This is a genomic window from Exiguobacterium sp. EF_C8, from assembly GCF_054956715.1.
The window spans coordinates 2,256,773-2,314,443 of sequence record NZ_CM143264.1; the positions used below are offsets into that span (position 1 = coordinate 2,256,773).

The window sequence follows — 57,671 nt, forward strand, 5'->3', positions numbered from 1 at the left end:
GACGGAACGCTACTTGTCCACGTCCTCCGTCACCTGCTTTTACATAAATATTTACCTGATCGACAAACATGTCGGATCCCTCCTCTTACTTCTCTTCCTCAAACGGAAGACTTTCAATCTCAATCACACACTCATTTTCCGTCTGCGACTCGATTTCCATCGGCGTCACTAGATCCTTAAGGCGCGACATATCTAGTAGATCCCGATAGATCTCGATGGTCACGCCCTCGTGGAAGGTCACGGATACTTCTCCTACTCCTACATCAATCATGGTGATGGCTGCTTCGACGAGTTGCTTCAACCGCTCATCTTCCATGTGGGGTGCTCCGATGACATCATACGTCACAGTTTTGCCTGACCATTCAGCTTGCAGCAACGCCAGTGCGGTTTTCGGCAATCCGATTTGCGCTAGACGTCCTTCCCGAGATGCTTGCTCCCGGTACGCCGAACAGATCGACTCGACTGCTTGTTCGTCTCCGATCGCGCCATACGAACGGACGAGTTGTATCCGGTTCAACCACTCGTGACGAAGAGTCTTTAAAAGATCAAGTACCTGTTGTTCCTCCATCGGTCGTTCCCTCCTAAAAAAAACAGACCCTAACCCTCGAAAGTGGCTAGAGTCTGCTTCGTCGATCCTTATGCTGGGTAAACGCTGACTTGTTTCTTGTCGCGTCCGAGACGTTCGAAACGAACGACACCAGTTGCAGTTGCGAAAAGTGTATCATCGCCACCACGTCCGACGTTCATACCTGGGTGAATCTTCGTACCGCGTTGACGGTAGAGGATTGAACCAGCAGAAACAGTTTGACCGTCTGCACGTTTCGCCCCAAGGCGTTTCGATTGCGAGTCACGACCGTTCTTTGTCGAACCTACCCCTTTTTTCGATGCGAAGAACTGAAGATTAAGTTTCAACATGTGGAATCCACCTCCTATACTTGTTCAAGTTGGATAAACTCACCGTAACTTTCAGCGATGGTACCAAGCTGGACCAAAGTCGCCTCCAGTAACAATTGGGTGCGTTCACTGACATCCGGTGCTAAGTCAGCATACGGTTCTACATAAAAGTAGCCACCTTCTTGTTGTTCTGCCATTTCAAGGAGCAGGACCTGCCCGAGTAATGCTTCTATGGCATTGTATGCCCCGAAGATCACCGACGAGACGCCGGCACAGACAAGGTCGAGACCTGGTTCTGCGAACTCGGCATGTCCTGTCACTTCGATGGAGCGGACGAGTTCCGCTTCATCTCGTCGAATCTTGACACGTATCATGGCTTACGCTTCGATTTTCTCGATGCGGACCTTCGTGTAAGGTTGACGGTGACCTTGCTTACGACGGTAGTTCTTTTTCGCTTTCATTTTGAAGACAGTGATCTTTTTCGCGCGAGCGTGTTTGATGACCGTTGCTACGACCTTCGCACCTTCTACGAGTGGAGCGCCGACTTTAACATCGTCACCACCAAGGATCAATACTTCACCAAATTCAACTGTGCTGTCGACGTCTGCGTTTAATTTCTCAACGTAGATTTCTTGGCCAGCTTCGACTTTGACTTGTTTACCACCAGTTTTGATAATTGCGTACATTACGTGCACCTCCTCTTAGGAACTCAGACTCGCCATCACGGGCAGCAGATGCTTTAAAACCCGGTCTGTGCGGTTGTAGTCATTTGGGTGCTTCCAAACGAACTAACGTTATTCAGAATACCAAACGTTCTTCCACCTTGTCAATGCTGTTCTGAAGGATTATTCCGATCGCTTGATGAAATCGAGACAGTCTTGTGACGACCCAGTGAATAGGACGGCTGGATCGCCTTCTAACACGTGCACCTCGAGTGGTTGGCGAGAGATGAATTCGTCTTGTAACAAGTGACGCGGCGCGCGAATCACGACCGCTTCCGCATAGGTCGCAATCTCAAGCAATTTCGGTTCAATCAACCGATAGACGCTTAATCGTGTCCATTGACCGGATTCCTGCGATCGTTCCTGCAATGATTTTCCGTGTCGTTGTCGCGTCAGTTCGCATAAGCCCATCTTCGTAAATCCATACACTTCGATTTGTTTCGTCTCGAGTGCGGCTCGTTCTTTGAGAAGTTGGGTCACCCGTGTCTGACCTTTACTTGAGCCACGTAAAAAATCGATTGCAATCATTCCGCTGATATTACGTAACCGTAATTGTCGCATAACTTCGACGGCAGCCGCTTCATTGATTTGATCAAACGTCCGCTTTTGTTCTTTGACCGAGATCGTCTTCCCACTGTTGACGTCGATGACAGTCATCGTCTCGACTTCTTCAATCAAGAGATACGCTCCTCCGTCGAGCCAGACGACCCGTTGCATCGCTTTTTCGATTGCCCCATCAATGGCTTCCATCTCAGGTAAGCGCCCTTTTCGTAGCGATCGTTCAACAGACAGACCGAGTAATTCGAGTCGTTCTTTTTCCTGACGCGTCATGACGAGCGCATCGGTGACATGCGGAAGTCGCTTCGCTTCCTGGACGATCAATGCCTCGTCTTGCTCAAGACGCGGCGCCTGCATGAGTTCTTTATGCCGTATCCGTAATGACTGTAACTCTTGTTTCAATTCGTCGATTGATGCTTTCGCTGCCTCCGTCCGGTAAAGAATCCCTTCTTCTTCCGTCGTCGTCAATTGCTCCGCCAGTTGACGCTGGACGACGAGATCCAACTTCCGACTGAAACGGACGCGGCGACCGTACGGGAAATAGACAAGATAACGTCCACCATAAGTGATGTTCTGCGTCACCTTGTGTTGCTTCGGTGCGACCCCTTCCTTGACGACCTGAACGAGCAATGTCTGCCCGACCTGGACGGCTTGTCCGATTGTTGGCACGTCCGGATAGCGACGAAGTGCTTCCACCGTTTCATTAAGCGGTAAGTAAAGCGGCGTACCGTCAGTCGCGATCAAAAAGGCTGCTCCGAGCGTCGGATGCAACCGGTCGACCTTGGCATAAACGAACGTTCCGACCCGGATCTCGTCACGCATCCGTTCATGATATTCAATCAATCGACCGCCTTCGACCAACGCCAATCGTTCGAGTGAAGCGGTCTGTTCACTAATCCATCGCATACTGATCCCTCCAAAAAAATTAGACTAGGCGCGACGATGTCGTCCTAGTCTAATTTCCCATTCTTATTTCATCCCAAGCATCTTCTTCAATTTGACGAAGAAACCTTTTTGCGGTTGTTCATTTAAATCAAGCAGTGGCACGGATTCTCCGAGAATCCGGCGGGCGATGTTCCGGTAGCCGAGTCCAGCCCGATTATCCGGATTCATCGTCACAGGCACACCGCGGTGCGAAGCGGCGATGACTTCTTCATCATCTATGATCAGACCAAGCAGATCGATTGAAAGAATACGCATAATCTCATCGATATCGAGCATATCACCTGATGCCATCATGTGCGAACGCACCCGATTGATGACGAGTTTTGGAACGATGTTTCGTTCTGAGCGTTCGAGCATCCCAATGATCCGGTCCGCATCTTGGACGGCTGCTTTTTCCGGTGTCGTTACGACGACAGCTTCATCCGCTCCAGCAATCGCATTCATGAATCCTTGTTCGATTCCTGCCGGGCAGTCAATCAATACAAAATCGTATTCAAGTTTCAGCGTGTCGATGATTGCCTTCACCTGTTCGGGTGTGACGGAGGACTTATCCTTTGATTGAGCAGCAGGCAACAGATACATCTCTTCAAAACGCTTATCGCGGACGAGCGCTTGGTGCAATTTACATTGTCCCGTTACGACATCAACGATGTTATAGATACTCCGGTTATCGAGACCAAGCACGATATCCAGATTGCGTAACCCGATATCTGTATCGACGAGACAAACCGAATGCCCCATCAATGCAAGTGCTGTTCCGATGTTCGCCGTCGTCGTTGTCTTACCGACGCCGCCTTTACCGGATGTGACGACGATGGCGCGTCCCATATTCGTCTTCGCCTCCATATGTACCTGTTCTTTCACTTGTTCCATATCCGTCACCCTCTTTCACTATCAATCGCAAACTGATCCATCCGCGCAAGCGGAACGGTTTGAAGGCGGGAGAATTCCACCCCGTCTTCGCCTAAAAATGCACAGCCCATATCGAGAGCAGGAATCGGTGCGTCATCCGGCTCCTCATGGACGGTTCCAGCGACCGCGACCCATTTCGGTTGCAACACACTTGCAGCGATGACTGCTTCCGTATTACCACCTTTACCTGCATGAACGGTACCACGCAAAGCTCCGAGACAATAGATACTTCCTGTCGCATGTACGACCGCCCCCGGATTGATATCTCCGATGATGACGATCGAACCTTCAACATCTAATACGTGCCCACTGCGTGCCGTGCCACCAAAATAATGGAACGTCCGCTCTCCGTACAAGGCTTTTGCCTCGTCTTTCGTGATGCATTCACTGTCATAGCCTTTGAAAGAGAAGGAATCATGTCGCGCGACGATAGATTCGACGGCCGTCAACACCCCTTCATCGACATAACGTCGACCGAAGAAGAAGGTGATGGGTACGGCGCGTCCGTTCTCGACGGATTTGTCCGCAAGCGTCAACTCTAAATCGTCAAGAAATTCATCCACACTGCACCTTTCATTCACATAGACGGCGAGGCCACCACGATGGCCTTTCATCGTTACATAACGTTTACGCTCAATCATGACTCATCCTCTTTTCTCGTCAAGGGTCGACTGCACGAGTCGGGTCATCGGATAATACAGGATGATGATCCCGATCAACTGGGCAACCAAACTCCTTGGAATGATCTGTGTCGCGAGTTCTTGGAAGGAAACCCCGACACCAACGACCGAAGCCGTGAAGAAATATATATCGAGTTCATACAAAATGGCACTGAACGTGAACGTGACGAGAATCGTCAATACGTTCTCCTTTACATATTTTAGCACGAAGCTACTAAAAAGCGGAATGGCGGATAACGCAAATAAGTAAATTCCGATAATATCCGAGTACACGAAATCATAGAGCAATCCGAAAACGAGTCCGAATCCGAGTGCTTGTTCAAGCTTCCCGTACCGACCGAGGAACATCAGACCGATCAAGGTCGTATGAATGACATACGGCGAACCATCTCCAAGCGGTCCCGCGAACAACGTTCCTTCTAAGATAAAAAGAAGGAACACGGCGAAAAACAACTTAACGTTATTCACGAGTGTCCCCTCCCTTATCGGTCTCAGCGAAAGGTTCCTTCGCTTCGCGTTCAATCACGAAGACATGACCGAACTGTTCGAAGTCTGCTGCCGGTTTGACGTATGCGATTTTCGAAGCCCCATACTGATCGGATTTCACTTCTTCGATTTTTCCGATGACGATCCCGCTCGGATACTTTCCACCAAGACCGGACGTCGTGACGGTCTGCCCTTTTTTCAGCTTCGCGTCGTTCGGAATTTTCGTGAACTTGAGTAGTTTCGTCTCTTCATCGAAGCCTTCAATCGTTCCGAAGACTCCTTTTCCTTTCGTGTCGTCTGCCGTTGCCGAAACGTTATTCGTCCGACTCGTATCCGACATCAACTGCACAAGGGACGTATAAGCGCTCGCCTGGATGACGCGACCGATCAATCCATCTGCTGTTACGACGGCCATGTTCGGTTTGACCCCTTTTTGTTCGCCGATGTTAATCGTCACGAACCGTTGCCATTCGGACGATGTCCGCCCGATCATCTCTGCCGGTAACAGTTTATAGTCGCGAATCGAACCTTTGAGGTCGAGCATGTCTTTTAATTCTTTATTCTCACGCTCAAGATCACGGACTTTAACGGCATTGCCGGCATAGTCGTTCAATCGTGATTTCAAGTGTTCATTTTCTTTGTACACGTCACGCACTTCTTTAATCGAAGTGACCGTATCATCAATCCAGCCAATCGGTGTCGCGAAAAGGCGTTGACCGACGCCCACGGTATCACGCACGAAGCTTTGATACCAGTGGGATTGGTTACGCCCTTGCAGCGAAATCCCGATTAAGATCACCAAAAGGAGAAAACTAAGGAGTGTGATGAGCAGTTTTCGATTATTTAAAAATCGCTTCATCGCTCATCCCGTCCTTATCTTTTTTGCGAGATGCCTGATTTCGAACGAAGGACATTCATCATCTCGAGTGATTTTCCTGTACCGATTGCGACACAATCAAGTGCGTTTTCTGCAACGAGTGTCAAAATACGTGTTTCGTCTTCGATGACAGCATCAAGGTTCTTCAAGAGCGCCCCACCACCTGTCAGGACGATACCGCGGTCCATGACGTCTGCTGATAATTCAGGAGGTGTCTGCTCAAGCGTGTGCTTAACACCTGCAAGAATCGCTTCGACCGTATCTGAAAGTGCGTCACAAATTTCAGCACTTGTGACTTCGATCTGTTTCGGAAGACCTGTGACGAGGTCGCGTCCACGGATTTCCATCGTTTCGTTCTCTGATTCTTCATCGATGCGAGCATAACCGATCGTCATTTTCAACGTCTCAGCTGTCCGTTCCCCAATCATCAAGTTGTATTTCGATTTGATGTAACGAATGATAGACTCATCCATCTCATCACCACCGACACGGATCGATTGGCTTGTGACGATACCACCGAGTGAGATGACAGCAACTTCTGTCGTACCACCACCGATGTCGACGACCATCGAGCCTGTTGGTTCTGAAACCGGAAGACCTGCACCGATTGCTGCTGCGAATGGTTCTTCGATCGTGTATGCTTCACGCGCACCCGCAAGTTTCGCTGCATCTTCAACCGCACGTTTTTCGACCGATGTAATACCACTTGGTACACAGATCATGACGTTCGTCTTAGAAGAGAACAAGCCTTTTTTCTTTGAAGCTTGATCCATGAAATATTTGATCATCGTAGCGGTTGTTTCATAATCCGCGATAACCCCGTCTTTCATCGGGCGTCGTGCAGTCACGTTACCCGGCGTACGACCGATCATGTTTTTTGCTGCATTACCAACTGCCTCAATTTTCCCTGTATCCGTACGGAAAGCAACGACGGACGGTTCACGGACGACGATTCCTTGCCCCTTTACATACACGAGCGTGTTAGCCGTACCTAAGTCAATGCCGATTTCACGGCTGAATGATCCAAACATTATTCAAAAAACCCCTCTCTGAGAATACACTTCACTAATTATAACGGAAAAGCCTTCATTGGAAAGCGTTAAAACGTTACAGCTTGTTTACAGTTCGCCTTAGAAAACACACAAAAAAACGTCTGACGGAAAGAAACGAAACTTTCCCTTCAGACGTTATTCTTACATAAATCCGCGCTGTTTCATACTAATAAATTGTCCATGCCCGATGATGATGTGGTCAAGACAACTGATTCCAATGAGTCGTCCTGCCTCAACAAGTCGCTCGGATACCTCGATATCTTCACGACTTGGCGTTGGATCACCGGACGGATGATTATGGACGGCAATGAAGTTCGCAGCCGAGCAGCGAATCGCTTCCCGGAAGACGTCTCGCGGGTGGACGATTGACGTGTTCAATCCTCCAATGAATAACGTCTTTTTCGAGACAACCTCATTTTTCGTATTCAAATACAGGCAGATGAAATGTTCCTGTTGATAGAGGCGCATTTCTTCTAACAACAGCTCCGCGGCGTCTTCCGGTGAACGGATCGTCGGTCGAACCCACTTCGGTTCCGTGACGAGACGACGACCGAGTTCCAGTCCAGCCATGATTTGCAACGCCTTTGCCTTTCCGACACCTGGTGCTTTCTCGAGTCCACCGACTCCAGCTGCCTCGAGTTCAATCAATGAAGGATAGATGTGCAGTAATTCTTCCGCGATTTCGAGCGGTGTCCGGTCGCGCGTTCCGCTTCGGACAAGACATGCCAACAACTCGACTGTCGTCGCTTGTGCTAAGCCTTTCAACTGAACCATATCCTTCGGCCATTCAATCACAGCATCCGACCTCTCTGTTTCAGGATTACGCAAACATCGGCTTGATCGCAAAGGACGCGAGACGTTTCGTGATTTCGTGGATTGGCAATCCGACAACATTATAGTAATCGCCCTCGATCGCTTCGACGAACAGACCACCCATCGCTTGAATACCATACCCACCCGCTTTATCATAGGGCTCGGTCGTCGCGATATACCCTTCAATCCATTCGTTTGGCAATGCACCAAAACGAACATGTGTCGTCACGTCGAATGTCTCTTCCTTCTCACCAAAGCGAATCGTTACTCCTGTCACGACTTCATGTGCGCGTCCCGATAGACGCGCGAGCATCGCCCGTGCCTCTCCCCTATCTGCTGGCTTCTCGAGAATCATATCGTCAATTGCAACGACTGTATCAGCTGCCAGAATGACACCGTCTGTCGTAATCGCTCGCGCTTTCTTTTGCGATAGATGACGGACGTATTCATGCGGGGACATCGGGTAAGGCGCTTCTTCAACGACATTCGCCGGTACGACTGCGTGAGCGATTCCGATTTGTTGCAGGAGCTCTGTCCGGCGCGGTGAAGCTGAGGCGAGAATCAAGTGTGGTTGCGTTATCATCAGTATCACGTTCTTTCCCATTAATTTCGAATCGCATAATTCGAGTCATCGAATAGTCTAACAAAAAACAAGCGGTCCCTAACAGCATAGGAACCGCTTGTTTTCTTTTAATTTCCTGTCACATCGACAAATGGATCCGACTTCGGCGTCTTCTCCTCGAGTGGCGTTTGTTTATCCGGCGTCAACTTCGTCAGGTCCGGACGATAATACGATTCGATCTCGACTGTGAATGAAAGCATCTCATCCTCAAGCAAGACCGTCCCACTACTCGGACCCGGTTCTTCCGGTCCCGATAACTGGATTTGGCGTAAGACCGTGATTCGATCCGTCCGCTCGATTTGTTTTAAGAATGCCATCAATTCAAGATACGACGGGGCTTCAACCGTCAATGACGCCGGAAGTGGCGTCGCATTCGCTGTGGTCGTTCCTGTCGCCGCAGCTGTTGTCGCTTGATCTTGATCAGACTCCGTCGCCATTGCTCCGTCAACGGCAGGCGTTGATGTCACCGGTGACTGTGGCGTTGGCGTTGTGGTCGCCTGACCAAACGTGATCGACTGGACTTTGACACCCGCAATCTGACTCGACGCGTTAATCGCATCGATGACGTCATCGTTCGCTGCCGTCACCGGGACTTTTTGTTGCAGGAAGCTCGACTCAGCGACGTCGACTTTCTGTTCGTTCGCTTTCGCTTGCTCGAGCACCATCTGTTCCCGTTTCAACGTCGCTTCTTTTTCTTGCAACGTTTGGTGTGTCGTATAGGTCGTATAACCGAAGTAACCGACCGCACCGAGAACGATCAAGATCGTTAGACCGAGGAGGATGAAGCTACTATAACGTTTCAATTGTCCGGCACCTCCTCGATTTCAGTCGTTACATTCGGATCAGTCGTCTCCGTCGTCGGATCGGTTGAAGGATTCGCTTCCGTCGAGCTATCCGTTTCCGATTCAGACGGCTGATCTTCTTTTGGTACTGCCGGATCAGCTTCGTTCGTTTCGCCTTTGACGACTTCCGTCGGGTTAACGTTCAATGAAAATTGTCCGATATAACGTGGTTCTTCAGATTTCGCATCATCCGACGGTGTGATTTCCGTCGTCGGAATTTCTTGCCCGGTCGTCGGATCAACCGTCGTCGTCGTGACGACGTCTGCCTTTTCATTCATCGTCCGTGTCGTCACACTCGCAAGGTTCGTTCCTGAGAAGACTTTATCCGTCAACAATTCACGATAAAAATCGTTCAGTTCATCAAGCGTCTCGAATTGGGTCGTCATCGTCACGGCATGGTCTGCCCCATACGCGAATTGAAGAATATAACCGCGTTCCGGGAGATAACGGGTAATCCGTTCAAGCGTCGGTACGGCAGGACGTGGCGTCGTCTCGAGTCCTTCGACTGTCTGTTTGAGTTGCGCGACTTCCTGCTTTGCCGATTGATCCGATTCCGACTGCAACTGACGGACGATCTGGATTTGATCGTTCGTCGATTCGACGCGATCCGCGAATTGATCGGTTTGCCAGTAGAGATAACCACCAGCGAGTCCGCCGAACAACAACAGAATGAGTGAAGCGACAAGCGGATATTTCGGTGCTTCGTCGTTTTCCGGTAATAAGTTGATGCGGTCTTTTCGCGGTGAAGCAAGACCAGCGAGCGGTAAGTACGCTCGTGGAATTGACTGTCCGTCAATCGTCATCATATCTGGAATTTCATCGAGACTTAAATCAAAGTTCGACCGGAAACGTGTTGCCAGTTCATCACGGAATGGGAAGTCCCCGGCAAGGACGACATTCGTGATCTCTCGTCCTTCGCGCGCGAGCGAAAAACGATAGAAATCGAGTACACGCGAGAACTCGAGCAACATCTCATCTAAGACGAGTTCGACCGTCGGATCATCCGAGCGGTAACGATAATGCAATTGATCATCGATGACATCAACATCCCACGCGTCAGCCGCAAACGTGTCGACCGAGCGAATCAGACGTGGCACGTGATCTTCGATAATGATCAGCTGGTGATTCGTCGCATTCGCATTCCAGATCAATAAAGTATCGGCTTCTGTTGTAACTGGGTGATGAGATTCAATCCCGAAGTAGGTTGCAAGCGGTTGAGGTTCAGCAGCAACCAGTCGCAAATGCTTTTGTTTGAACAGTTGCGTGTATTGCTTTAGCGCTTCGTTTGGGGCGGCATAGAGCATGATTTCCCGCTTGCCGTCTTCTTCAAGAACCGTGTAATCAAAATATGGTTCTTCAAACGGTAAGACGATACTATGTCCGATCTCCATAAACAAATAGCCACGGATTTGATTCGTCTCGATCGTCTCCGGAATATCAAGTTTCCGGGCGAGAACGAGTGAACCATCGAGCGCGAGCACCGCTTGCGAACCACGCGGTACTTTCAGTTTCGTCAGTAACCCGTCAAAGATGAAATCAAGCGAGGCTTCCGGCTGTAACCAGCCTCCTTGAAGTGTTCCTGGCGGCAGCGCGACGACTGCCCGGCGCTTGATGACGCCTTTTTTGACGACCGCACCGAAGATTGCGACATCGGTAAAATTAAAGTAGATATAAGTCCCTTTACGCCGTTGCGCCATATGTACGTTCTTCCTTTCTTAAAGCAGTAAATCGAGGTACCACGATACCCAATCATCCGCAAAATAATATGTCAGTAATGTTCCGACAGCAATCGACGGAACGAAGGGAATGGGTTGTTTCCGCTTCACGCGTCCGAGTCCAAGTAATGTTAAGCCAAGAACGGAACCAACGAATGCCGAGACGAACAAGGCAATGACGACGTGAAGCGGTCCAAGGAAGATTCCAAGCAGTCCGAACAGTTTGACATCCCCTGCCCCCATACCACGACGGGAAGCAAGAAAGATGACGAATAATAGAACGAACCCGACGATTCCACCAATAATTGGATTATACCAGTTTTCGAGTGGAGAAAGGTAGCGCACAATCAAGGCAATTGGCAAAAAGATAAGTAAAATTTTATTCGGAATCAGCATGTAGGCTAAGTCCGACATCGTTAGGATAAACAGCAAGCTCGTCAGGACGAGCGTCAACGCCAGTTCCATCGACCAGCCGAACTGCCAAAAGGCATAGGCGTAGAGAATCCCTCCGAGTAATTCAAGCGCTGGATACTTGATTGAAATTGATTGTCCGCAAGAGCGGCACTTCCCACCAAGTACTGCGTAACCGAGTACCGGTGTCAGTTCAAGCGGTCCTAGGACATGCCCACATGTCGGACAATGGGAGCGCGGATGAACGATCGACTCCCCGACCGGGACGCGCAGACCGACGACGTTCGTAAACGACGTGATGAGTAAGCCTAACAAGAAAAAATAAACCGTGAAGACGATCGTCATGACACGACCTCCCTTTCAAAAAAGTTCAGAAAAAAACCCCCGAGGAGGGGGTAAGGATTATTCTACTGTAACTCCAGCTCGTTTTAAATCTCCTGGCTTAGCACCAGTAAAGTACGTATTTCCTTTTTTAGCACTTAAAAGAGTAACTGCATAAGTAAACTTACCTTGTTTTTCAGTTACAACTACATATGAAGAAGCATATGCTGCATCTGAGTTCAAAGAATCTTTCATTTCATCAATGTACTTATCTAGTGTATCTTCATTAGCCTTTGCATCTTCAGAATCTTTAGATGGAATTGGGTCGCCACCATCTTTGATACCAAGTTTAATCTGTTGACCCGGTTGCATCGGATTTGCAGATGTATAAAGTTTTGCTGCTGCAACTAATTGCTTCGCATCCGAAACAACGGCATCTTTACGTGAGTTCTCAATCAAACCACCGATTGCGACGACAGCGATTGCTGCAATGATTCCTAAGATAACGACGACGACGAGTAACTCGATCAACGTCAATCCACGCTCATCGCGCATTTGTTTTGCATCTAACCAGATTTCTTTTAAACGTTCTACCATTTTCTTTATGCCTCCCTAGTACTTTTTCACTGTTCTTGGTTAGTAGGTAATACTATCCAGATGAATACTATTATAGTAGCACCATATTTTTTGTAGAATATGTCTTTTTTTCACATCAGGTAAATGTTTTTACAATTGTCAACTCGCTTGTATATCCGAGTAAATTTTAAACATCGGTACGACGACGGCAATGACGATGACACCAACGATTGCTGCTAAGACAACGATCAAGAGTGGCTCAATAATTGACTTTAAACGGTCTGTCGTCGTCTCGACTTCTGTCTCATAGAAGTTCGCGACTTCTGTCAGCATCGTATCAAGACGTCCTGACTCTTCCCCGATCGCAATCATCTGCGTGACGAGAGGTGGAAAATATTTGTTTTTCTCAAGTGGTTCGTGCATTGGAATGCCACGTGCCATCGCTTCGTTGGCGCCCGCAATCCCTTTCCGGATGATCCGATTCGTGACGATTCGCTCCGTGATGTCGAGTGAGGCTAAAATTGGGACGGAAGCATTAAGCAGGACGGACAGCCCCCGGGTCATCAAGGCAATCTGCGACTTTTGGATCAGGGGACCAAAAACGGGAATAATTAATAAAAAGCGATCGAAAAATAGTCGTTGGCGTTCGTTTTTTAAATTAAAGTACAGTAATCCAATTAATCCAAAAGCAATTAACAACATGACCCACCAGTACGCGACGAAGAAATCCGATACGGCGACGACGAGCTTCGTGATCAAAGGCAACTCACTACCAAGCTGATCAAAGATCGATGCAAACGTTGGTACGACGTTCATCATCAAGAAGACGACTACCCCCACGGCAACGAGTGAAACGACCGCTGGGTAGATCAATGCCGAGATGACTTTCCGTTTGATTTCATATTGTTTTTCAAGTTGGGTGACGATGTTATCAAGTGCTTCCTCGAGATTCCCACTTGCCTCTCCCGCCATCGCCATGCTGACGAAGAATGTATCAAAGACCCGTGGGTGTTTTTCAATCGCTTGTGAAAACTGAATCCCACTCCGTAAGTCATCTTCGACCTCAACGAGCGCCCGTTCGAGTGGTTTCGACTCCGTCTGCTTCCGCAGAATTTCCGTCGCCTTGACGATTGAGACACCGGACCGCACAAGTGTCGCGAACTGACGGGCATACATGACGAGATGTTCAATTTTCGGTTTTGCACTGAGAAACGTAATCTCGGTGTTTAATCCTTTCGACTCTTGCTTTTGAAGCGAAGTCACAGCAATCTGATCCGTCCGCAACCGTTCTGCGGCTTCTCGTTTCGTCAGTGCTGTAATCTTGCCTTTCTTTCGTTTGCCGGCCATCGTCCGACCTTCATAAATGAATACTGCCATGTGTTCACCCCGATATGTACGGTGATGCAGCAGAAGCCGGAATCAATCCCCGACTGACGAGATCCTGCAATGCCATCTGCATCGTCTGCATGCCGTATTGTTTACCCGTCTGCAGGACGGATTGAATCTGATATTCCTTACCGGTCCGAATCAAGTTCGAGACAGCTGGTGTATCGACCATGATTTCGAGGGCTGCGACGCGACCTGTTCCATCCGAACGCGGCATCAAGCGTTGCGAGATGACACCCGCAAGGACGTTCGCCAGTTGAGCTCGAATCTGATCTTGTTGCTCTGACGGGAAAACATCGATGATTCGGCTAACCGTTGAGGCAGCCGTCGACGTATGGACCGTTGCAAAGACGAGGTGACCCGTCTCCGCTGCCGTCACGGCGGTCGCAATCGTCTCAAGGTCCCGCATCTCCCCAAGCAAAATGACATCTGGATCTTGACGGAGCGCTGAACGTAAGCCGGTTGCAAAGCGTGGCGCATCGATCCCGATTTCTCGCTGATCGATCAGGCTTTTATGATGACTATGTAAGTATTCAATCGGATCTTCGAGCGTAATGATCCGTTTATACATCGTCTGATTGATTTCATTGATCATCGCTGCAAGCGTTGTCGATTTTCCAGAACCAGTCGGACCCGTGACGAGAATCAAGCCGTGTGGTTTTGTTAAGAATCGTTTTAAAACAGGAGGCAACGCTAATTGCTCAAGCGTTGGTACCTCAGTCGGAATCGTCCGAAACGCCATTGACAAAGCACCCCGTTGATAAAAGCAGTTTACCCGGTACCGAGCGACACCGGTCACACCGAACGAAAAATCGATATCCCGGTCCTGTTTTAGCTGTTGATACATCTCTTCCGTGATCAATGACTGTACAAATCCATCAATGATGATTGGTTTCATCTTCTCCGTCCCAAAAGGTGTCAACGTCCCGTTGATCCGAAAGACGGGCGGTGATCCCGCCGTCAAGTGAACATCTGACGCTCCTCGTTCTTTTGAGGAGCGTAAAATATCTTCGATTTGTGCCCGTTCCATCGTACTGTTCATTCTGAAATCACCGTCCGTAAAATCTCTTCTGTCGTCGTAATACCGTCCGCGACTTTTGATAGACCATCTGCAAGTAGGAATCGTTGTCCTTGCTCCTTAACGTACGCTGTGATGTCACTTTCCGTCGATTGATTCATGATCATTCGGCGTAACACTTCATCAATCATGATGACTTCTTGAATCGCAACCCGTCCGCGGTACCCCGTCATGTTACAAGACGAGCAACCACGTCCACGCATGACCGTTGTCGCTTCGATTCCTTCTTGATCAAATAACTCTTGCTCTCGTGTTGAAATCGGATGGACTTCGCCACAATCGCGACAGACACGGCGAACGAGTCGTTGAGCAATCAATCCACTGATTGAAGCGGCTACGAGGAACGGTTCGACTCCCATGTCAATCAATCGCGTGATCGAGCTAACGGCAGAGTTCGTGTGCAAGGTCGAAAGAACCAAGTGTCCTGTCAGCGAGGCGCGAATCGAAATCTCAGCCGTCTCGATATCTCGAATTTCCCCGACCATGACGACGTTCGGATCCTGACGAAGAATCGAGCGAAGACCACTCGCAAACGTCAACCCAATCTTCGCGTTGACTTGAACTTGGTTGATTCCATCGACTTGATACTCGACCGGATCTTCAACAGTGATGATGTTGCGTGACTCGTCATTCAACTCATTTAACGCGGCATACAATGTCGACGATTTCCCGGACCCAGTCGGACCGGTGATCAAGATAATCCCGTTCGGTCGCTTCAGCATCTCCCGGAACTGTGACTCGTTTCGCGAACTAAAACCGATTTTTGAAATCGAGATGTTCGAGTTGGAGCTGTCAAGAATCCGGATAACGACCTTTTCACCGTAAACCGTCGGCAAGGTCGAGACACGGAAATCATACGGTAACCCGTTAAAGACATATTTAATCCGTCCATCCTGTGGTAAGCGTGACTCGGTGATATCAAGTTCACTCATGACTTTGATCCGCGTCGTCAAAATGCTTTGAATCTGTTTCGGATAATTGTTCTCCGTCCGCAACTCTCCATCAATCCGGATTCGGATCGTCATCGAAGTTTCCTGCGGATCCATATGAATATCCGATGCACGCTGGGCAATCGCGTTCTCTAGAATTTGATTGACGAGTCGGATGATGGGTGCATCTTCACGCGTTACGACATCACGAGATTGATCCGACTCCATCATGTCATCGGATTCTAGTAGCTCCCGTAACGACGAATCAATGTCATAATACTTCAGGATCGTTCGTCTGATTTCGTCACGTGTCGCGATTCCGACATCAATCGATAAACCGGTCTGCATACGTAAATCATCGATCGCGATTAAATCCATTGGGTCTGCCATGGCAATAAATAAACGGTTTCCTTCCCGATAAACCGGAACGAGCGTGTGCCGCTGTGCCAAGTCTTTTGAAATTAGTTTCGTGACAGCTACGTCAACTGGATAGTTGTATAGCTGGATGATCGGAATCTTCAATTGATGGTGCAGTGCTTCTAATAGTTGTTGTTCCGTCAAGTGCCCGAGTCGAAGCAGTGCATCGCCGAGTTTTTCGGTCGATCGTTTGACCGTCAACGCCTCTTCGACTTGCTGTTCTGTCACAAGGCTTTCTTCGATCAACATTTCCCCTAAACGTTTTCGTTTCATTGCCATTTAACGAGTCATCCTTCCGCGTGCCATGTTTCTTCTTCCTCTAACACATCCGGTTTTTGATGTTTTTCATCAACTACACTTGTCACGACTGCCGTCAACAGACATAAGACGACAATCCCCGTGAGAACGAGTGGGTTCGTGATCCAGTCGAGTTGAATACTGAAATAGATCAACGTCACGATCAAAATCGCCGCAACAGATAAAATCGCTTTCGTCGTCACCGTCGTCACATAAGGAATCGTCACCGCAAACATCAGTCCACAGATGATCGTCGCTAGACCGATAATGATACCGAGTTCAATTGCTATCGTCGTCCAGTTCATCTCTTCTCCTCCTTCTTATCCGACAGGTTCCCCTGTTGTTTCACCTTCTACTGGTGAAGCAGGGTCACCCGTTTCATTACTATCCGGTGTGTCGGGTGTCGTCGGACTTGTCGGAGACGTTGGTGTATCCGGTGTCTCAACTCCGTCCGTCTGCGGTTCATCCGTCGTTTGATCGTCTGTCTCATCTGTATTCGTTGAATCATTGGAATCATTCGTATCCGTCGAATCATCAGAGTTCGTGTCGTCTTCCGGTTCAGGTACGACGACAGGTGCTTGTTCTTCTTGACTACTCTTTGTGATGATTGCTGGGATTGCTGCATAGAAATCAAGGGATAATAACTGCTTTTTCTCACCTTGAGTCGTCTTCGTCACGCGATAGACTTCGATTGACTTTCCGTCCTCTCCCGCTTGAGTATCATTTGTCGTTCCTGCCGTAAGCGTTGCAGAATAACGTGTAATCGTCCGGAACGGAATCGATTTTTCGCCTTCAAGGACGGTCGTAACCGTTTCTTTGAACGGCGTGCCTTGCAATTCAAGTGTGACATCACTTCCGTTTTGTGTCGCAACGACACGATAGATCGATGCTTGTGTATTACGAACGGCAAAATCTGTTTTCTCATCAATTTTGACGTCATATCCTAGTGTGATGTCGTCTGGTAATGACGTATGTGGCATCCGTTCGACGATTTCAAATGGAGTCTTTGCGAACAGTTCGTATAACTTACTGCCAACATATGATCCCGCGACCGCATCCATACCGTACGTCTTGACATTCATTAATTGTCCCGGCTTGATCTCCACATTCATCATCGCCGTGATCATCTGTTCTTCAGCGGCAGACCGCGTCGAGAATGATACTGTCGATACGACCTCACCTGCCGGATCGACTGCAGCTTCCGATTGAGCAGGATCAAAGTTCCCTTCCTGTAACGTTTTACTCGTATCAATTAACCATGTCTTAAAAGCAAGGCGTTGCTCATCCGAGTAACTGATCGGCTGTGACGCCAGAAAGTTCTCAAGCGCCGCTTCGTCTACCGCAACCATCAAGTCTCCGCCTTTTTTCAAAGAAGCTTTTTTTACAGAGTCATCAGCGTTGATTTTCACGACTTCTGTTGGAATCGGTGTCGTCTCTTCTCCTGTTCCAGTTGACAGCGGCGTTTTCTTCGTCCACTCCGTAATCGCTTTCTCGACTTTCGATTGTGCTTCCTTTCGATCCATGCCACTGACTGGAACCGATCCAATACGTGCTGTCTCAGAAAATGTCGTAGGTGCCGTTGCTTTACCGGTAAAGGAAATCAAGGCAAACGATGGTACGTAAATCAGGGCTACAAGTACAAGTAATAAGAGTGTATGTATAACAAAACGCTTTGGATTAATCATCATCTGTTTCCTTTCTGTATGAATTTAATCATTTCAGGTGCCTAGTATTTCCATTATAATGAATATTATGATGAAACATAAGTCCTATCCTGACAAATCCTTTCATGATCTGTGAATAGGTGCTGTTTTTGATTTTCTAGAAAAATCATTGAGGACCTTTCATTCTCATCTATCATGAAGTAGAGGTGAATCCATGCATCGCGAGCAAGGCGGTTTTTCGCTAATCGAAGTACTAGTCAGTATCACGATTTTATCTATCATATCGGTATCTCTTATCAGTATTTTTTCTCAGTCACTAGCTGCTTCGCGTGACAGTACAGAGTTGACGTTCGCGAATTATCTGGCAAAAAATGCAACATCTTATATCAAGCGAGAAGCTTTAGAAGCGACACGTGACGAACCATTCGCTTTTAGTTCTCTATCTACACAAGCAGACAAAGCCACTTATCTAAATGGAAACTATGTCATTCCCGAGCCCACGTCTCCTTCTTGTGGACTATCGGCTATATGTACATCAATCTTTACTAATCCTGAAATCAATAATATTGCCTTTGACGTCAAATACAGTGTGACACCTCGGAAAATAGAAGGAGTCGTTAATCCAAATCTTCTTGACTTACATGTATTCGTCTATATAGAAGGTACATCTGAACCGATTACGTCATTGAAAGGATCGATTACGAATGCGACGCTCAATCAAAGTTTTCCGACAACAAAATGATGGATTCTCACTTGTCGAATTGCTTGTTGCGATCGTCATTGCCTCGATCTTTAGTGCGGTCATTTTGACCGTATTCATTTCGGGTACGAAAAGCTTTCGGGCAACTGGGATCATCAGTGAACTACGCAGTGAAGCTGATAGTCGAGTCGGTATCATCTTAAATGAAATCAGTGGATTTGATGCAATTCGGGTCGATGAAGCAAAACAATTATCGTTTTATAAAAGATCACTTCCTGTCTTGAACGCCGATACTGGATTACTTGAACGCGCCAGTGGATTCGAACCTTTTGACGCAACAGAAGAATCATCTTCTTCAGAAGAGAAAGCGAGACCAGTCCGTTATACATTCGCAGAACAAACATTGGACAGTACCGAACTAACGTATGAATCAGCGACACAGTCAATCGACGACCAAACTGAATTACTACAGACTTTCAAGTTATCGAGTCCGGAGTATCAAACCATTACATCAGGAACGTATCCGGGTCGCTACGTCATTCACGGTATTTTAACGATTACAACTACAATTCAATCGACAGATCATGAGGAAGTTCAGACCTTCACGAGTACGATTGGATTTTAACTCAGAAAGGAACACGGTATGCGTAAATCCGAAGAAGGCTATACATTACTTTTCGTTCTTGTGACTTTAACAGTCCTGTCCGTTCTCGCTGTTGCGACAATCGGTATCAGCTTACAGTCGAATCGCTTAACTGAAATCCGTGAGACAGATATCGATGTCGAGACGACGACACAAAATGATCTTGATTTAGCAGTCGCCTCCCTGCAAAACATCGTCTCTAAGACGACCGGGACTTCACCAACGACTTCTTCTCAAGCATTGTTTGAGAATCTCGATAATTCTATCGTTTTACCCTTAAAATCAATTGTTCCGAACGTGACCGTCAAGCTGAATGAAACCGCATCAAACGTCCGGGTCAAAGCGTTTGATTTAACAGCGACAGTTTCAAAACAAAAAGGCGACCAGCCGACAATAAAAAAAACGTATCGACAACGTGTCTATTTATCTGCCATTCCTAGTTTTTTGTACTATACGTTAGGCTCAGATGATCAAGTCATCTTAAATGGTGCTCCCTTGATCGAAGGTAATATTTTTTCCCGCAACGCCCTGCAAGCAACTGCGACCCCGATATTCAAATACAATAATGAGGATGGTACCTTCACTAATACTAAAGCACTTCCCTACATCGCAGGTCAGGTACGCGTTTTCCAAGAGAAGACTCAGCCATTATTGAAGTGTAGGGATTACCTCGTGTGTGATAAAACGATTTTTGATCCGAAAGGTGCAACGGAGCTAGTATCAACGAAAGAAACATTAGTTCCGTTCGATTTCGACTATGCGTTGAACGATTTCTTGAAATTACCAGTGAATACGCCTTTTACGCAAGTGGCTTCTGCATTAAAAAATTCTTCAATTCCACAATCTATATTAAAGGGACCATTTTTAACAGAACTTGATACGAAGCGACAAATGATCAGTCCAGCATTGAACACAGGCAATACTGTGACATTGACAGATGATCTTGTTCAAGAAACACTCGAACCTTTAATCATTAACGGCAATTTAACGATTTCTTCCTTGAATCCATTGACACAGCCGCTCGAGATCAAGCGTCCTCTCGTCGTTCTTGGCAACTTACTGATTCGAGGAAATGTTGGATTTGCAACAACGATTTATGCGACTGGAACAAGCCGTCTGGATGACGCAAACATCCAAGGGCTGACTTCGACTGCTAAACAAAATACATTGATTTTACTCAGTAAAGGAAATCTTGTCATTAACCGAGTCAATAAATTCTCAACGCCTCAGACGACTATACCTGATTTAAATGCTTTTCTGTATAGTGACGACGATCAAAAAAATACGATTTATTCAGTAGGTTCAACAATGAATGTACGTGGAGGAATCTTTACGAAAGGACAACTCGAAGTCAACGCCTATCGTGGAAAATTAGATTTACCAGAAAATGCGTTTCCTGCAAACATAAGAGAACTCGAAAAACTGATGGTCGCTAACAAATCATCTGACTTTGAAGCTTCCCGTCTACGCATGGCGTATGATGCGACAGTATTGAAAAACCCTACTGCACTACTTCCACTCAACCGAGCCGTCCAATTGTATGTTGAAACACCAAAACGTATTCAACCATAAGGAGCATGAAAAAGAGTCATTCGTCAGCGACGAACGACTCTTTTTTTAATTAAAATTTCGTTGCTCGGTATTGTTTAACAAGCTTTTTCACCTTGTTCTTTTCTACCGTTGCACCATTCTGTTGTAACATCACATATAAATCTTTTCGATTTTGTTTAATTGTTTCATAGACTGGTTGCTCTTTCCCACGATTCGGATCAGCTCCTGCTTGCAATAACAGTTTAATCGCTGCATCGTTTTGATCCAGTGTGGCATAAAAGAGTGGTGTATGTCCGAAGTCATCGATCCGATTGATTTCTTTTTTTGAAGCTTTTTTCACGAGAAGCGTATAGACATCAATCGATCGATTCACACTTGTCGCGACATGAAGGACCGACTGACCTTGCGCATTCAGTTGACTGATTTTTGCACCTTGTGCCAACCATTCAGCTACCGTACTACGCGGTGTGAATTGCGCTGCATAAAACCAGTTCGCTTTATTTTGGACGGTCTGTTCGTCAAGGAGAAGCTTCGCCTTGTCAAAGGCGAGTGTTTCTTGGAATCGACGAATGTAATGATTTTTCTCCTTTGTCGATAAAGAGGCATCCTTTAACGCTGTAGCAAGTCGTTCTGGCTTTTCCGAACGTAGTCCTTGTTCAAGTGCTGCGTGTTGATTCGCTTTTATGACGTATACCGCCCCCCCGATTCCAATGATAATTAAAATCAAGAGGACGGCAATGATTCGTTTGCGTTTCATATCTCGCGTCCCCACTTCTTAGTAAACATCTCCATCCAAGTCTGATGTTCCTGATTCAGAACCAATTGTTACCTTAAATGTCGTCGTTAGTGGTGTTTTTTGATTATCTTTCACGACTTCGAGCACCTCTTTATTCTCTTTTAATGCCGTTACCTTGATACGTGCCACACCTGGACGCAACGGTTGCAATGCTTGCCCTGTTGCATCAATTTTGACGTATTCCTTACCTTGAAGGACTTCCAAGCGATAGAATCGCTCCGTCGCCGTCACTGGGAACCAGCGCAGAACCGGTGATTTCTTATCATCTTTCATCGTCATCGCGATATCATCAGCTGTCAGATTGATTGGATTCTCGCGTACCCGTACGAGCGTCTTCGCGACTGTATCCGGGAAATCTGTCAATGTGAGTAACGCTTCGACCGGTCCATTTGGTGTACCGGATTTACCTGTGATCGTATAACCTGACGCCGTCTGTTTCAACTCAATCGCACCACTTACAGTCGAAGTCGTAAATGGTAATAGATAGCTTGGTTTAAACGTCGCTGTCACGTCTTGATTTGATCCGACCCACAGTTCCAGATTATTTGGGGAGACCGATAGTTCCGGTAACTTGACTTGGATCGTGTACTCTTGTGACTGAGCAAGATAAGTTGAGCTTCCGGCTGTTGCAGGTACAACCGCTTTAACCGTGACCATTCCTGGCGTCTTTCCTGTCAGCTCCAACGTATTTTTAGTTAAGCCATTCGTCGTCACACGAGAATCGTTCATTACGATCCATTGAATCGGTGTGTTTCGTCCCGATACCATCGAAGCAATTCCGGACATTGATTTTGTCTCTCCCACATATAATGTATCCGGTATATTTTGAACGGTTAATCCTCCAAATACATCATTGATGACGAGTTCTGAAGTCGCTGTCAACTCTTTTCCGTTTCCGACTGGTACGATGAGTTTAATCTGTGTCGTCCCGACTTTTTTCGGTTTGATGACACCAGCTTCATCAATCGATGCGATTTCCGAATCCACAATCGACCATTTTAATGCGCCATATTGACTGCCTGAAGGATTAATTTCTGGCAAGACTTTATAAGATGGTGTCGTGATATCCATCTTAACGGAGGGAATCTTCACACTTGTCGCAAAGGATGGTGTCAGTGCATAACCAATCGTCGGAAAAGCCTGTGGATCATTTGCGACGGTCGTCGATTTATCTTTCCCATTCTTTTTATCACGATATATATTTTTTATTGATGTCAACGTGTTGTCTTTTTTATCAAGTAAATGAACTCCTGCGGCATCTTTCGCACGTACTTTGACAGTAAACGTCACTTCCGATTGATTCGCGATCCATTCCCCTTTATGAACGCCTTCAATTGCCTCATCATATTCGATGTCCGGAAGATTTCCTTTGATCGTCTGACCGGTAATATTCGTCCCAGTCAGCCCCGTCGCCGATAAGATTTCAAGGTTACTCGGGAATTGTTCGTTGAACAGAATATTTTCCATCGTCACCGAGAACTGACCCATGATGTATCCATTGTTTCCGATGGCATCCTTTTGCATCATCGGAGACATTTTGACGGTATAGGTGATATCGGCTGTTTCCCCTTTTGGAATCGTTGCTGGATCAATCGAACGGGACAGGACGAATGGTGCGGATGCAGCCGGACGCACGACTTGGATGGTCCGTGTCTCAATCGTTTTTGCTCCCCGTTGATCTTCTGCTTCAATTCGGATCGTCACGCTCGTTTTTCCTTTAAGTTTCGATTCAAACGATTGACTTACGAATGAGTTGTTTTTCAACTTATTGTTTTCAAACACTTTCTCATCATCAATATAGATGCGCGTCTTCAACTCACGATCTTGTAGATCGTAGTCGTTTATTTGGTATGAGATTGCTAAAGGCTCATTTTCAAGATAACTTGATTTGTCATATGGTAAAAGACTTTTGATTAAAGGTTTATGATTCGCGCCGATAAAGGCACGATACATCGTGTTGGTAAATAGATTCTGCTCCCCTACATTTGTAAAAGAAGAGGTATGTCCAGCACCTGAATATGTGATGTTTCCCTTGGTGTACATATAGTAGTGATTTCGAGCATCTCCTACCGTCCTACCAGTCTCCGTATCTGCTTCTGTTTCCTTGATATTATACCAAGGTATTAAATCCGGTTGTTCTAAATCAAGAGCAAAATATTGATTGTGTGTTTGCGCAATCGAAATCTCATTGTCTAACGCAAAAGGAAATGATGTCATTTGCCCTTCATTTTGTCGAATGGCTTTCGTGGATTTTTTAGGTGCTGCAAACCCCATATTTGTATAGTAGGTTTGACCCGATGCTGTAGCGTAGTCTGCTTCCCAGCGAGTTGGCGCATTTTTTACATTTGATCTAAAGATGGTATCGTGTGTCAACATGAGTCCCTGTCCCGTATTCGTAAATGACTTAACTTTATCAAATGCCAGGTCAGTAAGACTAGCAGTACCATAAGAATCTTGGAATCCGAAAATCAACATATCATATGAAGCATTTAAATCTTTTGAAGTTACTTCACTCGAAAATTTAGCTGAATCTATGACATTTAAATTAAAATTATAAAAATCATTTTTACTTAAATTTTCTCCTTTTAGATTATCTAGAAGAGAACCAGTTCCTCTCGTTCCAAGAACCTGAAGTACCTTTGCTTCAGCTAATTGATCTTTCATTAAAAAACTACCTGTCTTATAGTCTGACAATCCATTGCTTTTATTGATTCGAATCATCCACTGTCGTGGTCCTGTATAACTCGGAACGTCAAATGTATAGGTAAGTTTCCCGTTAGCTGCGGCTGGTAATTCATCAACTTTTTCTGATTCGTCGAACTGATCATTACTGTCAAAATCGATATAAAGTGTCGCTGTAGTATCAGTTATCGACTGATCAAGAGTATAACTAAACTCAATTGGTCGATTCGGAACCGCTATCGAACCGATAGACGACAATGTGTTACCTGCTTGTTTTACTGTCACATTCGAGATACGGGGACGCACATTGATTTTTTGCTTCAATGAGTTAATGACATCATTGATATTTTCGTAAGAAACAGTTGCTTGCGTCGACACATAGTTCTTCAAGACCTTTGAGAAATTACTTTGATCATGCGTGAAGATATCTTTATGCAGATACACTGGTAGTCCTTTTCGAACATATGCATTGAGGATTTCATTACTTTTTAGTCGTGTAATATCATTTTCGATTTTACTTGTATTATGATTTCTTTTATCAAACTCAGATAATTTAATCGAATATTTCTCTTGATCATTACTATTGATTGAAGGATCAAAAACGATTGCATCAAACGCTCCATCTAACGGAAAACGTGAGGCGTTAAGTTCCTTGACGGTCATCTTCTTAACATCAAAACGCGCTGAATCAAGTCCGGTTAATGGCGAAGTGATGTCTGCATTCGGATTAATTCGATTTGTTATTGACCATTCATCGCGAATCTCTAAAATCTTAAACTTTTCACCCGTTGCGGCTTTTGAATGTGGCTCCTGTATATACGTAAAACTTGAAAAAATCAGTAAGGTAGCTAAGGCTAGACGGACCCACTGTTTCATCATTTATCGTCTCCTCATCGTATCATTGAAATATGGGACTATACTCCCCCATTTCATTATAACGAGAGAATCAGGATTTTCCCTATTTTGTAAAAACGGAAGCGTAATAATGACGCACTTCACTGATGAAATAAAGTGATCCCGTCACGACGTATGTCCGGTCCATCTCTAATTGATCGAAGAACTCTTCGACCGTCGTTACATTAGCCCCGTCTTGTTTTAACTCATCGAGTGTCCTTGCTCGCGGGAAATCGAATGTCGTCTCGTAAATATCTGGTGTAACATTGCTTAGCTGAGCAAGCATCGCCGACCGGTCTTTGTCACGCAAAATCGAACAGAGCAACGTCACAGGTTTTGATTCTTCCTTTAACCGTTCAACGAGTGCCGTGATGCCTTCCGGATTATGCGCACCATCGAGAATGATTCGTGGTTTGCGTGAGATGGTTTCAAATCGACCTGGATGTTTCGCTTCTCGTAGCCCTTTTCGGATCGCCGCTTTCGACCATCCGAGACGTCGCGCACAAATGACGGCGTTCGCCGCATTATGAACTTGATGATGGCCTTCAAGACCTAAGCGGGTCTCTGGAATCCCGTCGTACGTCGCCCAGGTCCCGGTTTCCTTTAACCGGTAACGGATGATTGCTTCCTGGCTCCATTTCAATGTCGCATTCCGGTCACCGCAATATGCCATCAACGGCACCGTCAGTTCTTCTTGCAGTTTTCCGGCGATGACCGGTGTCCCTTGTTTGATGATGCCGAACTTCTGTAAGGCGATCTCTTGGAGCGTATCTCCGAGAATCGCTTGATGATCGTGACCGATTGACGTGATGATTGCTGCGACCGGCTTTTTGAAGACGTTCGTTGAGTCATACAGTCCACCGAGACCGACCTCATAGATGACGAAATCCGGACGGATCTGATCAAAATAATAGAAAGCAAGTCCCGTCAATGCTTCGAACTCAGTGACTGTACCGAGTGCCGGATCGATGTGCTTTATAGCAGTCTGAACAGCAATTGCAGCTGCAACGAGGTCGTCTTCTGCGATCGGTACCCCATTCAACATGATCCGTTCCTCAAACTGAATGATGTACGGTGACGTGAATGTCCCGATTTGTAATCCTTCCGCAACCCCCATCTCACGCAAGAACGCGACCGTCGATCCTTTTCCGTTCGTTCCGGCGACATGAATCGTCGGAATCGCGTCCGGGTCAATCTGTAATTCCAGTAACATCGCCTGCATCCGTTCAAGACCTGGTTTGACGCCGAATGCTAGTAAGCTCGATAACCAATCCAATACATCTTCTCGCGTCCTCATGCTGTTCGCTCCTTTAAAAAAAGTGGCTCAAGGAGACTTGAGCCACTGCTGTAATTAGTGTGAGAGTTCGTTGATGCGTGCTTCGACAGCTTGACGTTTTTCCGTATAATCAAGTGCCTTCGCTTTTTCTTCATCAATGACATGTGCTGGTGCTTTGCCGACGAAGCCAGGGTTGTTGAGTTTTTTCTCGACCCGTTCGACTTCTTTCGTATACTTGACGAGTTCTTTATTCAAGCGCGCGATTTCTTCCTCGATGTTGATCAAGTCTGCGAGCGGGATGAACAATTCTGCTCCCGTTACGATCGCACTCATCGCTTTTTCTGGCGCTGGCATCTGCTCTTCAATCCGGAGTTCAGACGCGTTCGTGAACTTTTGCAAGTACGAGCTATTTGACGACAAGTCATCTTGAACACGTGCGTCATTCGTCGAGATGAACAGTTGGATCTGTTTCGACATCGGTGCGTTCACTTCCGCGCGGATGTTACGAACCGAACGGATGACGTTCTGAACCGCTTCAAATGCTGGAACAGCTTCCGGGAAGTCGAGTGACGCCTCGCGTGTCGGCCATGCGGCACGTGTGATCGTCTCACCTTCATGCGGTAAGTGTTGCCAGATTTCTTCCGTGATGAACGGCATGAACGGATGCATTAAGCGCATGATCCGGTCGAGTGTATAGGCAAGAACCGAACGCGTCGTTTGTTTCGCTGCTTCGTCTTCTCCGTTGAGCGGCAACTTCGCCATCTCGATATACCAGTTACAGAAGTCTTCCCAGATGAAGTGATAGAGAATACGTCCTGCTTCACCAAACTCATATTTATCCGATAGACGTGTCACGTCATCGATCGTTGTCTGTAAACGTGTCAGGATCCACTTATCTGCGAGTGATTTCTCGCCTGTCAAATCGATCTGATCAAACGTTAGACCGTCCATGTTCATCAAGGCAAAACGGCTTGCGTTCCATAGTTTGTTCGAGAAGTTCCACGTTGCTTCAATCTTTTCCCAGTAGAAGCGGAGGTCGTTGCCTGGTGTCGATCCAGTCGTTAAGAACCAACGCAGTGAATCAGCACCGTATTTCTCGATGACATCCATCGGATCAATCCCGTTTCCGAGGGATTTCGACATTTTGCGTCCTTCCGAATCACGAATCAATCCGTGGATCAAGACGTCTTGGAATGGACGTTGTCCCGTGAATTCATACGATTGGAAGATCATCCGTGATACCCAGAAGGCGATGATGTCGTATCCCGTAACCAGTGTCGATGTCGGGAAGTATTTCTGATAATCCGCTGCGTCCGTATTCGGCCAACCCATCGTTGAGAACGGCCAAAGGGCTGAAGAGAACCATGTATCGAGAACATCGTTGTCTTGCTCCCAGTTCTCGAGGTCTGCTGGTGCTTCCTTGCCAACGTATACTTCGCCTGTTTCTTTATGGTACCAAGCCGGAATGCGATGTCCCCACCATAGTTGACGGCTAACACACCAGTCACGGATATTTTCCATCCAGCGTACATATGTGTTTTCAAAGCGTTGTGGAACGAAGTTGACCTTGTCTGGTCCTTGTTGTTCCTCGAGTGCTTTTTGCGCGAGTGGTTCCATTTTGACGAACCATTGTAATGAGAGATACGGCTCGACGATTGCATCTGAACGTTCCGAGTGACCAACAGAGTGCAAGTGTGGTTCGATTTTGATTAGAACACCTTCTGCTTTTAAATCTTCAACGATTTGTTTCCGGCATTCGAAACGATCCATGCCTTCGTATTTACCTGCATTCTCGTTCATCGTTCCATCTTCATTCATGACGAGGACACGTGGTAATTCGTGGCGGTTACCGACTTCGAAGTCGTTCGGGTCGTGTGCAGGTGTAATCTTCACGACACCTGTACCGAACTCCATGTCGACATATTCATCCGCAACAATCGGAATCTCGCGACCAACAATTGGTAACGTGATCGTTTTTCCGACGAGGTGAGCGTAACGCTCATCCTTCGGGTTCACGGCAATCGCTGTATCACCAAGCATCGTCTCAGGACGTGTCGTCGCTAGTTCAACATGACCTGAACCGTCCGTCAGTGGATAGCTGAGGTGGTAAAACGCCCCTTCGATATCCTTGTAGATGACTTCGATATCCGAGATCGCTGTTTTCGTCGCTGGGTCCCAGTTAACGATGTATTCGCCACGATAGATCAAGCCTTTTTCGTAAAGTTTAACGAAGACTTCTTGAACTGCTTCCGACAACCCTTCGTCGAGCGTGAAGCGTTCACGCGAGTAATCGAGTCCAAGACCGAGTTTTGCCCATTGTGCACGGATCGTTGACGCATACTCTTCTTTCCATGCCCAAGATTGCTCGAGGAATTTCTCACGACCCATTTCAAGACGTGATTTCCCTTCTGCTCGCAGTTTTTGTTCGACTTTTGCTTGCGTCGCAATACCAGCATGGTCCATTCCCGGTAGATACAGGACGTCGAACCCTTGCATCCGTTTCATCCGCGTCAGCATGTCTTGTAATGTTGTGTCCCAAGCGTGACCAAGGTGTAATTTACCTGTGACGTTCGGTGGTGGAATGACAATCGTGTACGGCTCTTTCTCCGGATCTTGATCAGCTTTAAAGTACTCTCCCTTTAACCAAAAGTCGTGCCATTTTTCTTCCGTTGCCTGCGGATCATATTTCGTTGGCATTGATAATTCCTGCATCCTGATCGCTCCCTTTTTGTCCATAATAAAAACGGCTTCTCTCGTCCTATGCTAAGGACGAAAGAAAGCCGTTGCTTTTTTCCGCGGTACCACCTTAGTTCATCCAACATCGGATGCCCTCGAGCCACGTAACGTGTGGAGGACGGATATCGCTCGTAAGACTCACGATACCAGCTCGTGGGGTGACCTTCCTCCTGTTCGTCCGTCACATCTTTCAGCCAAGGATGTGTTCTCTACGCCGGTACGAATACAGGATTACTCTTCCCGTCATCGCTGTTGCCATTTTCTTCTTTATTCATTTTAGCCGAGAGTTCAATCAATCGTCAAGAACTGCTTAACGATCGAACTCAACTTGGAGTTCCTTGAACGTCAATTCGACGGCTTCAATCGTCTGTTCGATATCTTCGTCCGTATGGGCAATCGAGAGGAAGAGACCTTCGAATTGTGATGGTGGTAAGAAGACACCACGCGCCGCCATCTTTTGATAATACGAACGGAACATCTCAAGGTTCGATGTTTTCGCTTTTTCGAAGTTCGTGACACGTTCATCCGTGAAGAAGACACCAAACATCGCACCCGCACGGTTCGTCGTCAGTGGAATGTTATATTTCGCCGCAGCATTCAGGTAGCCTTCAGACAGACGGCTCGCTTTCCGGTCGAACTCTTCATAGTGCTCGGGTTTCAATTGCGTCAGTGTCGCTAGACCCGCTGCCATCGCAAGTGGGTTCCCGGATAACGTACCTGCTTGATAAATTGGACCTTGTGGTGCGATCTGTTCCATGATGTCACGACGTCCGCCATAAGCACCGACTGGCATTCCGCCGCCGATGACTTTACCGAGACACGTGATATCCGGCGTGACACCGAAGTGTCCTTGCGCACAGTGGAATCCGACACGGAAACCGGTCATGACTTCGTCAAAAATTAATAACGCACCGTTTTCTGATGTGATTTCCCGTAAGCCTTCAAGGAATCCTGGTTCTGGTGGCACGAAGCCCATGTTCCCAGCAGCCGGTTCGACGATGACACCAGCGATATCGTCGCCGTGTTTTTCAAACGCGATCCGGACAGCATCCAAATCGTTGTAAGGAACCGTCAGTGTCATGCTCGCAATTTGCGCTGGAACGCCTGGTGAATCCGGTAGTCCAAGTGTCGCGACACCTGAACCTGCTTTAATCAAGAGTGAGTCCCCATGACCGTGGTAACAGCCTTCGAACTTCAAGATTTTTGTCCGACCTGTATAGCCGCGTGCGAGACGAAGGGCAGCCATCGTCGCTTCTGTACCCGAATTGACCATCCGGACGACTTCGACCGACGGTACACGACTGATGACGACTTCCGCCATCGCTGATTCGATTTCTGTTGGTGTCCCGTAACTCCAGCCACGCGTCGCTTGTTCTTGAATCGCTGATGTGACGATTGGATCGGCATGACCGAGAATCATCGGTCCCCATGACAGGACGTAATCGATATACTCTTTTCCGTCGATATCATAGAGCTTTGATCCTTTCGCATGATCTGCGAAAATTGGTGTCATCCCGACCGATTTATAAGCACGGACTGGGCTGTTGACACCACCCGGCATGAGCGGGAGTGCCCGCTCGAACGCTTCTTTTGATTTTGAGTTCTGGTTAATTAAGCTCATTTCGACCCCTCCAGGTAACGACAAATGTCTTTTGCGAAATAGGTGATAATTAAATCAGCTCCTGCTCGTTTAAAGCCAAGCATCGTCTCAAGGACGATTCGTTCTTCGTCGATCCAGCCGTTCAGGGCTGCAGCTTTGACCATCGCATACTCACCCGATACGTTATACGCAACGATTGGTAGATCAATCCGCTCGCGCACATCACGAATGATGTCCATGAACGCAAGCGCAGGTTTGACGATCATGAAGTCAGCTCCTTGATCGACGTCCGCTGTTGCTTCTCGGAACGCTTCGCGACGGTTTGCTGGGTCCATTTGGTAGCCTTTCCGGTCGCCTTCTCCTGGTGCCGAGTTTGCCGCGTCACGGAATGGACCATAATAAGCAGATGCATATTTAACGCCATAGCTCATGACCGGAATATGGCTGAAGCCGTTCTCGTCCAACCCTTGACGAATCGCTGCGACGAATCCGTCCATCATTGATGATGGAGCGATGACATCGGCACCCGCCTGAGCTTGTGAGATGGCTGTTTTGACGTGAAGCGGTAATGACGCATCATTATCGACCGTTCCGTCAGCGACGATTCCACAGTGACCTGTCGACGTATATTCACATAAGCATGTGTCGGCAATGACCGTTAGCTGCGGAGCAACTTTTTTGACGAGACGTGTTGCCTCTTGAACGATCCCGTGATCGTGAAACGCACCTGATCCTTGCTCGTCTTTTAAGTGGTCGTGCGGGACACCGAATAAGATGACAGATTCGATTCCGAGTGCGACGACTTCTTCAATCTCAGCCGTCAGATGATCGAGTGATAAGTTGAAGACGCCAGGCATCGAGCTGACTTCGCGTTTGATATCTTCGCCTTCAGCAACGAAAATCGGATAAATCAAATCCGATTTATGCAACTGGTTCTCGCGGACGAGTGACCGGAGTGATGCGGTATGACGTAAACGACGGTGACGTGCGTATTCTAATGTGTTCATGCTGATTCCTCCTCAATGATACGATCAATCATGCCGTCCACCGTGAATTCACGGGCGACATGAATCGGTTGAAGTCCGGCTGCTTTTGCTGCTTGCTCCGTGATCGTCCCGATGACGATGAAGGTCGTCTTCAGGTCTAGCGGAGCAATCGCTTCGACAGCGGAAGGACTCTGCAGTCCAATATAGGTGGCATTTCTGATAAGAGCTTCAGGTAGTCGACGGGTGACGGTTTCATAGGTGATGATATCCTCGATCGTATATCGATTCAGTTTTCGTAACTGATCGACCGGTGCTTGCCGCGATCGGTTCCCTCGCGCAAAAACGATATGATCGCCGTCAGACAAGTATGGTCCCAGTTCTGCGACGAGTGCGTCTCCTGTAAAGGTTGACGGACAAAAGTCGGCTGTTCGACCATACTTCGCAAGTGCATCTGCTGTCTTTCGTCCAACGACCGCAATACGCGTTTCTGCTAATTCAGGCAATGCATCAGCAACCCGGTGGACGCCATTCGGACTCGTCACGATGAGCCAATCAATTCCCTTCGGCAACGTAAACGAAACAGGTCGCGTTTCAATGACCGGATAATGCACCGACTCGATTGCGACGTCACGCAGTCGCGCCATCTGCTCGTTCGTCGGTGGTCGACTTCCCGTGAACAATACCTGCTTACAAGTCATCCGGAAGTGTTGCGAGAATCTCACGACCGCCCGAAGCAAGCAGACGTTCGGCAACGTCTTGACCGAGATGCATCGGGTCAAGACCTGATTCGCGCTCGATTAGAATTTGCTCCCCATCGACGGATCCGATGAATCCGACAAGTGTCGTTGACATGTCTTCGTTAATCGTCGCGAATCCACCGACAGGAACGTGACAGCTACCTTCGATGGCTGCTAGGAAAGCGCGTTCTGCGTATGCCACTTTTTCTGTCATCTGATCATGGATCAGGTGTAGGAGATCACGTACTTCTTGATCATGTTCGCGACATTCGATACCGAGGATTCCTTGACCGACAGCTGGAATCATGTCTTCTGTTGAAAGATATTCCGATACGACATCTTCAGACCAACCCATCCGTTTTAAACCAGCTGCTGCAAGCAGAATCCCGTCAAACGGACCATTTTTTAATTTATCAAGTCGTGTATCGATGTTCCCGCGAATCGATTCGATTTTTAAATCAGGGCGGAGTTTTAGCAATTGTGATCCACGACGTAAGCTGCTCGTGCCGACAACCGCACCTTCTGGCAAGGAAGCAAGACCTTCTCCTGTTTTCGTGATCAAGGCATCACGCGCATCGACACGTGCCGGTGTGGCACCGATGATGAGACCATCCGGTAGTTCAGACGGTAAATCCTTCATGCTGTGAACAGCAAAATCGATTTCTTCGTCAATCATCTGCTGTTCGATCTCTTTTACGAATAACCCTTTACCACCGACCTTTGAGAGCGTCACATCCAAAATGCGGTCTCCTTTTGTGATGATGTTCTTGATTTCGAACTCATACGGCGCGCCGGCTTGTTTCAACTGGTCAATGACCCATTTCGTCTGTGTCATCGCTAGCTTCGAGCTTCGCGATCCAACAATGATTTTTCGCATGCTAAAATCCCCCTGTACAATAATAAAGGGGCGGCACAAGTCCGCCCCATGCATTTTCTATTGTAACACAAATCGTACTTTGTTCACCGGTTCACAGCTTTTGCTGAAGGTGTCGTCTCTTCTGACGTCACGATTTCATCTTCGAGCCCATCAAACAAGTCTTCGTTTAATGCGAACGTATCCATGAACTGCGCAATCCGCTCATCAGCATCCGGTTTCGCTGCCGCATCTTTGATGTAAGATAGCGGTTCACGCAACAATTGATTGATGATGGATTTCATGTGTTTACCAATGACGGTTTTTTCACGTTTTGACATCTCCGGTAATTTCCGTTCCAAGCTTTGCATTGTCTCTTGTTGAATCCGCAGTGCTTGGTCTCGTAATTCCGTGATGATCGGCACGACACCAAGTGTCGTCATCCACCCTTCGAACTCAGCGATTGCCGCTTCGATTCGTTGTTCGATTTTCGCCGCTTCCTTCATCCGTTCCGCCATGTTTTGCTGGACGATCGATGTCAGATCATCGACATCATATAAATGAACGCCTGGCAAGTCACCAACGGTCGGTTCGATGTCGCGCGGTACTGCGATGTCAATCAACAAGAATGGACGATCGTGACGGAACAGCTGTGCTGCTGCGATGTCTTCCCGTTTGATGATGGCACGTTTTGCACCTGTTGAAGAGATGACGATGTCTGCCCGAAGCAAACCGCACTGCATTTCATTAATCGAATGCGCTGATCCTTCGAACCGATTCGCGACCTCTTCTGCTTTGGCGAGCGTCCGGTTAAAGACCGTGATGTCACGAGCTCCTGCTTCATATAAGTTGAGCGTCGTCAATTCGCCAGTTTCTCCCGCACCGATGACGACAATCGATTTATCTTCAAGCGATCCGAGTAACTGTTCGGCAAGCGTGACGGCAGCAGCACTGACAGAAACGGCATTTTCACCGATTCCAGTTTCTGCGTGAGCCCGTTTGGCGAGCGTGACCGCTTCTTTGAAGAGTTTGTTAAAGACCGTTCCTGTCGTTTCAAGCTTCTGTGCCATGAAGAAGCTTGTCTTGACCTGACCAAGGATTTGCGTTTCACCGACGATCATTGAATCAAGACCACTTGTCACGCGGAACAGATGTTTCATCGCATCGAATCCTTCATGGATGAAGAGATACGGCTCGAGCTCTTCCATCGTCAAACCAAACCAGTTTGCAAGGAAACGTTTTGTATAATACCGTCCTGTATGTGGCTGATCCGTCACGACGTACAGTTCCGTCCGGTTACATGTCGAGACGATGACACTTTCAAAGATACTTTTTTCATCGCGCAATGCGACGACCGCTCCCTTCATCTCATGCTCCCCAAATGAGACTTGTTCGCGTATTGATACAGGCGCTGTTTTGTTATTCAAGCCGACCACTACGATATGCATGCGCTCTACCCCTTACGTCCAAAGATTTCGTTCCGATCTATCTTTTCGTTCTCTATCCTACATTATAACCATTATAAAAAAGATTCCAATCAATTTATAAACTAAAATGAGTCGAAGTTGTGAAATCTTCTTCATTTTTTCTCTTCTTCTACCTTATCCCTCTCCCGTAAAAATCACAAACCCTCTGCTCCTAAAAAGAGCAGAGGGTTACACTTTACTTCAACGATTCAGGTGATACCGTCACGTCCGGTACGTTGAGACGTTGCTGACGTAAACGATAAATCCGAGCGATGTTCTGAATGACGACTTTTGAGACCGCATAGGTCGGAACTGCCAAGATGACACCGATGATGCCACCGATTTTCCCGGCAACGAGCAAAACGATGATGATCGTCAGGGGATGGACCTTGAGTGTTTTTCCTTGAACGTAAGGAGAAATCAAGTTCGATTCGATTTGTTGCGCGACGACGATCGTGATGATCGCATAGACCGCTTTGATCGGATCATCAATGAATCCGACAATGACTGCCGGAACGGCACCGATGTAAGGTCCAAGATACGGGATGATGTTCGTCACCGTACAGAATAAGGCAAGTAATAACGCATATTGAATGTCAGCAATGAAAAAGCCGATCAAGGACATCACACCGACGCAGATTGAGACGATGACCTGTCCGTTGACGTAATGCTTCACTGTCACGTGCATGTCGTGCAGAATTTTACGCGTTTCCGTTTCGTAGCTACGCGGTAACAATTTCACGACGGAGTCAGGGAATTTATACCCGTCAAGCAACATATACACTAAGATGAACGGCACTAAGACGATGATTAAGACCGTCGAAGAGATGACACCGAAAATCGTTCCAACGGACGTCGAGACGGACTTGAAGACGGTACCGACATACGATGTCGCTTCATTCGTCCACTTATCAAATAAATCTGTATTCTCATGTACCCAGGTCGAGATAAAACGATTGTCCATCAGCTGATCGCGTAAATTTAACGTTTGATCACGCAATTCGATGACGAGCGTCGGAATGCTCGTTGCAAAATCGGTCACCTGCTCAACTAAGATCGGTCCGATTGAAGCGACAGCGATCGTCAGGATCGTGATGAAACCAAGTAAAACGATCAACACGGCAAGACCACGTTTCTTGACTCGTTTTTGCAACGCATCTACGATCCCAAGCGTGAAGTAATAGAAAATACCCGCAATAATGAGCGGTGGGAAGATCAATGCCAGCATGACTTTTATCGGCTGGAATAAAAATGAGATCTTTGTACCGACCCAGATGACAAGAAAAATCACTAATACCCAAATTAATGCTTTAAACCATTTGTTTCGTAACAAATCCACCTAGCATATCCTCCTCATACCTATTCGTCAGCCGACTTTTTCCTCGGTGACGTCTTCGAGGCGTTGGCGCTCCATCTGTCCCCAGTTTCCTCGACCAGTCAAGAATTGAATCAATCCCCCTAGTTTGAAGAAGACTAAAATCGGACGGTACCAGAACGACTCGGTCAAGGACCATAAATACAACCGAATCAATTCTTTGACATTCTTGAATCGGTGCATCGTCCACTCTTCCAATAATACGGCACCTGCTGATAATAAGGAACCATAGAGTAAAGCGACGACCAATAAGACGATACCAAATTCAAAGTTAAGCGTCCCGACGAGCAGGTTGAGCGGAATAATGAAATATCCCATCAGTTCAACGATAGGTCCGAGTAATTCAATCAAAAAGAAATATAGCATCGAAACGCCACCAACAGAACCATACTTCGGATTACCGATCATGCGCTTATGGGTCCAGAGTGTCTCAGCTAGCCCACGGTGCCAACGTGTCCGTTGCGACCGCAACACTTCCATTGACTCCGGAGCTTGCGTCCAGCAGACTGGTGCCGGAACGTACTCGATGCGTTTATCAAGCTTGTTTTCTTTCATATACCGGTGCAAACGAACGACAAGTTCCATATCCTCACCGACAAGTCCTTCCTTATATCCACCTGCTTGGACAACAATGTTCTTTTGGAACAGACCGAACGCACCAGAGACAATCAATAAGATGTTGAAACGGCTAAGTCCAAGGCGACCAAATAAGAATGCTCGGAAATATTCAATCATCTGCATCAAGACAATCCGTTGTTTTGGTGTCCGAATCTCGACGATTTCGCCACCTTCAATCGTACAGCCATTGACGAGGAAGATTGAACCACATGTCGCGACGACCTCTTCGTCGGACTCGACGATCGGTTTCATGACTTTTAATAGGGCATCCCGCTCTAAAATCGAATCCGCGTCAAGCGAGCAGAAATACGGATAACTGGAATGGTCGATACCGGCATTCAAGGCATCCGCCTTTCCACCATTCTCTTTATCGATAACGATCAAACGACTATCGATCCGCGAACGGTAGACTTGTTTGACCGGCTTCGAACCAATTAGAATCCTCGGATAGCGGATTTCCTTCTCCAGCTCATACGATCGGAACAATTCGTCCATCGTTCCGTCCTTTGAACCATCATTGATGACGATGACTTCATGCTCCGGATAGTCAAGTGCTAGCAAAGCTTGGACACTCGAGACGATCGTATATTCCTCATTGTACGCTGGTACAAGGATACTGACCGGCCGTGTATAGAGAGAGCGCATCAGTGGCAAGTAAGAGCTCTCTTTCCGACGGAAGCGTTGCCGTCGCACCATTTGAGCTGAAATCAGGTAAAGCATCGAATAGAACACGATGACGAGTAACATATAAATCAACACTGTCCATGAAAGGACTTCAATAATGGCTTGGATTGTCTCAGACGACATGATGTTTCATCTCCTTTGCCAACCGTTCTGTAGCTTTTTGACGCGCATAGCGGTCGGGGTGTGTACTTGATACCTTCGCCAATTGTTCGATCCCGCCACAAGCAAGCAGCGCATCAAAGGCAGCCGTCCGGACCCACCACGATCGACTACCGACAAACGGTAAGATCGCTGGTATCGCATCGGCTGGAACGACATGTTCTAGGAAACGAAGGGCAAGCATTTGCTCAACCCAACTTGATTCTTCTTCCAAGTAAGGCACATATAACTTCCAGTCCTCCTCAAGCCCGATTCGCGTGAGCGCACGAAGAGCACGTTTTCGGATTTCCGGATTTTCATCTGTCGTCTTGTCACGAACGAGTGCGATATAACGTGTCTCATCGCGATCAAAGATCAACTGAAGGATCGCTAACTTAAAGGACAGTGTCAATTCTTCAAACGCAGCCACCCATTCCTCTAAGTCTTGACTACGACCGACCGCAAGAATCGCACCGAAGAAACTAATCCCATTTTCTTGCTTGGCGATGGCGATCGCATCTTGCGGTGATAGTGAGACGAGGGTCCGAACGATGACATCGCTCTCTTCTTTTTCAATCGTGTTTCCCCAACGCGCATGAATCATCGGTGCGACTGCTACCAAACGGAATTGAGAGACGGCCTCATAAGCGTTCAAGCGACGGTCAATCCGGCGATGCTTCAATTGTTGTTCGTAATAGGCATGCATATTAGCAGCGACAAAAGCTTGCACTCGTTCGAGATGTGCCGGTGTTGCTGTTAAGTTGGATAGTGCGAAGAGTTCAAGCTCAGCTAAATCCTCGTTTCCTTTTTGAACCGTCGGCATGTCCTGACGTTCACCTGTCGCATAGTCGTAGATGTCATCTCGAAAGACAAGTTGCCAATCGCTACGGGCATGCTCGCGGTTGGCACGTTTTCGTTTTTGAACGACGAGATAGACCAATGCTCCACCTTGTAAGAAAACGAGTACAACGATAAATACTAGAATCGCCTGCATCATCGGCCATCCTCAACTTTTCGGATCCACGCGCGGAATTCTTCGATTTTTAACGGAAGGGTCATAATGTAATCAACACCTCGGTCAATCGCAAGAACATGATCGCGTTCACGGTTGTACATCGAAATCATCATCGATTGGAACGGTGCGACACTCTGATGTTTTGCTCGCAGTAGTAATTCCAGCCCATCTGCTCGTGGTAATGCTGACGTAAACACGAGTAAGTACGGACGGGATGCTACGTACTCGTCAAGGAATGTCTCTGCTCGTTCGAATGTTACGAACCGTTCGAAGCGTTCCGTCAGTTCCCGTTCCATCATCCGACGGATATGCGGATCTTCCGTTACGACGACGACATCCGCGATATGATGGATTTTTTTATAACGCGCTAGCCGGTCAAGGACAAGCTCCCGCGATAGTGTCGCCGGTAGAATTTCTCGCGCATTTTCTAAACCATAGAAAGAGGTCTCCGTATTAAAATACACGACGGGAATTCGTTCCTCGATGACAGGTTCGCTTGCGAGAACGACATCGGCATAAGAAATGTCCGTCCGCACGCACCATCCCTCTTCAATCAATCCGTTGACCGCCTCCGGCATTTGTCCGACTGTGTGCACGAACAAGGTATTCGTCGACGATTGCCGGACGGTTTCTTCCGTCCATTCAATCGTCGAACTGACCTCACGATCTTGACTTGTTGATTCAAACGACTGATTGATTAATTTCCACATCTCTTCACGTCGCATTTAGTTTCCTCCCTCAGTGAATGCTTTTTTCATCGTCCGATAGACAGGTTTCAGTTCTTCTCGCTGTTGCGGATTCGTCCACTCTGCCCAGTTGTAGAAACCACGATCTTTTTCAGGGATACGTGTCTCACCGACTTGACCTGTGACTTCGATTCCTTCCGTAATCATCTTCGCTTCTAATCCATCTTTCCAGAAGTCACCGATGATTTCATGTTTACTAGGGTCTCGCATATTCAAGACCATCCATGGAATACGGAGCTCTACGGTTGGTTTCGTGATATCTGAGATATCTGTCAAGATATCGTCTGGTTCTCCTTCATGTAGAACACCCGTGTCCCACTTGACGGCTGGTTTGACGATTTTTTTCGTCACCGGGTCGCGTCTTGCATAATCGAGCATTTGATAAATTGGAACGAACTTACCGCTGTCTTTTTGATCAGACGGTGGTTTTACCATCTCAAACGGCATCTTCAGACCATAGTGATAACGGAAGATATCATAACGAGCATCGACATCGATGCGCGCCTTCTGATCGATCGTCAGGCGATATTCCGCTCCTTCATCAAGCATCAACGGACCGACTTTCGTATTCCCATCGTTTGGTTTCGTCGATAGCGCAAGTGTCGTCGGCTCTGCTTTTTTCCGGTCGATACGCAAATAGAGATAGGCTTCGTCGGATGTCATATATATCGCTTGATCCTTATTTTCAGCGACTGGTGCATACCCTTTCCAATCATCCAATTTCCCGTCAATGACGATATCTGAACGCAGGAAACCAAGCATACCGAAATGTTGTTCGCTCGTCTGGACATTCGACCAACGGGGACGCGTATTGGCATCATCATAATCCATCGTGTTCCACGTCCGCTTGAACCATTCATCTTGCCAGATGAAGACGAGTCCACCGGCTGTTTTGACGTCTTTAATGTCTTGATAGAGTTGTGCGACGAGTTCGCCTTGTTTCTTCTCACTGACATGCCCTTGATCGAAACCATTTGGTCCGAGGTGCGTCTTCCCGCGAGAACTCGGAATTCCGAATTCTGATACAAGTAGCGGCATATCATGATAATCCTTCATCTTCTTCAAGTAACGGGCATACGATTCAGATCCTTTGTCCGTTTTTTGACTGTACTCTTCCTTGATGAACGAAGGATAGTACGGATAGATGTGGTAAGACGCGAACAAGCCACCCGGGAAATCCTTCGTTGCTTTTAAGTGATTGAAATCAATGGAGACGAGGTCCTGTTCTTCCTCAATCTCTTTTGGGTGTTTCAACGGATCCGTCGTCGGCCAGTTCGTCGAACCGATTGGTCGTGTTGTACCGTACTCTTTGATTTCGTGTGCAGTCGCCGTATCCATCCGACCTGCTAACCACGATTCGAAAGGAGACGCTTCTTTCGTCGTCGTTACGTATTGTCCTTCGAAACGTGTCCCTTTGTTCTTTTTATTTGTTTCAACGACAGCTTCCGGTAACCATTCGATTCCGAAGACGAATGCTGAAACGTATTGCGAGACGTCTGAAGTGTATGTTCCGGAAGCATGACCAACAACTTCTTTAACGACTGCGTTTCCATGAATGACATCAACCATTCGTTTTGCTTCCGTATCTGTCATCTTCATGAACTTTGGATCGAATGCATTTTTTAGTTCCTCGAACGGCTTCTCTTCGACCCACATGCCTTGCATGAGATAAATCGGTTGTTTCGCCTGTTCGTTGTAAGCTTTTAATGCATCGTAAAAAGCAGGAGGGTGCAACGTGTACACACGAATCGTATTGACCCCCATCGCTCCGATTTCCTTCAACCAACGATCATATTCGTTTCGGCTGATGGCATGTTCCCCGGGAAATGCACCTGGTCGACCAAGTCCAATGTTGACACCCTTAACGAAGTACGGCTTCCATTCACCATCTTGATACATCTCAAGTGTGTCCTGTCCTTCACGAGCTCGGGTCCGCAACTCTTGGTTACCGACCTTCGTTTGTGAAAGTGGTTTGACCTTCGCAGTTTGTGTCGAGATCCGTTTCGTATCCTCAAGAATCCGCGTCAGCGTCGGGGCGTAAATCTTCCAGAAGAACGCCGATTCACTTTCCGCACTATCGAGGATGAACTGTTTGCGGAACCAATCGAGACCACTGTATCGATAATAACGTGGGATATCCGCGACGTCCGTATAATCACCAGCAAAATAGTGACCACTTCCTTGCGTGACATACGCTGGAAACTCAAGCGGCAACTGGTATTTTCGAAGCATTGCTTGTGTCTGTTTCGAAGGGCTCCAAGAGAAATGCGCTTGTTGTTTCCCACCATCTAGTTCAAGAATCTCGAACCAGTAGTTATAACGGACCTCATCTTTTGCATTCCCCTTATTTTGATCCCACTTGTAAAGTAAAGGAGTGTCATCATTGACGAAAAAAGCTTTTTCGGTCGAATCATTAATAAAAACATAACCCGGACCTGATAGTTTGAACTCTTTTTCTTTCGCTTGTGTTTTTAATTGAGCTACGACGTTTTTCTCAAGACCTTGCAGTTTTGTTAAATCTGGGAAAAATCGACCGATCCATCCTGTCCAAGCCGTCCCGAATAATTGTCGAAACGCATTGGACCGCTCGACTGACGTCGGACTTGCTGCTGTATTAAATTCCGCCACGACGGTTTTCCCTTGCGAAATCGCTTCAGTTGCGAGCTCGACGTCTTCTGTCGTCAAGCCACCACGATGTTCTTTTTTCCCGTTGACGTCATATGATTTTCCGTACGTATCCGTAAACAACAGCACATCTGCTTTAGAGGCTTGTTGTAACATTTTTTTACCTTGTGTACCATCATAACGGTTGATGTAGTCCGAATACGTATAATCTTGCCCTTGCGTATTTCGGATCTTTAAGTGATTCAATAACCACGTCGTTCCGGCATGCTCTCGCTCTTCCGTTCCGTTCGTGTAATCAAATAGCGCAATGTTTAATGTCTTTTCCTGCTTCAAGAACCAAATGGCAAATGGTGTCAGAATGAGTAAGACGACGATTGCGAACGTCCATTTATAACGCCTCATATTGGCATAGCCTCCCACTAGAACAATTTGTTCCTATCATTGTAACGTGAATCAAATGATGTTCATATAATGGAAATCAAAAATGTTGTAAGGAAATAATTAGATACTATTTTTAGATTACTTTAACCCTCATAAAAAAACGTCCTGCTCTCCTATTGTAGGAGAACAAAACGTTTCGTTTTTTACAGAAGACGATAAATCGCTTCCCATGCGGCATCGACGCCTTCTCCTGTCTCAGACGAGAAAGGAATTAAGGTATCTTGACCATCAAATTGCAATTTACGTTTGATTGCCGCGATATGTTTATCACGTTGACTCTTTTTGATTTTATCGAGTTTTGTTGCAACGACGATGACCGGTAGATCGTAATACTTCAAGAAATCGTACATCGTCACGTCATCCGCAGACGGATCATGTCGGATGTCGACGAGCTGTACGACACCTTTGAGGATTTCACGTTGTGTGAAGTACTTCTCCATCATCTTGCCCCACGCTTCACGCTCCGTCTTCGAGACTTTCGCATACCCGTAACCCGGTACATCGACGAACATGACTTCATCATTGATGTTAAAGAAGTTCAAAGTTTGCGTTTTACCTGGTTTCGAAGATGTCCGCGCGAGTGCTTTTCGCTGAACCAGTTTATTGATGAAAGAGGACTTTCCGACATTCGATCGCCCTGCGAGTGCCACTTCTGGCAACAATGGCTCCGGATAATGCTCCGGATTAACACCACTCGTAATAAAATCAGCTTTATAAATTTTCATGTTACTCTCCTTTTAATGCATGTTCGAGCACTTGCTCCATCGTCGCAACCGGAATGAATTCCATTCCTGCGCGGACGCTTTCCGGGATATCATCGATGTCCCGCGTATTATCTTGCGGTAGAAGAACGGTCGTCAAGCCCGCACGATGTGCTGCGAGTGACTTTTCCTTTAGTCCACCGATCGGTAAGACCCGTCCACGTAGTGTGATTTCACCTGTCATCCCGACGTCCCGGCGAACCGGACGCTTCGTCAAGGCGGAAATCAGTGCTGTTGCCAGTGTAATACCAGCAGATGGACCATCTTTTGGTACAGCACCTTCAGGGACGTGGATGTGGATGTCTTGCGTTTCGTAGAAGTTCGGTTCGATGCCAAGGGATGTCGCATTTGCTCGGACGAAGCTGTACGCAGTCTGAGCGGACTCTTGCATGACGTCACCGAGTTTCCCGGTTAACTGCAGTTTCCCTTTACCCGGAGCAAGACTGACTTCGATCGTCAACGTATCGCCCCCAAAAGCAGTATACGCTAAACCAGTCACTGCGCCAATCATATCTTCTAGCTCACCTTGACCATAACGGTAGATCGGTTTACCTAAGAAATCATCTAGATTACGCTTCGTCACCGTCACCCGCTTCTTCTCACCCATCGCGATTTGTTTTGCTGCTTTCCGGCAAAGTGAGCCGAGGACACGTTCAAGATTCCGGACACCCGCTTCTCGTGTATAACGACGAACGACTTCTTCTAGCGCGTCTGCTTTGACCGTCAATTGACTCTTTTTTAGACCGTGTTCAGCAAGTTGTTTCGATAATAGATGACGAACGGCAATTTCCGTCTTCTCTTGTTCCGTATAGCCACCAATTTGAATCAGTTCCATTCGGTCGAGCAACGGTCCTGGGATGTTCGAGACATCATTTGCTGTCGCAATGAAGAGGACATTTGATAAATCGAACGGTTCTTCGATGTAGTGATCGGAGAAGCTGTTGTTTTGTTCCGGATCAAGAACTTCAAGCATCGCGGACGATGGGTCACCACGGAAGTCATTTGACATCTTATCAATCTCATCCAGTAAGAAGACCGGGTTATTCGTTCCTGCTTGTTTTAAACCGCGGATGATTCGACCTGGCATCGCACCGATATACGTCCGGCGATGTCCACGGATCTCCGCTTCATCGCGTACGCCACCAAGTGAGACGCGGACAAACTTCCGTTCAAGTGCTGTTGCGATGGAGCGAGCAAGCGACGTTTTACCGACTCCTGGAGGACCTGATAAACAAAGAATCGGACCACGTAGCGAATCCGTCAATTGACGAACGGCGAGATACTCAAGAATTCGTTCTTTGACCTTTTCTAGACCGTAATGATCCTTTTCAAGCTGTTCCGAAGCAGCTGAAACGTTCAAGAAATCATCGGTTGCCTCATTCCATGGTAACGAGAAGAACCATTCGAGATAGTTGCGGATGACACCATGTTCGGGACTTGTCGCCGGTACGACAGCTAAACGACTGATTTCCTTCTCGACGTTCGCAACCGTCGTTTCCGGTAAATCAAGCATGGACAGTTGCTCCCGGTATTTCGTCGCATCGCTTTCAACGGATGCCGACTCGCCACCGAGTTCTTGTTGAATCGTCTTCAATTGTTCCCGCAAGTAATACTCGCGTTGCGATTGTTCAATCGTCTTCTTCGTCCGTTCACGCATCTCACGTTCGAGTTCGACGACTTCATATTCATGTTTCATGACGTCAAGCAACATCAATCCCCGTTCGACCGGATCCTGTTGTTCGAGGAACTCCTGTTTCTTCGAGATATCGATCGGTAACTTCGACGTGATATAGTCCGTCAATGAGTCGAGACGTTCATAGGTCTCGAACCGACGACGCTCATCTGTTCCGATGCCTTTGATACGAGAGACGAGTTGACCGAACTGTTCTTTAATTAGACGAACGAGCGCTTCTTGTTTCGCCCCTTTGATGTCCATCTTCTCGATTGGTTCGATGACTGCTTGATATCCTTCGTCCGTCTCCTCAACGTTTTCAATCCGGACGCGTTCCTTCCCGATAACACGAACACGAACTGTATCATTCCCAAGTTCACTCATCTTCGCGATTTGAACAAGTGTACCGACCTGATGCAACCCGTCGACAGACGGCTCTGCTTCTGGATCACGTTGTGTGACGACGACGAGATCGATCTCGTGTTCCTTTGATGCAAGTAAGGCTTTTAAGGATACCGGACGCCCGACATCAATCGTCAATCCGATCAACGGATACGCGACGACACCGCGTAATGGTAAAAGTGGATATTGTTTTTTCTTCATTCGAATTCCTCCTAAACAAAAAGACTCGGAAAGGCGTACAAGTAGCCTCCGAGCCGATTTGTCACGGTGTTACGCCGTTTCTTTTTCTTTCCCATGTTCAATTGTACCATCTTTCAACTCAAGCGTTGGACCGCGCTTACCAGTCAACGTTTCTGCTGTAATGATGACTTTCGCGATGTCTTCACGCGATGGAATTTCGAACATGATATCTAGCATAGTTTCTTCGATGATTGAACGAAGACCACGCGCACCTGTTTTACGTTCGATTGCGAGCTTCGCAATCTCAAGAAGTGCATCTTCCGTGAAGTCGAGTTCGACATCATCAAGTTGAAGCATTTTCTTATATTGTTTCACGAGGGCGTTTTTCGGTTTCGTCAAGATTTGAACGAGTGCCTCTTCATCGAGTGGCTCGAGTGTTGCCATGACTGGCAAACGACCGATGAACTCAGGAATCAAACCAAACTTTTGAAGATCTTCTGGCAATGCGGCTGCTAGAATTTCTTTTTGTGTGAGGTTACGGTTCTCTGAATCGTTTCCGAAGCCGATGACTTTTTTACCGAGACGACGTTTGATCGACTGATCGATACCATCGAATGCTCCACCAACGATGAACAAGATGTTCGTCGTATCGATTTGGATGAATTCTTGATGCGGATGTTTGCGTCCACCTTGTGGCGGTACACTTGCAACAGTTCCTTCCAAAATCTTCAGCAAGGCTTGTTGAACACCCTCACCAGAAACATCACGTGTGATTGACGGATTTTCTGATTTACGAGCGATCTTATCGATCTCATCAATGTAGATGATTCCTTTTTCAGCCTTCTCGACATCATAGTCCGCTGCTTGGATGAGTTTCAACAGGATGTTCTCGACGTCTTCACCGACATAACCGGCTTCCGTCAAACTTGTTGCATCTGCAATCGCAAACGGTACGTTTAAGATACGTGCCATCGTTTGGGCAAGAAGTGTCTTACCGCTACCTGTTGGACCGATCATGACGATGTTTGATTTTGAGAGCTCGACATCATCTGCGCGACCACCAGCATTGATTCGTTTGTAGTGATTATACATCGCTACAGATAACGATTTTTTCGCTTTTTCTTGACCGATGACATAATCGTCAAGTGTCGTACGAATTTCATGCGGTTTTGGAACATTCTTCAGCTCGACTTCTTCTTCTGTACCGAGTTCTTCCTCTACGATTTCATTGCAGAGTTCGATACACTCGTCGCAAATGTAAACGCCAGGTCCAGCAACAAGTTTGCGTACTTGTTCTTGTGTCTTTCCACAGAAAGAACATTTTAGCTGACCTTTTTCTTCGTTGAATTTAAACATAAAGGTCCACCCCTTTAACGTGGAAATTGTATGGACGCCTGTAGCATCCCGTCTCACGTTTTACTATTTATGATTGTAGCATGAACAAGGAAAGTCTTTCAAATCCTGGACGAACGATTTACAGTTTGATGTCCTGAACCAAGGATTGTTTGTCCTTGTTTGACCTATCGTACAAAAAAATCGACTCCAAGACCAGAAATTGGGCTTGAAGTCGATCGAAAACCATGAAATGGCTTATTTTGCTTTTGCGTTGTCGACGAGAACATCGATAGCTTTACGGAATTGAAGATCGCCTTTAAGCGTTTCAAGACCACCTTGTGGTGCAAGCATCGTTTCAAGTTGATCTGCAGGGATGTTGTAGAGTTCTGACATTGATTGAAGTTCAGTTTGAGTTTCCTCATCTGTTACTTCGATTTTTTCGTCAGCAACGATTTGCTTAAGGACGAGACGTGCCTTAACGCGCTCTTCCGCTTGCTCTTTCATTTCAGAACGCATTGCCTCTTCTGTCGTTCCAGTCAACTGGAAGTACATGTTGAGGTCGATGCCTTGTGATTGAATACGTTGTGTGAACTCTTGAACCATACGCTCGACTTCGTTTTCGACCATGACTTCTGGAAGATCAACTGTCGCGTTTTTCGTAGCCGCTTCGACTAACTCATCGCGCATTGAAGCATCAGCTTCTTGTTTGCGTGTGTTTTCGAGACGCGTACGGATTTTTGTTTTCAACTCGTCGAGTGAAGAAACTTCTTCATCCATCTCTTTTGCGAACTCATCTGTCAATTCAGGGAGCTCTTGCGCTTTGACTTCATGGATTGTTACTTTGAATGTAACTGGTTTTCCAGCGAGTGATGCTTCGTGGTATTCCTCTGGGAATGTCACTTCAAGATCTTTTTGCTCGCCAGTTTTTAAACCGATCATTTGCTCTTCGAATCCAGGAATGAAGTTTCCAGAACCGATGACGAGTGAGTAGTTCTCAGCAGTTCCGCCGTCGAATTGGTTTTCCCCATCGAAACCTGCGAAGTCGAATACGACTGTATCGCCATTCTCGATGACGCCATCTTCTTTAACGACGAGTTCTGCACCGCGTTCTTGCAATGTTTTGAGTTCAGCGTCGACGTCATCGTCAGTAACGTTCGTTTCAACTGCTGTGTACTCAAGACCTTTGTACTCACCGAGTGTAGCTTCTGGCTCGATGACGAACGTGATTTTGAATTCGACTGGCTTGCCTTTTTCGAGTGTTTCAACGTCGATGTTTTCAAGCGCGATTGGCTCGATTCCTGATTCGACGACTGCACCTTCGATTGTGTCCTTATAAAGGATATCGAGTGCATCTTGGTACAGTGCTTCTTCACCGTACATTTTGTTGAACATTGCGCGTGGCATTTTTCCTTTACGGAAACCTGGTGTGTTCAAAGTCTTAACGACTTTCTTGAACGCTTGGTCTACCGCTTTATCAAATGCTTCAGCAGGCGCTTCATACGTGAGGACGCCGAGGCTACCTGATTGTTTTTCCCATTTTGCAGTCATGCTGAGTCCCTCCAAAATTGTCAATTAGCGTACATGTGTGTACAACAAGTCACATTATAGCACAATCGTTCTGACGATTACCACTGTTGAACGAATCGTTTCCAGATGTCTCAATCGAAGTAAATCTGCTCGAATGCGATGACTTCCGGATAGAGGATATGCACCCCCTGATATAATCGCTTCGCTAGCGGACTCAAGTCACGTTCCGGCTCTTCTTTTTCAAACGACAGACCGGCTAGTTCTTCGCATGCGAGAAGCCACTTCTCCATATCCGACCCGATTGCTTCTCGTTCTTCAAGATGAATCAACTGGTCCGAACGTAAGACGAGCAAGGCTCGAAAAGGATCCATTTTTTCTAATGTATGCATCGATGCGAGTAACGCTTGTTGTTCCTGTTGATGCGCAATCAGCACTTCTTCTAAATCTTGACGCGTCGAGATCGTCCAGTGTACATCTAAATGTGGCACATAAATGTCTGCCGGATAGGACAGATGCTCAATCACACTTCCTAATAACTGATCGATGACGAGTAGGCTTTGATGTTCTGTATCCTGAGCACGAAGATACTTGTGTGTGATGTAGTCAAAGAGCGCAGGTGTCCGTTCGAATTCAGCACCAGCCAAATGGCGCATTTGTTCGACCCAGCTTCCATGTTGCAACACATGCATCAACGCCGTTCCGGAAGTTACAGTACTCTGAGTAACATTGTTTTTTTGAACCGGTGTCGTCTTTTGCTCTCGCACCGTCATCCGCTGTTTGATCTCGTCTAACCGAAGCGCAAGTCCATACGGCAGATACGGTGACGCCGAGCGTAGAGCGAGCTTCATTGGATACCGTTCTCCGAGTTCATAAAGAAAGAGTGCGAGCACTTGCTCCACACCCTCGACTTCAAGAAAACGTTCTGCTACAGTTTCGTATCGTTCACGGTCATGTAGTAATAGCGGTTGAATGACATAGAGTCGGTATAATACGTCTTCTCCTGTCAATTGGTCAGTCTCTAATTCCTTGACCAGCCGTTCCTGTTCAGATGCGGGCAAACGGAGGATGCGCACTCGTTCCGCTTCTAATTCGTGTTCCATCCAGCGGGATGTCCCCATTTTCCGACACTCCTTTTAATTCACTGTTCAGTTTGTGAATGGATCAAGCAATGATGTCCAGTTCGTGATTGCCTCTTGTAATTTCCCTGCTTGTTCGATGCCAAGACGATTTAATGTATCGAGAGAGACGTCTGTTTCAAGAAGTCGTGTGATATCTTCTGATTGATTCACGAACTGCTCGAGCTTTGCACTTAAATTTTGTAACTCTTGCGGTGGATTTTCAAGTCCCGCCAATCGTTGGTCGATTTGGTCCAGCTCTTGATTGAACTGATCAATCGTTCCGTTTTCCTTTAACTTTTCGACTTGTTGGTCGAGCGCTTGCTCCGGATTCGTGGATTCGCGTGCTTTCGCAGCCGCTTCATTCAAAGAAGAAGATAAGTCGGACGTGACTTGTGCCGTATCTTTCGCAATCCCTTGAAGTTCTCCAGCATAATCGACACTATTTTTCACATCGTTGACCTGTTGTTTTGCATCATCAACTGTATTTGAAATCTCACTACACCCTACAAGAAACGTACTGAGTAACAGGACTGTACCAACTTTCTTCCACATCGCTTTCATCCCTTTCGAGTTCATGATACCTTAATTATAAACAAAAATTGAAATAAAAAAAAGAGACCGCCCTCGTAAGGGCAGTCTCTATTTTAATTATAGCGTCCCAAGAGGGATTCGAACCCCCGACCGACGGCTTAGAAGGCCGTTGCTCTATCCTGCTGAGCTATTGGGACGTGTCAACACGAATAAACTATACTAGAACAATTCTTTCGTGTCAATCGCATTACAAAGATTGCATTTATTTTATTACAAAAATGTTCCGTCGAGGTGAAGTGCATTGACGCGATCCCCGTTCACGTCAAGAAAATCGACAGAATAGCGGTCTTGTTCTACTTCAAGAATCGCATACGTCTTGTCTGGACGATGGCGTGGCATCCGAATCGATCCTGGATTGATGAATAACACACCATCCCGATACTCCGCCTTCGCAACATGAGAATGACCATACAAAACGATATCAGCTTGCTTTTCGTTCGCATGATGTTGCAAGACATCTAGGCTATATTTGACGTCCTGACGATGTCCGTGGACACAGAGGACCTTATGCTCGTCCATTTCCGACGTGACTTCTTCCGGGAAATCGTGTCCATAATCACAGTTCCCCCGTACAACACGATATGGATATAACGATTCAATGTCGCGCGTCAATTGAGAGTCTCCACAATGAAAAGCCAAATCCACGTCCTGATGCCGTTCGAATATCGTAAGCAGTTCTTGTTCTAGTCCATGGCTATCACTAACGATCAACGCTCTCATTTTCATCACACTCCTAGGAAAGTAGTTAAGTCCTGTTCGAGCTTGCGCAATGCATTGCCACGATGACTGATCATCGCTTTTTCTTCTTTCGTCAACTCAGCAGCCGTTTGTCCACTTGCCGTGACGAACAATGGGTCATAACCGAAACCGTTCGATCCCGTTGCTTCAAAACCGATTCGCCCTTCCATTGTTCCGCGTACCGTCAATGTTTCGCCTGTTGGTTTTGCTAGCGCGAGTACACAAACGAAGCGTGCCGTCCGCTCCTCTTCCGGAACACCTTCTAACTTTTCAAGTAGTAGAGCGTTGTTCGCTGCATCCGACTTTTCAAGACCCGCGAAGCGTGCCGAGTAGACACCTGGAGCGCCATCTAAAGCATCGACTTCAAGACCTGAATCGTCAGCAAGTACTGCGTGACCAAAGTAGGCTGCTGCTTCTGTTGCTTTTAAGAGTGCATTCTCCTCGAATGTTTCACCTGTCTCATCCGTTTCTTTAGCATCCGCATGATCGAGTAACGACTCGACTGTATAGCCGAGACGCCCAAGCATGCTTTCGAGTTCCTTCACTTTACCAGCGTTATGTGTTGCGACGATGACTTTCATTTATGTTCCCCCACTTCTTCTCCTACATACCACCACGAAACACCGAGTGCCTCGCGACCGGCTTCAATCAGTTCCTTAATACCTTTTTCCCCAAGTTCGAGCATTTCGAGCATCTCTTGACGGGAAAAGGTCGACTCTTCTCCTGTTGCTTGCATCTCGACGATTTTACCGGATGAGGTCATGACGAGATTGAAGTCGACTTCAGCTGCAGCATCCTCTTCGTAGCATAAATCAAGTAAGGCATTCGATTCGACGATTCCAACTGAGATGGCGGCGATGCCCTCTTTGATTGGTGTATCGGTCAGTTTTCCCGCTTGAATCAGTTGATCGATAGCTCGAACGAGTGCTAAAAATCCACCGGTGATCGATGCTGTTCGTGTTCCGCCATCAGCTTGAATGACGTCACAATCGATCCAGATCGTCCGTTCACCAAGTTTTTCTAAATCGACGACCGCCCGAAGCGATCGGCTAATGAGACGTTGGATTTCCATCGTCCGCCCCGTCTGTTTGCCGCGAACGGCTTCTCGTGCAGTCCGCTGAGCGGTTGCCCGCGGTAACATCGAATATTCCGCATTGATCCAGCCTTGGCGTTTTCCACGTAGAAATGGTGGTACCCTTTCCTCGACGGTCGCCGTGCAGAGGACTTTCGTATCACCCAGTTCAATCAAAATCGAACCTTCCGCGTGTTTATTGATGTCAACTGATAACTGTACTGGACGGAGATCGTCCGCCGTTCGTTGGTCTGTCCGCATTTAATCTTCCTCCGTTCCAAGGACGATGCGCTCCGCATGAATGGGCTGATCGAGCCAGTCCGTTGCAATTTGGTCGAATGAGCGGATATCGCCTGTCGCGTAATAACGATGTTCTGGTGTTTGTGTCACATCTGCTGAAATCGTATTGTAGTCAAGTAGTGCTGCTACTTCGAGTGCGGTTTCATCTCCTGAAGAGATGAGTTGAACGCCTGGTCCGATGACCCGTCCAATGACATCTGCTAAGAGCGGATAATGGGTGCACCCGAGTATTAGTGTATCCATATCGTAATTCATTAAAGGTCGTAGCGTATTCGCAACGACACGTTCGACGTATGCGCCATCCGTCTGCATCGACTCGACGAGCGGAACGAATGGCGGGCACGCTAACGATTCAACGACGACTTGTCCTTCGACATGTCGTAACGCCTTCTCGTAGGAATTACTTGTAATCGTCATCTTCGTTCCGATGACACCGATTCGTTTCGTACGTGTCACCTTGACTGCTGCACGGGCACCCGGATCGATGACACCGATGACAGGTATATTTAAACGTTCTCGCGCTTCTTTTAAGACGACAGCCGTAGCTGTATTACAGGCGATCACGATCAATTTCACATCTTGTTGTACGAGATAATCAATCATCTCCCACGTAAACTCACGAATCTCTTCTTCTGGACGCGGACCATACGGACAACGTAGTGTATCCCCGACATAGATGATTCGCTCATGGGGCAACTGTCGCATCAATTCACGTGCGACCGTCAATCCACCGACTCCGGAATCCAGTACTCCAATCGCTCGATTCACTCTTCTCCACCTCTTTCTCTCAATCTTATGGTAACAAAAAAGGACGACGGTGCAAGACCGGCGTCCGAGAATGTACGATTACAGGATTACTGAGCAAGACCTTCGCTAGTCAGCATATCTGAAAGAGTCGTGATTGCTTCAGAAGCATCGTCACCGTTTGCAACGATTTTGATATCTGAATCTTTCGCGATTCCGAGTGAAAGAACACCCATGATTGACTTCAAGTTGACAGTCTTTCCGTTGTATTCCAAGTTGATGTCTGATTGGAATTTAGATGCTGTGTTGACGAGCTGAGTAGCGGGACGAGCGTGAATGCCTGAATCCGCGATGACTTTGAATGTTTTTTCCATGATTAAGAAATCTCCCTTCACTAATAACGTACTAGTGAGTCGTTTTCGAATATGTGAACTCATTATCAAATGATAACGGATTCGAATCGATTCTGCAAGGAATTTTTATATGTCTCACTCCATGGGAATGCTTTCCCGGCACGATTGATTTGTACCATCGATGTCCGTCCTGTGAACATCAGTTCACCCTGCTCATCAAATGCCGCATAATGGACGTCACACGATGCACTTCCGACATGTACTGGGTACGCATAGACGGCGAGACGTGTCCGTGGATACACTTGGCGAATGTAATTACACTGGGCATCCGCAACGACGATGATCCCGTCTTCTGCAAGCGAGTATCCGGTCTCCTCTAACATCAATGTCCGAACGTCCTCGAAATAGACGAATGGTACCCGGTTATTCATATGACCATAGGCATCCGTCTCTGCAAAACGAACAGCGACGTCGAGTCGTGTTCCATGTTTCATTTGTTCAAGCCATGATTCGAGTTCTGGAATATAAGCTGGTACGCGCACAATCGGTTCCTCCTGTCTGAATGAAAAAAGAAGGAGCAGGCTCCTTCTTTAATAACTTATGAACTAACTGCTTCACCTGTCCGTCCTTCGTCACTACCGAAGAACTTCTTGAATGAGTGAAGTGTCGTCTGACGGTTCATCGCTGCGATCGAAGTCGTCAGCGGAATGCCTTTCGGACAAACCTCGACACAGTTTTGAGCATTACCGCACTGCATGATCCCGCCATCTTCCATCAACGCTTCAAGACGTTCTTCCTTATGGAAGGCACCTGTTGGATGCGAGTTGAATAGACGAACTTGCGAGATCGATGCTGGTCCGATGAACGTCGAACGATCGTTGACGTTCGGACATGCTTCGAGACACACGCCACATGTCATACATTTCGATAACTCATACGCCCATTGACGTTTGTTCTCTGGCATCCGTGGTCCTGGACCTAAGTCGTACGTTCCATCGATCGGAACCCATGCTTTAACCTTTTTCAACGCATCAAACATGCGCTGACGGTCGACTTGAAGGTCACGAACGATTGGGAATGTCTGCATCGGTTGAAGGCGGATCGGTTGTTCGAGTTTATCGACGAGTGCCGTACACGATTGACGTGGTGTACCGTTGATGACCATGGAACAAGCGCCACATACTTCCTCTAGACAACCCATATCCCAGTTGATCGGTGTCGTTTTTTCACCGGCTGCATTCACAGGATTACGACGAATCTCCATTAAAGCAGAGATGACGTTCATGTTCGGACGGTACGGAATTTCAAACGCTTCATCATACGGTTTACCATCAGGTCCATCTTGACGTTGAACGATGAATTGAACCGATTTTTGCGTAGTAGATGATTCGAGTGGTGTCGCCATTATGCTTTCACCTCTTTCTTCGACTTCTTACTGTAGTCGCGTTTCCGCGGTGGAATCAACGACGTGTCGACATCTTCATAGAAGATTTCTGGATGACCATTCGTATAACGAGCCATCGTTGTCTTCAAGAACTGTTCATCATTACGTTCCGGGAAGTCCGGTTTGTAGTGCGCCCCGCGACTCTCGTCACGTTTTAAGGCACCGAGCGTAATTGCTTCGGCTAGGTCGAGCATGTGATCGAGCTGACGGATGAACGACGCTCCTTGGTTACTCCAACGCGCTGTGTCCGTTGCCGAAATGCGCGTGAACCGATCACGAAGTTCCTTGATTTTCGTGAGTGTCTCTTCGAGCTTATCGTTATAACGGACGACCGTGACATTATCCGTCATGATTTCTCCAAGTTCACGGTGGATCTGATACGCGTTTTCTGTACCTTCCATCGATAAGATATCGTTAAAACGATTGATTTCTTCGATCTTATGCGCTTCGACGACGTCTTCGCTCATCTCATGAACCGATGTCTCAAGTTCATTCATATACGCGATCGCTGACGGTCCGGCGACCATTCCGCCATATACCGCAGAAAGAAGTGAATTCGCTCCGAGACGGTTTCCTCCGTGCATCGAATAATCACATTCGCCTGCTGCAAATAGTCCAGGAATATTCGTCATCTGATCGTAGTCGACCCATAGTCCACCCATTGAATAGTGAACAGCCGGGAAAATCTTCATCGGTACTTTTCGTGGATCATCACCGACGAACTTTTCGTAGATTTCAAGGATCCCACCGAGTTTGACGTCGAGTTCTTTTGCGTCTTTATGTGATAGATCAAGATAAACCATGTTCTCCCCGTTGACGCCGAGTTTTTGATTGACACAGACGTCAAAAATCTCGCGTGTCGCGATATCTCGTGGGACAAGGTTTCCGTATGCCGGATATTTCTCTTCAAGGAAGTACCAAGGTTTACCGTCTTTATACGTCCAGACGCGACCGCCCTCACCACGTGCTGATTCACTCATGAGACGTAATTTATCATCCCCAGGAATCGCTGTCGGGTGAATCTGGATGAACTCACCGTTCGCATAGATCGCACCTTGACGATAGACAGCTGCTGCCGCTTGTCCTGTGTTGATAACCGAGTTCGTCGATTTTCCGAAGATGACCCCAGGACCACCTGTCGCGAGGATGACAGAATCCGCGGCAAATGCCTCGATTTCCATCGTCCGGAGGTTTTGACAAACCGCTCCACGACAGATGCCATTGTCATCGATGATGGCACGAAGGAATTCCCATCCTTCATATTTTTCTACCAAACCTTGCGCTTCGAACTTACGAACCTGTTCATCTAATGCGTACAATAACTGTTGCCCCGTCGTCGCTCCAGCGTATGCCGTCCGGTGATGCAACGTTCCTCCGAAGCGTCGGAAGTCGAGTAACCCTTCCGGTGTCCGGTTGAACATGACACCCATGCGGTCGAACATATGGATGATCTTCGGTGCTGCTTCCGCCATTTTTTGAACAGGTGGTTGATTTGCGAGGAAGTCTCCACCGTATACCGTGTCATCGAAATGCTGATATGGTGAATCCCCTTCCCCTTTCGTATTGACTGCTCCGTTGATGCCACCTTGTGCACAAACAGAGTGTGAGCGTTTGACGGGTACGAGTGAGAATAACTTAACTGGTACGCCTTGCTCTGCTGCTTTTATCGTAGCCATCAGACCGGCAAGCCCTCCGCCGATGATGACAAGATTCTTGTTCGCCATGTTGTCAGTTCCCCTTTCCTTACAACACGCCTGCAAACGTTAAGATCGAGCGTACGCCTACAAACGATAAACCGATGAATACGAGTGCTGCCACGTAAGACATCGCCCGTTGAGATGCTGGTGACTGCGTGATTCCCCAAGTAATACAGAACGTCCATAGTCCGTTCGCGAGGTGGAATGTCGTTGCCAAGATCCCGACGATATAGAACGCTAACATGAATCCGTTATCGACGATGTTCTGCATCATGCTCGCATCAACTTCTGTTCCCATCGCAGCGGCAATCCGAGTCTCCCAAACGTGCCATGTGATGAACACGACGAGGAACACTCCGCTAAACCGTTGCAAGACATACATCCAGTTCCGGAAATATGTATATCGTCCTGTGTTCGCAGAACCCGTGAATGCGATGTAAACACCGTAGACACCATGCAAGATGATTGGAATGAAGATGACAAAGATCTCTAAGAACAATCGATACGGAACGCTCCCCACAAATTCCGCGGCCTTATTGAAGTCTTCCTCACCACGTACGATGAAGTAGTTCGTCGTTAAGTGCGAAAGTAAAAATAACCCGATTGGAATGACGCCGAGCAGTGAGTGTATTTTACGACTCACGAAATCACGATGATTCGCCATCCAAATCCCCCCTTTTGTTTGCCAATCAACCGTTGGCGCATTTTGGTAGAAAAGCGCTTTCATAAGGAAATTCGTCTTTTCATCACTTATTCTACTCCTGTCCTTTTTAGAAGACAACCCGAGCCGTTGCATTTAACTGCAAATTTTTTCAGGAAAACAATGACCTGCTAGAATCATCTCGGTATAATGGTTGGCAGATAGGAGTGAATCATGATGGATGTTACACCAAACCAAACACCACTTTTCGGAATCGAACTGATCCGGGATTATGTGTTAACCGATCTTCTAGGATCGGATTATCGGCAAGTCATCTA

The 57,671-nt window shown here is 47.1% G+C and carries 55 protein-coding genes, 1 tRNA gene and 2 other annotated features (2 of these 58 running past the window's edge); of the genes, 4 read left to right on the forward strand and 52 right to left on the reverse strand.

Annotated elements, in window-relative coordinates:
* The 22 genes from obgE to ACY2IG_RS12200 form a co-directional block, all read right to left on the reverse strand.
* On the reverse strand, nucleotides 1–70 hold the start of the coding sequence (gene obgE / locus ACY2IG_RS12095) for a GTPase ObgE (protein WP_023468943.1). 1,226 nt of this gene lie to the left of the window's left edge; only the first 70 of its 1,296 coding nucleotides appear in the window; the start codon lies at nucleotides 68–70; the stop codon falls past the left edge of the window.
* Between the two features lie 15 nt (nucleotides 71–85).
* Entirely contained in the window at nucleotides 86–568 is a 483-nt protein-coding gene (locus tag ACY2IG_RS12100; RefSeq protein WP_308101818.1) for a Spo0B domain-containing protein, read from the reverse strand.
* Nucleotides 569–636: 68 nt separating this feature from the next.
* Nucleotides 637–915, reverse strand: a complete 279-nt coding sequence (gene rpmA, locus ACY2IG_RS12105) for a 50S ribosomal protein L27 (RefSeq protein ID WP_012370976.1) — start codon at nucleotides 913–915, stop codon at nucleotides 637–639.
* Between the two features lie 14 nt (nucleotides 916–929).
* Nucleotides 930–1,268 carry a ribosomal-processing cysteine protease Prp gene (locus ACY2IG_RS12110; RefSeq protein ID WP_023468945.1) on the reverse strand — a complete coding sequence of 113 codons (339 nt, stop codon included), beginning with the start codon at nucleotides 1,266–1,268 and terminating at the stop codon, nucleotides 930–932.
* A 3-nt stretch (nucleotides 1,269–1,271) separates the two neighbouring features.
* Nucleotides 1,272–1,580, reverse strand: coding sequence for a 50S ribosomal protein L21 (gene rplU / locus ACY2IG_RS12115; RefSeq protein WP_012370978.1), 309 nt, complete (start codon nucleotides 1,578–1,580; stop codon nucleotides 1,272–1,274).
* Nucleotides 1,581–1,595: 15 nt separating this feature from the next.
* Nucleotides 1,596–1,665, reverse strand: a sequence feature (ribosomal protein L21 leader region).
* A gap of 74 nt (nucleotides 1,666–1,739) precedes the next feature.
* Complete coding sequence (locus ACY2IG_RS12120) at nucleotides 1,740–3,080, reverse strand: ribonuclease E/G (protein ID WP_290751810.1); 1,341 nt, start codon at nucleotides 3,078–3,080, stop codon at nucleotides 1,740–1,742.
* 63 nt (nucleotides 3,081–3,143) lie between these two features.
* Nucleotides 3,144–3,947 (reverse strand): septum site-determining protein MinD, encoded by an 804-nt coding sequence (minD, locus tag ACY2IG_RS12125; protein WP_029342255.1) that lies wholly within the window; start codon nucleotides 3,945–3,947, stop codon nucleotides 3,144–3,146.
* A 50-nt stretch (nucleotides 3,948–3,997) separates the two neighbouring features.
* Complete coding sequence (locus ACY2IG_RS12130) at nucleotides 3,998–4,672, reverse strand: septum site-determining protein MinC (RefSeq protein ID WP_035406484.1); 675 nt, start codon at nucleotides 4,670–4,672, stop codon at nucleotides 3,998–4,000.
* Nucleotides 4,673–4,675: 3 nt separating this feature from the next.
* Nucleotides 4,676–5,179 (reverse strand): rod shape-determining protein MreD, encoded by a 504-nt coding sequence (mreD, locus tag ACY2IG_RS12135; RefSeq protein WP_035406481.1) that lies wholly within the window; start codon nucleotides 5,177–5,179, stop codon nucleotides 4,676–4,678.
* The gene (gene mreC, locus ACY2IG_RS12140; protein WP_056062539.1) at nucleotides 5,172–6,056 is read right to left on the reverse strand and encodes a rod shape-determining protein MreC; all 885 of its coding nucleotides are present in this window, start codon (nucleotides 6,054–6,056) and stop codon (nucleotides 5,172–5,174) included. Before mreC ends, mreD begins: the two co-directional genes overlap by 8 nt.
* 14 nt (nucleotides 6,057–6,070) lie before the next feature.
* Nucleotides 6,071–7,105, reverse strand: coding sequence for a rod shape-determining protein (locus tag ACY2IG_RS12145; RefSeq protein WP_029342258.1), 1,035 nt, complete (start codon nucleotides 7,103–7,105; stop codon nucleotides 6,071–6,073).
* Between the two features lie 162 nt (nucleotides 7,106–7,267).
* On the reverse strand, nucleotides 7,268–7,900 hold the full coding sequence (gene radC / locus ACY2IG_RS12150) for a RadC family protein (RefSeq protein ID WP_050677672.1): 633 nt from the start codon (nucleotides 7,898–7,900) through the stop codon (nucleotides 7,268–7,270).
* Between the two features lie 46 nt (nucleotides 7,901–7,946).
* Nucleotides 7,947–8,522 carry a Maf family protein gene (locus ACY2IG_RS12155; protein WP_462617970.1) on the reverse strand — a complete coding sequence of 192 codons (576 nt, stop codon included), beginning with the start codon at nucleotides 8,520–8,522 and terminating at the stop codon, nucleotides 7,947–7,949.
* 107 nt (nucleotides 8,523–8,629) lie between these two features.
* Nucleotides 8,630–9,364 carry a hypothetical protein gene (locus tag ACY2IG_RS12160; RefSeq protein ID WP_462617971.1) on the reverse strand — a complete coding sequence of 245 codons (735 nt, stop codon included), beginning with the start codon at nucleotides 9,362–9,364 and terminating at the stop codon, nucleotides 8,630–8,632.
* On the reverse strand, nucleotides 9,361–11,100 hold the full coding sequence (locus ACY2IG_RS12165; RefSeq protein WP_462617972.1) for a fimbrial assembly protein: 1,740 nt from the start codon (nucleotides 11,098–11,100) through the stop codon (nucleotides 9,361–9,363). The genes ACY2IG_RS12160 and ACY2IG_RS12165 overlap by 4 nt, the downstream gene beginning before the upstream one ends.
* Nucleotides 11,101–11,118: 18 nt before the next feature.
* The gene (locus ACY2IG_RS12170; RefSeq protein ID WP_035406466.1) at nucleotides 11,119–11,874 is read right to left on the reverse strand and encodes a prepilin peptidase; all 756 of its coding nucleotides are present in this window, start codon (nucleotides 11,872–11,874) and stop codon (nucleotides 11,119–11,121) included.
* A 57-nt stretch (nucleotides 11,875–11,931) separates the two neighbouring features.
* Complete coding sequence (locus ACY2IG_RS12175) at nucleotides 11,932–12,447, reverse strand: type II secretion system protein (RefSeq protein ID WP_462617973.1); 516 nt, start codon at nucleotides 12,445–12,447, stop codon at nucleotides 11,932–11,934.
* 138 nt (nucleotides 12,448–12,585) lie between these two features.
* The gene (locus ACY2IG_RS12180) at nucleotides 12,586–13,803 is read right to left on the reverse strand and encodes a type II secretion system F family protein (protein WP_035406463.1); all 1,218 of its coding nucleotides are present in this window, start codon (nucleotides 13,801–13,803) and stop codon (nucleotides 12,586–12,588) included.
* Nucleotides 13,804–13,807: 4 nt separating this feature from the next.
* On the reverse strand, nucleotides 13,808–14,854 hold the full coding sequence (locus ACY2IG_RS12185; RefSeq protein WP_035406460.1) for a type IV pilus twitching motility protein PilT: 1,047 nt from the start codon (nucleotides 14,852–14,854) through the stop codon (nucleotides 13,808–13,810).
* Nucleotides 14,851–16,515 carry a GspE/PulE family protein gene (locus ACY2IG_RS12190; RefSeq protein WP_056062559.1) on the reverse strand — a complete coding sequence of 555 codons (1,665 nt, stop codon included), beginning with the start codon at nucleotides 16,513–16,515 and terminating at the stop codon, nucleotides 14,851–14,853. Before ACY2IG_RS12190 ends, ACY2IG_RS12185 begins: the two co-directional genes overlap by 4 nt.
* Before the next feature lie 8 nt (nucleotides 16,516–16,523).
* The gene (locus tag ACY2IG_RS12195; RefSeq protein ID WP_035406455.1) at nucleotides 16,524–16,838 is read right to left on the reverse strand and encodes a hypothetical protein; all 315 of its coding nucleotides are present in this window, start codon (nucleotides 16,836–16,838) and stop codon (nucleotides 16,524–16,526) included.
* A gap of 15 nt (nucleotides 16,839–16,853) precedes the next feature.
* Complete coding sequence (locus ACY2IG_RS12200; RefSeq protein WP_462617974.1) at nucleotides 16,854–18,221, reverse strand: G5 domain-containing protein; 1,368 nt, start codon at nucleotides 18,219–18,221, stop codon at nucleotides 16,854–16,856.
* A gap of 190 nt (nucleotides 18,222–18,411) precedes the next feature.
* Between ACY2IG_RS12200 and ACY2IG_RS12205 the strand changes: the two genes are divergently transcribed.
* Genes ACY2IG_RS12205 through ACY2IG_RS12215 form a run of 3 tightly spaced genes read left to right on the forward strand, consistent with a single transcriptional unit; the run spans nucleotide 18,412 to nucleotide 21,112 of the window.
* Nucleotides 18,412–18,939 carry a prepilin-type N-terminal cleavage/methylation domain-containing protein gene (locus ACY2IG_RS12205; protein WP_035406451.1) on the forward strand — a complete coding sequence of 176 codons (528 nt, stop codon included), beginning with the start codon at nucleotides 18,412–18,414 and terminating at the stop codon, nucleotides 18,937–18,939.
* Nucleotides 18,902–19,522: a PilW family protein gene (locus tag ACY2IG_RS12210; RefSeq protein ID WP_056062568.1), complete on the forward strand. Its 621-nt coding sequence runs from the start codon at nucleotides 18,902–18,904 to the stop codon at nucleotides 19,520–19,522. Before ACY2IG_RS12205 ends, ACY2IG_RS12210 begins: the two co-directional genes overlap by 38 nt.
* An 18-nt stretch (nucleotides 19,523–19,540) precedes the next feature.
* Complete coding sequence (locus tag ACY2IG_RS12215) at nucleotides 19,541–21,112, forward strand: type II secretion system protein (protein ID WP_462617975.1); 1,572 nt, start codon at nucleotides 19,541–19,543, stop codon at nucleotides 21,110–21,112.
* A gap of 49 nt (nucleotides 21,113–21,161) precedes the next feature.
* Here the strand turns inward: ACY2IG_RS12215 and ACY2IG_RS12220 are convergent, their stop codons facing one another.
* The 30 genes from ACY2IG_RS12220 to ACY2IG_RS12365 all read right to left on the reverse strand — a co-directional run bounded on the left by ACY2IG_RS12220 (nucleotide 21,162) and on the right by ACY2IG_RS12365 (nucleotide 57,357).
* Nucleotides 21,162–21,848 (reverse strand): ankyrin repeat domain-containing protein, encoded by a 687-nt coding sequence (locus ACY2IG_RS12220; RefSeq protein WP_462617976.1) that lies wholly within the window; start codon nucleotides 21,846–21,848, stop codon nucleotides 21,162–21,164.
* An 18-nt stretch (nucleotides 21,849–21,866) separates the two neighbouring features.
* Nucleotides 21,867–25,448 carry a DUF5057 domain-containing protein gene (locus ACY2IG_RS12225; RefSeq protein ID WP_462617977.1) on the reverse strand — a complete coding sequence of 1,194 codons (3,582 nt, stop codon included), beginning with the start codon at nucleotides 25,446–25,448 and terminating at the stop codon, nucleotides 21,867–21,869.
* A gap of 79 nt (nucleotides 25,449–25,527) precedes the next feature.
* Complete coding sequence (locus ACY2IG_RS12230) at nucleotides 25,528–26,760, reverse strand: bifunctional folylpolyglutamate synthase/dihydrofolate synthase (RefSeq protein ID WP_290772041.1); 1,233 nt, start codon at nucleotides 26,758–26,760, stop codon at nucleotides 25,528–25,530.
* Between the two features lie 54 nt (nucleotides 26,761–26,814).
* Entirely contained in the window at nucleotides 26,815–29,451 is a 2,637-nt protein-coding gene (locus tag ACY2IG_RS12235) for a valine--tRNA ligase (protein ID WP_056062581.1), read from the reverse strand.
* Nucleotides 29,452–29,501: 50 nt separating this feature from the next.
* Nucleotides 29,502–29,731: a binding site (T-box leader), on the reverse strand.
* A 54-nt stretch (nucleotides 29,732–29,785) separates the two neighbouring features.
* The gene (gene hemL / locus ACY2IG_RS12240) at nucleotides 29,786–31,096 is read right to left on the reverse strand and encodes a glutamate-1-semialdehyde 2,1-aminomutase (protein ID WP_056062584.1); all 1,311 of its coding nucleotides are present in this window, start codon (nucleotides 31,094–31,096) and stop codon (nucleotides 29,786–29,788) included.
* Nucleotides 31,093–32,082, reverse strand: a complete 990-nt coding sequence (hemB, locus tag ACY2IG_RS12245) for a porphobilinogen synthase (protein WP_035406433.1) — start codon at nucleotides 32,080–32,082, stop codon at nucleotides 31,093–31,095. The genes hemL and hemB overlap by 4 nt, the downstream gene beginning before the upstream one ends.
* Nucleotides 32,079–32,759: a uroporphyrinogen-III synthase gene (locus ACY2IG_RS12250; protein ID WP_056062587.1), complete on the reverse strand. Its 681-nt coding sequence runs from the start codon at nucleotides 32,757–32,759 to the stop codon at nucleotides 32,079–32,081. Before ACY2IG_RS12250 ends, hemB begins: the two co-directional genes overlap by 4 nt.
* A complete protein-coding gene (gene hemC, locus ACY2IG_RS12255; RefSeq protein ID WP_056062591.1) occupies nucleotides 32,749–33,675 on the reverse strand; it encodes a hydroxymethylbilane synthase in 927 nt (308 codons plus the stop codon). Before hemC ends, ACY2IG_RS12250 begins: the two co-directional genes overlap by 11 nt.
* Nucleotides 33,676–33,758: 83 nt before the next feature.
* On the reverse strand, nucleotides 33,759–35,099 hold the full coding sequence (gene hemA, locus ACY2IG_RS12260; protein WP_035406423.1) for a glutamyl-tRNA reductase: 1,341 nt from the start codon (nucleotides 35,097–35,099) through the stop codon (nucleotides 33,759–33,761).
* A gap of 214 nt (nucleotides 35,100–35,313) precedes the next feature.
* A complete protein-coding gene (locus ACY2IG_RS12265) occupies nucleotides 35,314–36,456 on the reverse strand; it encodes an AI-2E family transporter (RefSeq protein ID WP_312451801.1) in 1,143 nt (380 codons plus the stop codon).
* Between the two features lie 27 nt (nucleotides 36,457–36,483).
* Entirely contained in the window at nucleotides 36,484–37,917 is a 1,434-nt protein-coding gene (locus ACY2IG_RS12270; protein WP_329468836.1) for a glycosyltransferase family 2 protein, read from the reverse strand.
* The gene (locus tag ACY2IG_RS12275; protein ID WP_156358997.1) at nucleotides 37,907–38,929 is read right to left on the reverse strand and encodes a HEAT repeat domain-containing protein; all 1,023 of its coding nucleotides are present in this window, start codon (nucleotides 38,927–38,929) and stop codon (nucleotides 37,907–37,909) included. Before ACY2IG_RS12275 ends, ACY2IG_RS12270 begins: the two co-directional genes overlap by 11 nt.
* Nucleotides 38,926–39,672, reverse strand: a complete 747-nt coding sequence (locus tag ACY2IG_RS12280; protein WP_035406415.1) for a response regulator — start codon at nucleotides 39,670–39,672, stop codon at nucleotides 38,926–38,928. The genes ACY2IG_RS12275 and ACY2IG_RS12280 overlap by 4 nt, the downstream gene beginning before the upstream one ends.
* Nucleotides 39,673–42,720 carry a hypothetical protein gene (locus tag ACY2IG_RS12285; protein ID WP_462617978.1) on the reverse strand — a complete coding sequence of 1,016 codons (3,048 nt, stop codon included), beginning with the start codon at nucleotides 42,718–42,720 and terminating at the stop codon, nucleotides 39,673–39,675.
* Nucleotides 42,721–42,902: 182 nt separating this feature from the next.
* The gene (yihA, locus tag ACY2IG_RS12290) at nucleotides 42,903–43,484 is read right to left on the reverse strand and encodes a ribosome biogenesis GTP-binding protein YihA/YsxC (protein WP_023468975.1); all 582 of its coding nucleotides are present in this window, start codon (nucleotides 43,482–43,484) and stop codon (nucleotides 42,903–42,905) included.
* Between the two features lies 1 nt (nucleotide 43,485).
* Nucleotides 43,486–45,795 (reverse strand): endopeptidase La, encoded by a 2,310-nt coding sequence (lon, locus tag ACY2IG_RS12295; protein ID WP_035406409.1) that lies wholly within the window; start codon nucleotides 45,793–45,795, stop codon nucleotides 43,486–43,488.
* Nucleotides 45,796–45,864: 69 nt separating this feature from the next.
* Nucleotides 45,865–47,130 carry an ATP-dependent protease ATP-binding subunit ClpX gene (gene clpX, locus ACY2IG_RS12300; protein ID WP_023468977.1) on the reverse strand — a complete coding sequence of 422 codons (1,266 nt, stop codon included), beginning with the start codon at nucleotides 47,128–47,130 and terminating at the stop codon, nucleotides 45,865–45,867.
* A 234-nt stretch (nucleotides 47,131–47,364) separates the two neighbouring features.
* Nucleotides 47,365–48,657 carry a trigger factor gene (gene tig / locus ACY2IG_RS12305; protein WP_462617979.1) on the reverse strand — a complete coding sequence of 431 codons (1,293 nt, stop codon included), beginning with the start codon at nucleotides 48,655–48,657 and terminating at the stop codon, nucleotides 47,365–47,367.
* A 110-nt stretch (nucleotides 48,658–48,767) separates the two neighbouring features.
* The gene (locus ACY2IG_RS12310) at nucleotides 48,768–49,754 is read right to left on the reverse strand and encodes a hypothetical protein (RefSeq protein WP_056062604.1); all 987 of its coding nucleotides are present in this window, start codon (nucleotides 49,752–49,754) and stop codon (nucleotides 48,768–48,770) included.
* 27 nt (nucleotides 49,755–49,781) lie between these two features.
* On the reverse strand, nucleotides 49,782–50,306 hold the full coding sequence (locus tag ACY2IG_RS12315; RefSeq protein ID WP_231496831.1) for a hypothetical protein: 525 nt from the start codon (nucleotides 50,304–50,306) through the stop codon (nucleotides 49,782–49,784).
* 102 nt (nucleotides 50,307–50,408) lie between these two features.
* Nucleotides 50,409–50,482: transfer RNA gene (locus ACY2IG_RS12320), tRNA-Arg, on the reverse strand.
* A gap of 73 nt (nucleotides 50,483–50,555) precedes the next feature.
* The gene (locus ACY2IG_RS12325; RefSeq protein ID WP_056062607.1) at nucleotides 50,556–51,065 is read right to left on the reverse strand and encodes a metallophosphoesterase family protein; all 510 of its coding nucleotides are present in this window, start codon (nucleotides 51,063–51,065) and stop codon (nucleotides 50,556–50,558) included.
* Nucleotides 51,066–51,070: 5 nt separating this feature from the next.
* Nucleotides 51,071–51,664: an XTP/dITP diphosphatase gene (locus ACY2IG_RS12330; RefSeq protein WP_035406397.1), complete on the reverse strand. Its 594-nt coding sequence runs from the start codon at nucleotides 51,662–51,664 to the stop codon at nucleotides 51,071–51,073.
* Complete coding sequence (gene rph / locus ACY2IG_RS12335; protein WP_035406394.1) at nucleotides 51,661–52,416, reverse strand: ribonuclease PH; 756 nt, start codon at nucleotides 52,414–52,416, stop codon at nucleotides 51,661–51,663. Before rph ends, ACY2IG_RS12330 begins: the two co-directional genes overlap by 4 nt.
* Nucleotides 52,417–53,223, reverse strand: coding sequence for a glutamate racemase (gene racE / locus ACY2IG_RS12340; protein WP_035406391.1), 807 nt, complete (start codon nucleotides 53,221–53,223; stop codon nucleotides 52,417–52,419).
* 86 nt (nucleotides 53,224–53,309) lie between these two features.
* Complete coding sequence (locus ACY2IG_RS12345; RefSeq protein ID WP_012371023.1) at nucleotides 53,310–53,573, reverse strand: phosphocarrier protein HPr; 264 nt, start codon at nucleotides 53,571–53,573, stop codon at nucleotides 53,310–53,312.
* Between the two features lie 65 nt (nucleotides 53,574–53,638).
* Entirely contained in the window at nucleotides 53,639–54,094 is a 456-nt protein-coding gene (locus tag ACY2IG_RS12350) for an acyl-CoA thioesterase (RefSeq protein WP_035406388.1), read from the reverse strand.
* Between the two features lie 56 nt (nucleotides 54,095–54,150).
* Nucleotides 54,151–54,957 (reverse strand): succinate dehydrogenase iron-sulfur subunit, encoded by an 807-nt coding sequence (gene sdhB, locus ACY2IG_RS12355; protein ID WP_023468986.1) that lies wholly within the window; start codon nucleotides 54,955–54,957, stop codon nucleotides 54,151–54,153.
* Nucleotides 54,957–56,720 (reverse strand): succinate dehydrogenase flavoprotein subunit, encoded by a 1,764-nt coding sequence (gene sdhA / locus ACY2IG_RS12360; protein WP_023468987.1) that lies wholly within the window; start codon nucleotides 56,718–56,720, stop codon nucleotides 54,957–54,959. The genes sdhB and sdhA overlap by 1 nt, the downstream gene beginning before the upstream one ends.
* A 19-nt stretch (nucleotides 56,721–56,739) precedes the next feature.
* On the reverse strand, nucleotides 56,740–57,357 hold the full coding sequence (locus tag ACY2IG_RS12365) for a succinate dehydrogenase cytochrome b558 subunit (RefSeq protein WP_035406385.1): 618 nt from the start codon (nucleotides 57,355–57,357) through the stop codon (nucleotides 56,740–56,742).
* A gap of 213 nt (nucleotides 57,358–57,570) precedes the next feature.
* On the opposite strand from ACY2IG_RS12365, the gene ACY2IG_RS12370 reads away from it, so the two are divergent.
* Nucleotides 57,571–57,671, forward strand: partial view of a YslB family protein gene (locus ACY2IG_RS12370; protein ID WP_035406382.1) — the start only. It continues 337 nt past the right edge of the window; the window shows 101 of its 438 coding nt (coding positions 1–101); the start codon lies at nucleotides 57,571–57,573; the stop codon falls past the right edge of the window.

Bases quoted from the DNA above. Each gene is read 5' to 3' on its own strand.
- sdhB (WP_023468986.1), bottom strand. From the start codon at position 54,957: ATGGCGACACCACTCGAATCATCTACTACGCAAAAATCGGTTCAATTC.
- ACY2IG_RS12345 (WP_012371023.1), bottom strand. From the start codon at position 53,573: ATGGAAAAAACATTCAAAGTCATCGCGGATTCAGGCATTCACGCTCGT.
- ACY2IG_RS12310 (WP_056062604.1), bottom strand. From the start codon at position 49,754: ATGGGGACATCCCGCTGGATGGAACACGAATTAGAAGCGGAACGAGTG.
- yihA (WP_023468975.1), bottom strand. From the start codon at position 43,484: ATGAAAATTTATAAAGCTGATTTTATTACGAGTGGTGTTAATCCGGAG.
- ACY2IG_RS12315 (WP_231496831.1), bottom strand. From the start codon at position 50,306: ATGTGGAAGAAAGTTGGTACAGTCCTGTTACTCAGTACGTTTCTTGTA.
- ACY2IG_RS12365 (WP_035406385.1), bottom strand. From the start codon at position 57,357: ATGGCGAATCATCGTGATTTCGTGAGTCGTAAAATACACTCACTGCTC.
- ACY2IG_RS12220 (WP_462617976.1), bottom strand. From the start codon at position 21,848: ATGAAACGCAAACGAATCATTGCCGTCCTCTTGATTTTAATTATCATT.
- ACY2IG_RS12100 (WP_308101818.1), bottom strand. From the start codon at position 568: ATGGAGGAACAACAGGTACTTGATCTTTTAAAGACTCTTCGTCACGAG.
- ACY2IG_RS12235 (WP_056062581.1), bottom strand. From the start codon at position 29,451: ATGCAGGAATTATCAATGCCAACGAAATATGATCCGCAGGCAACGGAA.
- ACY2IG_RS12175 (WP_462617973.1), bottom strand. From the start codon at position 12,447: ATGGTAGAACGTTTAAAAGAAATCTGGTTAGATGCAAAACAAATGCGC.
- clpX (WP_023468977.1), bottom strand. From the start codon at position 47,130: ATGTTTAAATTCAACGAAGAAAAAGGTCAGCTAAAATGTTCTTTCTGT.
- ACY2IG_RS12200 (WP_462617974.1), bottom strand. From the start codon at position 18,221: ATGATGATTAATCCAAAGCGTTTTGTTATACATACACTCTTATTACTT.
- hemA (WP_035406423.1), bottom strand. From the start codon at position 35,099: ATGCATATCGTAGTGGTCGGCTTGAATAACAAAACAGCGCCTGTATCA.
- ACY2IG_RS12285 (WP_462617978.1), bottom strand. From the start codon at position 42,720: ATGAGGCGTTATAAATGGACGTTCGCAATCGTCGTCTTACTCATTCTG.
- ACY2IG_RS12130 (WP_035406484.1), bottom strand. From the start codon at position 4,672: ATGATTGAGCGTAAACGTTATGTAACGATGAAAGGCCATCGTGGTGGC.
- ACY2IG_RS12230 (WP_290772041.1), bottom strand. From the start codon at position 26,760: ATGAGGACGCGAGAAGATGTATTGGATTGGTTATCGAGCTTACTAGCA.
- ACY2IG_RS12165 (WP_462617972.1), bottom strand. From the start codon at position 11,100: ATGGCGCAACGGCGTAAAGGGACTTATATCTACTTTAATTTTACCGAT.
- ACY2IG_RS12250 (WP_056062587.1), bottom strand. From the start codon at position 32,759: ATGACTTGTAAGCAGGTATTGTTCACGGGAAGTCGACCACCGACGAAC.
- ACY2IG_RS12330 (WP_035406397.1), bottom strand. From the start codon at position 51,664: ATGAAAGTCATCGTCGCAACACATAACGCTGGTAAAGTGAAGGAACTC.
- ACY2IG_RS12190 (WP_056062559.1), bottom strand. From the start codon at position 16,515: ATGGCAATGAAACGAAAACGTTTAGGGGAAATGTTGATCGAAGAAAGC.
- minD (WP_029342255.1), bottom strand. From the start codon at position 3,947: ATGGGACGCGCCATCGTCGTCACATCCGGTAAAGGCGGCGTCGGTAAG.
- hemL (WP_056062584.1), bottom strand. From the start codon at position 31,096: ATGAGCTTAATTAACCAGAACTCAAAATCAAAAGAAGCGTTCGAGCGG.
- ACY2IG_RS12155 (WP_462617970.1), bottom strand. From the start codon at position 8,522: ATGATAACGCAACCACACTTGATTCTCGCCTCAGCTTCACCGCGCCGG.
- ACY2IG_RS12110 (WP_023468945.1), bottom strand. From the start codon at position 1,268: ATGATACGTGTCAAGATTCGACGAGATGAAGCGGAACTCGTCCGCTCC.
- hemB (WP_035406433.1), bottom strand. From the start codon at position 32,082: ATGAACACATTAGAATACGCACGTCACCGTCGTTTACGTCATACCGCA.
- ACY2IG_RS12325 (WP_056062607.1), bottom strand. From the start codon at position 51,065: ATGAGAGCGTTGATCGTTAGTGATAGCCATGGACTAGAACAAGAACTG.
- ACY2IG_RS12215 (WP_462617975.1), top strand. From the start codon at position 19,541: ATGCGTAAATCCGAAGAAGGCTATACATTACTTTTCGTTCTTGTGACT.
- ACY2IG_RS12145 (WP_029342258.1), bottom strand. From the start codon at position 7,105: ATGTTTGGATCATTCAGCCGTGAAATCGGCATTGACTTAGGTACGGCT.
- radC (WP_050677672.1), bottom strand. From the start codon at position 7,900: ATGGTTCAGTTGAAAGGCTTAGCACAAGCGACGACAGTCGAGTTGTTG.
- rph (WP_035406394.1), bottom strand. From the start codon at position 52,416: ATGCGGACAGACCAACGAACGGCGGACGATCTCCGTCCAGTACAGTTA.
- ACY2IG_RS12195 (WP_035406455.1), bottom strand. From the start codon at position 16,838: ATGAACTGGACGACGATAGCAATTGAACTCGGTATCATTATCGGTCTA.
- ACY2IG_RS12120 (WP_290751810.1), bottom strand. From the start codon at position 3,080: ATGCGATGGATTAGTGAACAGACCGCTTCACTCGAACGATTGGCGTTG.
- mreC (WP_056062539.1), bottom strand. From the start codon at position 6,056: ATGAAGCGATTTTTAAATAATCGAAAACTGCTCATCACACTCCTTAGT.
- ACY2IG_RS12225 (WP_462617977.1), bottom strand. From the start codon at position 25,448: ATGATGAAACAGTGGGTCCGTCTAGCCTTAGCTACCTTACTGATTTTT.
- ACY2IG_RS12270 (WP_329468836.1), bottom strand. From the start codon at position 37,917: ATGTCGTCTGAGACAATCCAAGCCATTATTGAAGTCCTTTCATGGACA.
- sdhA (WP_023468987.1), bottom strand. From the start codon at position 56,720: ATGGCGAACAAGAATCTTGTCATCATCGGCGGAGGGCTTGCCGGTCTG.
- lon (WP_035406409.1), bottom strand. From the start codon at position 45,795: ATGAAGAAAAAACAATATCCACTTTTACCATTACGCGGTGTCGTCGCG.
- hemC (WP_056062591.1), bottom strand. From the start codon at position 33,675: ATGCGAAAAATCATTGTTGGATCGCGAAGCTCGAAGCTAGCGATGACA.
- ACY2IG_RS12210 (WP_056062568.1), top strand. From the start codon at position 18,902: ATGCGACGCTCAATCAAAGTTTTCCGACAACAAAATGATGGATTCTCA.
- ACY2IG_RS12185 (WP_035406460.1), bottom strand. From the start codon at position 14,854: ATGAACAGTACGATGGAACGGGCACAAATCGAAGATATTTTACGCTCC.
- rplU (WP_012370978.1), bottom strand. From the start codon at position 1,580: ATGTACGCAATTATCAAAACTGGTGGTAAACAAGTCAAAGTCGAAGCT.
- rpmA (WP_012370976.1), bottom strand. From the start codon at position 915: ATGTTGAAACTTAATCTTCAGTTCTTCGCATCGAAAAAAGGGGTAGGT.
- tig (WP_462617979.1), bottom strand. From the start codon at position 48,657: ATGACTGCAAAATGGGAAAAACAATCAGGTAGCCTCGGCGTCCTCACG.
- ACY2IG_RS12205 (WP_035406451.1), top strand. From the start codon at position 18,412: ATGCATCGCGAGCAAGGCGGTTTTTCGCTAATCGAAGTACTAGTCAGT.
- ACY2IG_RS12280 (WP_035406415.1), bottom strand. From the start codon at position 39,672: ATGCGACGTGAAGAGATGTGGAAATTAATCAATCAGTCGTTTGAATCA.
- ACY2IG_RS12275 (WP_156358997.1), bottom strand. From the start codon at position 38,929: ATGATGCAGGCGATTCTAGTATTTATCGTTGTACTCGTTTTCTTACAA.
- ACY2IG_RS12180 (WP_035406463.1), bottom strand. From the start codon at position 13,803: ATGGCAGTATTCATTTATGAAGGTCGGACGATGGCCGGCAAACGAAAG.
- ACY2IG_RS12170 (WP_035406466.1), bottom strand. From the start codon at position 11,874: ATGACGATCGTCTTCACGGTTTATTTTTTCTTGTTAGGCTTACTCATC.